53 protein-coding genes are annotated in these 55754 nt (G+C 73.2%); 32 read left to right on the top strand and 21 right to left on the bottom strand.

All coding sequences use genetic code 11. The features are described 5' to 3' along the window. The first annotated feature begins 667 nt into the window (after positions 1 to 667). On the top strand, positions 668 to 1537 hold the full coding sequence (locus ACFP1K_RS25825; protein ID WP_380757833.1) for a cellulose binding domain-containing protein: 870 nt from the start codon (positions 668 to 670) through the stop codon (positions 1535 to 1537). Between the two features lie 3 nt (positions 1538 to 1540). On the opposite strand, the gene ACFP1K_RS25820 is transcribed toward ACFP1K_RS25825, so the two are convergent. Beyond that, positions 1541 to 2527: a sulfite exporter TauE/SafE family protein gene (locus ACFP1K_RS25820; protein ID WP_380757854.1), complete on the bottom strand. Its 987-nt coding sequence runs from the start codon at positions 2525 to 2527 to the stop codon at positions 1541 to 1543. A gap of 253 nt (positions 2528 to 2780) precedes the next feature. On the opposite strand from ACFP1K_RS25820, the gene ACFP1K_RS25815 reads away from it, so the two are divergent. The 9 genes from ACFP1K_RS25815 (at position 2781) to ACFP1K_RS25775 (ending at position 11454) form a co-directional block, all read left to right on the top strand. Next, complete coding sequence (locus ACFP1K_RS25815) at positions 2781 to 3596, top strand: SAM-dependent methyltransferase (protein WP_380757831.1); 816 nt, start codon at positions 2781 to 2783, stop codon at positions 3594 to 3596. 120 nt (positions 3597 to 3716) lie between these two features. Then, complete coding sequence (locus ACFP1K_RS25810) at positions 3717 to 4619, top strand: helix-turn-helix domain-containing protein (RefSeq protein ID WP_380757829.1); 903 nt, start codon at positions 3717 to 3719, stop codon at positions 4617 to 4619. Positions 4620 to 4820: 201 nt separating this feature from the next. Further along, positions 4821 to 5726, top strand: a complete 906-nt coding sequence (locus ACFP1K_RS25805; RefSeq protein ID WP_380757827.1) for a helix-turn-helix transcriptional regulator — start codon at positions 4821 to 4823, stop codon at positions 5724 to 5726. Between the two features lie 28 nt (positions 5727 to 5754). After that, positions 5755 to 7128 carry a sensor histidine kinase gene (locus ACFP1K_RS25800; protein ID WP_380757825.1) on the top strand — a complete coding sequence of 458 codons (1374 nt, stop codon included), beginning with the start codon at positions 5755 to 5757 and terminating at the stop codon, positions 7126 to 7128. A gap of 51 nt (positions 7129 to 7179) precedes the next feature. Continuing rightward, on the top strand, positions 7180 to 8436 hold the full coding sequence (locus ACFP1K_RS25795; RefSeq protein ID WP_380757823.1) for a siderophore-interacting protein: 1257 nt from the start codon (positions 7180 to 7182) through the stop codon (positions 8434 to 8436). A 264-nt stretch (positions 8437 to 8700) separates the two neighbouring features. Beyond that, positions 8701 to 9144 (top strand): SPW repeat protein, encoded by a 444-nt coding sequence (locus ACFP1K_RS25790; RefSeq protein ID WP_380757821.1) that lies wholly within the window; start codon positions 8701 to 8703, stop codon positions 9142 to 9144. 50 nt (positions 9145 to 9194) lie between these two features. Then, complete coding sequence (locus ACFP1K_RS25785) at positions 9195 to 9620, top strand: phage holin family protein (RefSeq protein WP_380757820.1); 426 nt, start codon at positions 9195 to 9197, stop codon at positions 9618 to 9620. Further along, on the top strand, positions 9617 to 10480 hold the full coding sequence (locus ACFP1K_RS25780) for a DUF3618 domain-containing protein (RefSeq protein WP_380757818.1): 864 nt from the start codon (positions 9617 to 9619) through the stop codon (positions 10478 to 10480). Before ACFP1K_RS25785 ends, ACFP1K_RS25780 begins: the two co-directional genes overlap by 4 nt. A gap of 5 nt (positions 10481 to 10485) precedes the next feature. Beyond that, the gene (locus ACFP1K_RS25775) at positions 10486 to 11454 is read left to right on the top strand and encodes an alpha/beta hydrolase (RefSeq protein WP_380757816.1); all 969 of its coding nucleotides are present in this window, start codon (positions 10486 to 10488) and stop codon (positions 11452 to 11454) included. A gap of 9 nt (positions 11455 to 11463) precedes the next feature. Here the strand turns inward: ACFP1K_RS25775 and ACFP1K_RS25770 are convergent, their stop codons facing one another. The 4 genes from ACFP1K_RS25770 to ACFP1K_RS25755 form a co-directional block, all read right to left on the bottom strand. Then, a complete protein-coding gene (locus tag ACFP1K_RS25770; protein WP_380757852.1) occupies positions 11464 to 11829 on the bottom strand; it encodes a fluoride efflux transporter FluC in 366 nt (121 codons plus the stop codon). 40 nt (positions 11830 to 11869) lie between these two features. Continuing rightward, positions 11870 to 12217, bottom strand: coding sequence for a DUF190 domain-containing protein (locus ACFP1K_RS25765; protein ID WP_380757814.1), 348 nt, complete (start codon positions 12215 to 12217; stop codon positions 11870 to 11872). After that, positions 12214 to 12579 (bottom strand): FluC/FEX family fluoride channel, encoded by a 366-nt coding sequence (locus ACFP1K_RS25760; RefSeq protein WP_380757812.1) that lies wholly within the window; start codon positions 12577 to 12579, stop codon positions 12214 to 12216. Before ACFP1K_RS25760 ends, ACFP1K_RS25765 begins: the two co-directional genes overlap by 4 nt. Positions 12580 to 12729: 150 nt before the next feature. Beyond that, complete coding sequence (locus tag ACFP1K_RS25755) at positions 12730 to 13593, bottom strand: NAD(+)/NADH kinase (protein ID WP_380757809.1); 864 nt, start codon at positions 13591 to 13593, stop codon at positions 12730 to 12732. A gap of 393 nt (positions 13594 to 13986) precedes the next feature. On the opposite strand from ACFP1K_RS25755, the gene ACFP1K_RS25750 reads away from it, so the two are divergent. Next, positions 13987 to 14319 (top strand): histone-like nucleoid-structuring protein Lsr2, encoded by a 333-nt coding sequence (locus tag ACFP1K_RS25750; protein ID WP_380757807.1) that lies wholly within the window; start codon positions 13987 to 13989, stop codon positions 14317 to 14319. 931 nt (positions 14320 to 15250) lie between these two features. On the opposite strand, the gene ACFP1K_RS25745 is transcribed toward ACFP1K_RS25750, so the two are convergent. From ACFP1K_RS25745 to ACFP1K_RS25735, 3 genes are all read right to left on the bottom strand, one after another. Beyond that, on the bottom strand, positions 15251 to 15871 hold the full coding sequence (locus ACFP1K_RS25745; protein ID WP_380757805.1) for a hypothetical protein: 621 nt from the start codon (positions 15869 to 15871) through the stop codon (positions 15251 to 15253). Then, on the bottom strand, positions 15868 to 16443 hold the full coding sequence (locus ACFP1K_RS25740; protein ID WP_380757803.1) for an RNA polymerase sigma factor: 576 nt from the start codon (positions 16441 to 16443) through the stop codon (positions 15868 to 15870). Before ACFP1K_RS25740 ends, ACFP1K_RS25745 begins: the two co-directional genes overlap by 4 nt. A gap of 134 nt (positions 16444 to 16577) precedes the next feature. After that, entirely contained in the window at positions 16578 to 18164 is a 1587-nt protein-coding gene (locus ACFP1K_RS25735; RefSeq protein ID WP_380757801.1) for a S8/S53 family peptidase, read from the bottom strand. A gap of 108 nt (positions 18165 to 18272) precedes the next feature. Between ACFP1K_RS25735 and ACFP1K_RS25730 the strand changes: the two genes are divergently transcribed. The 4 genes from ACFP1K_RS25730 to ACFP1K_RS25715 all read left to right on the top strand — a co-directional run bounded on the left by ACFP1K_RS25730 (position 18273) and on the right by ACFP1K_RS25715 (position 23921). Further along, complete coding sequence (locus tag ACFP1K_RS25730) at positions 18273 to 20951, top strand: CHAT domain-containing protein (protein ID WP_380757798.1); 2679 nt, start codon at positions 18273 to 18275, stop codon at positions 20949 to 20951. A 101-nt stretch (positions 20952 to 21052) separates the two neighbouring features. Then, positions 21053 to 22165, top strand: a complete 1113-nt coding sequence (locus ACFP1K_RS25725; RefSeq protein ID WP_380757796.1) for a M12 family metallopeptidase — start codon at positions 21053 to 21055, stop codon at positions 22163 to 22165. Between the two features lie 122 nt (positions 22166 to 22287). Beyond that, positions 22288 to 22758 carry a hypothetical protein gene (locus ACFP1K_RS25720; protein ID WP_380757794.1) on the top strand — a complete coding sequence of 157 codons (471 nt, stop codon included), beginning with the start codon at positions 22288 to 22290 and terminating at the stop codon, positions 22756 to 22758. Continuing rightward, the gene (locus ACFP1K_RS25715; RefSeq protein WP_380757792.1) at positions 22755 to 23921 is read left to right on the top strand and encodes a zinc-dependent alcohol dehydrogenase; all 1167 of its coding nucleotides are present in this window, start codon (positions 22755 to 22757) and stop codon (positions 23919 to 23921) included. The genes ACFP1K_RS25720 and ACFP1K_RS25715 overlap by 4 nt, the downstream gene beginning before the upstream one ends. 15 nt (positions 23922 to 23936) lie before the next feature. On the opposite strand, the gene ACFP1K_RS25710 is transcribed toward ACFP1K_RS25715, so the two are convergent. Continuing rightward, positions 23937 to 24281, bottom strand: coding sequence for a MerR family transcriptional regulator (locus tag ACFP1K_RS25710; RefSeq protein ID WP_380757790.1), 345 nt, complete (start codon positions 24279 to 24281; stop codon positions 23937 to 23939). A gap of 73 nt (positions 24282 to 24354) precedes the next feature. Continuing rightward, the gene (locus ACFP1K_RS25705; protein ID WP_380757788.1) at positions 24355 to 24795 is read right to left on the bottom strand and encodes an Hsp20/alpha crystallin family protein; all 441 of its coding nucleotides are present in this window, start codon (positions 24793 to 24795) and stop codon (positions 24355 to 24357) included. Between the two features lie 209 nt (positions 24796 to 25004). On the opposite strand from ACFP1K_RS25705, the gene ACFP1K_RS25700 reads away from it, so the two are divergent. Both ACFP1K_RS25700 and ACFP1K_RS25695 read left to right on the top strand, forming a co-directional pair. Beyond that, positions 25005 to 25667, top strand: coding sequence for a CBS domain-containing protein (locus ACFP1K_RS25700; RefSeq protein ID WP_380757786.1), 663 nt, complete (start codon positions 25005 to 25007; stop codon positions 25665 to 25667). A 50-nt stretch (positions 25668 to 25717) separates the two neighbouring features. Next, a complete protein-coding gene (locus tag ACFP1K_RS25695; RefSeq protein WP_380757784.1) occupies positions 25718 to 26548 on the top strand; it encodes a universal stress protein in 831 nt (276 codons plus the stop codon). On the opposite strand, the gene ACFP1K_RS25690 is transcribed toward ACFP1K_RS25695, so the two are convergent. Beyond that, positions 26545 to 26967 (bottom strand): pyridoxamine 5'-phosphate oxidase family protein, encoded by a 423-nt coding sequence (locus ACFP1K_RS25690; RefSeq protein WP_380757779.1) that lies wholly within the window; start codon positions 26965 to 26967, stop codon positions 26545 to 26547. The two genes, ACFP1K_RS25695 and ACFP1K_RS25690, sit on opposite strands and share 4 nt — an antisense overlap. Positions 26968 to 28820: 1853 nt before the next feature. Between ACFP1K_RS25690 and ACFP1K_RS25685 the strand changes: the two genes are divergently transcribed. Next, the gene (locus ACFP1K_RS25685; protein WP_380757777.1) at positions 28821 to 29822 is read left to right on the top strand and encodes an RNA polymerase subunit sigma-70; all 1002 of its coding nucleotides are present in this window, start codon (positions 28821 to 28823) and stop codon (positions 29820 to 29822) included. A 132-nt stretch (positions 29823 to 29954) separates the two neighbouring features. On the opposite strand, the gene ACFP1K_RS25680 is transcribed toward ACFP1K_RS25685, so the two are convergent. The 3 genes from ACFP1K_RS25680 to ACFP1K_RS25670 form a co-directional block, all read right to left on the bottom strand. After that, the gene (locus ACFP1K_RS25680) at positions 29955 to 30521 is read right to left on the bottom strand and encodes a dihydrofolate reductase family protein (RefSeq protein ID WP_380757775.1); all 567 of its coding nucleotides are present in this window, start codon (positions 30519 to 30521) and stop codon (positions 29955 to 29957) included. Between the two features lie 164 nt (positions 30522 to 30685). Further along, the gene (locus ACFP1K_RS25675) at positions 30686 to 30958 is read right to left on the bottom strand and encodes a DUF1876 domain-containing protein (protein ID WP_380757773.1); all 273 of its coding nucleotides are present in this window, start codon (positions 30956 to 30958) and stop codon (positions 30686 to 30688) included. 38 nt (positions 30959 to 30996) lie between these two features. Further along, positions 30997 to 32625: a bis-aminopropyl spermidine synthase family protein gene (locus ACFP1K_RS25670; RefSeq protein WP_380757771.1), complete on the bottom strand. Its 1629-nt coding sequence runs from the start codon at positions 32623 to 32625 to the stop codon at positions 30997 to 30999. 189 nt (positions 32626 to 32814) lie between these two features. Here ACFP1K_RS25670 and ACFP1K_RS25665 point away from each other — a divergent pair, with 189 nt between their 5' ends. From ACFP1K_RS25665 to ACFP1K_RS25655, 3 genes are all read left to right on the top strand, one after another. Next, entirely contained in the window at positions 32815 to 33423 is a 609-nt protein-coding gene (locus ACFP1K_RS25665; RefSeq protein WP_380757769.1) for a glycoside hydrolase family 25 protein, read from the top strand. A 96-nt stretch (positions 33424 to 33519) separates the two neighbouring features. Further along, positions 33520 to 35487, top strand: coding sequence for a threonine--tRNA ligase (thrS, locus tag ACFP1K_RS25660; protein ID WP_380757767.1), 1968 nt, complete (start codon positions 33520 to 33522; stop codon positions 35485 to 35487). Between the two features lie 67 nt (positions 35488 to 35554). Continuing rightward, positions 35555 to 36097 carry an HIT family protein gene (locus ACFP1K_RS25655; protein WP_380757765.1) on the top strand — a complete coding sequence of 181 codons (543 nt, stop codon included), beginning with the start codon at positions 35555 to 35557 and terminating at the stop codon, positions 36095 to 36097. Between the two features lie 3 nt (positions 36098 to 36100). On the opposite strand, the gene ACFP1K_RS25650 is transcribed toward ACFP1K_RS25655, so the two are convergent. The 3 genes from ACFP1K_RS25650 to ACFP1K_RS25640 all read right to left on the bottom strand — a co-directional run bounded on the left by ACFP1K_RS25650 (position 36101) and on the right by ACFP1K_RS25640 (position 42255). After that, the gene (locus ACFP1K_RS25650; protein WP_380757763.1) at positions 36101 to 38227 is read right to left on the bottom strand and encodes a hypothetical protein; all 2127 of its coding nucleotides are present in this window, start codon (positions 38225 to 38227) and stop codon (positions 36101 to 36103) included. 121 nt (positions 38228 to 38348) lie between these two features. Continuing rightward, complete coding sequence (locus tag ACFP1K_RS25645) at positions 38349 to 39923, bottom strand: glycoside hydrolase family 10 protein (protein WP_380757761.1); 1575 nt, start codon at positions 39921 to 39923, stop codon at positions 38349 to 38351. Between the two features lie 172 nt (positions 39924 to 40095). Further along, on the bottom strand, positions 40096 to 42255 hold the full coding sequence (locus ACFP1K_RS25640; RefSeq protein WP_380757759.1) for an elongation factor G-like protein EF-G2: 2160 nt from the start codon (positions 42253 to 42255) through the stop codon (positions 40096 to 40098). Between the two features lie 288 nt (positions 42256 to 42543). On the opposite strand from ACFP1K_RS25640, the gene pgsA reads away from it, so the two are divergent. From pgsA to ACFP1K_RS25585, 11 genes are all read left to right on the top strand, one after another. Continuing rightward, positions 42544 to 43143, top strand: a complete 600-nt coding sequence (gene pgsA / locus ACFP1K_RS25635) for a phosphatidylinositol phosphate synthase (protein WP_380757756.1) — start codon at positions 42544 to 42546, stop codon at positions 43141 to 43143. Between the two features lie 64 nt (positions 43144 to 43207). Next, positions 43208 to 44110, top strand: coding sequence for a phosphatidylinositol mannoside acyltransferase (locus ACFP1K_RS25630; protein WP_380757754.1), 903 nt, complete (start codon positions 43208 to 43210; stop codon positions 44108 to 44110). A 7-nt stretch (positions 44111 to 44117) separates the two neighbouring features. Beyond that, positions 44118 to 45335: a glycosyltransferase family 4 protein gene (locus ACFP1K_RS25625; protein WP_380757752.1), complete on the top strand. Its 1218-nt coding sequence runs from the start codon at positions 44118 to 44120 to the stop codon at positions 45333 to 45335. An 8-nt stretch (positions 45336 to 45343) separates the two neighbouring features. Continuing rightward, the gene (locus ACFP1K_RS25620; RefSeq protein ID WP_380757850.1) at positions 45344 to 45874 is read left to right on the top strand and encodes a hypothetical protein; all 531 of its coding nucleotides are present in this window, start codon (positions 45344 to 45346) and stop codon (positions 45872 to 45874) included. 71 nt (positions 45875 to 45945) lie between these two features. After that, complete coding sequence (locus tag ACFP1K_RS25615; protein WP_380757750.1) at positions 45946 to 46431, top strand: MarR family winged helix-turn-helix transcriptional regulator; 486 nt, start codon at positions 45946 to 45948, stop codon at positions 46429 to 46431. A 189-nt stretch (positions 46432 to 46620) separates the two neighbouring features. Next, a complete protein-coding gene (locus ACFP1K_RS25610; protein ID WP_380757748.1) occupies positions 46621 to 47412 on the top strand; it encodes a nitroreductase in 792 nt (263 codons plus the stop codon). Beyond that, the gene (locus tag ACFP1K_RS25605) at positions 47409 to 48248 is read left to right on the top strand and encodes an aldo/keto reductase (protein ID WP_380757746.1); all 840 of its coding nucleotides are present in this window, start codon (positions 47409 to 47411) and stop codon (positions 48246 to 48248) included. Before ACFP1K_RS25610 ends, ACFP1K_RS25605 begins: the two co-directional genes overlap by 4 nt. Before the next feature lie 48 nt (positions 48249 to 48296). Next, positions 48297 to 49334 (top strand): patatin-like phospholipase family protein, encoded by a 1038-nt coding sequence (locus tag ACFP1K_RS25600; RefSeq protein WP_380757743.1) that lies wholly within the window; start codon positions 48297 to 48299, stop codon positions 49332 to 49334. Beyond that, positions 49331 to 50539, top strand: a complete 1209-nt coding sequence (locus ACFP1K_RS25595) for a macrolide family glycosyltransferase (RefSeq protein WP_380757741.1) — start codon at positions 49331 to 49333, stop codon at positions 50537 to 50539. Before ACFP1K_RS25600 ends, ACFP1K_RS25595 begins: the two co-directional genes overlap by 4 nt. A gap of 3 nt (positions 50540 to 50542) precedes the next feature. Next, positions 50543 to 51034, top strand: coding sequence for a hypothetical protein (locus tag ACFP1K_RS25590; protein WP_380757739.1), 492 nt, complete (start codon positions 50543 to 50545; stop codon positions 51032 to 51034). Further along, positions 51031 to 52017: a hypothetical protein gene (locus tag ACFP1K_RS25585; RefSeq protein WP_380757737.1), complete on the top strand. Its 987-nt coding sequence runs from the start codon at positions 51031 to 51033 to the stop codon at positions 52015 to 52017. The genes ACFP1K_RS25590 and ACFP1K_RS25585 overlap by 4 nt, the downstream gene beginning before the upstream one ends. Here ACFP1K_RS25585 and ACFP1K_RS25580 read toward each other — a convergent pair. The 4 genes from ACFP1K_RS25580 to ACFP1K_RS25565 form a co-directional block, all read right to left on the bottom strand. Next, positions 52007 to 52798 (bottom strand): MBL fold metallo-hydrolase, encoded by a 792-nt coding sequence (locus ACFP1K_RS25580; RefSeq protein ID WP_380757735.1) that lies wholly within the window; start codon positions 52796 to 52798, stop codon positions 52007 to 52009. The two genes, ACFP1K_RS25585 and ACFP1K_RS25580, sit on opposite strands and share 11 nt — an antisense overlap. A gap of 56 nt (positions 52799 to 52854) precedes the next feature. Further along, the gene (locus ACFP1K_RS25575) at positions 52855 to 53652 is read right to left on the bottom strand and encodes an alpha/beta hydrolase (protein WP_380757733.1); all 798 of its coding nucleotides are present in this window, start codon (positions 53650 to 53652) and stop codon (positions 52855 to 52857) included. Next, positions 53649 to 54506, bottom strand: coding sequence for an alpha/beta fold hydrolase (locus ACFP1K_RS25570; RefSeq protein WP_380757731.1), 858 nt, complete (start codon positions 54504 to 54506; stop codon positions 53649 to 53651). The genes ACFP1K_RS25575 and ACFP1K_RS25570 overlap by 4 nt, the downstream gene beginning before the upstream one ends. Positions 54507 to 54626: 120 nt before the next feature. Next, positions 54627 to 55637, bottom strand: a complete 1011-nt coding sequence (locus ACFP1K_RS25565; protein WP_380757729.1) for a helix-turn-helix transcriptional regulator — start codon at positions 55635 to 55637, stop codon at positions 54627 to 54629. Positions 55638 to 55754 lie beyond the last annotated feature (117 nt).

Raw genomic sequence — 55754 nt, 5'->3', positions numbered from 1 at the left:
GGGCTCACGTCTCCTCCGGCTCCCCGCTCCCGGCCCCGCTCCCGGCCCCGCTCCCGGCCCCGCTCCCGGCCCCGCTCCCGGCCCCGCTCCTGGCCCCGCTCCTGGCCCCGCTCCTGGCCCCGCTCCTGGCCCCGCTCCCGGCCCCGCTCCCGGCCCCGCTCCCGGCCCCACTCCCGGCTCCCGGCTCCCGCTCTCCGGCTCTGGCTCTCCGGCCCTCCCGTTCCTGCGGTCCCCGGCCCCCGGTGTTTCCGCCCGCTTCCCGGGACTCCGCCCCCTGCCTCCCCGGATCTTCCGGACGCCTCCCGGGCCTCCGGCCTCTGCCTCCCTGGATCTTCCGGACACCTCCCGAGCCTCCGGCGCCGCCGACCCTGGGTCGCCCGGCGGGCGGTGCCCGTGCTCGGCGCTCCGGAGGGTTTCCGCGGCGCCCGGGGTGCCGTTGTGGGGGGTTGTAAATTTCAGCGCGGCCCGTGGCCGCTGCTCACGGGGCGTGTGGCCGACCTGCGGGGGGCGCCGTGCCCCGGCCGGGCGGCGGGGGGCGGCCGTTGACACCCCCGGTGGCCGGGCCGACGATCGCCTTCCATCCCTGGGTCCCCGGTCCCGTCGCGTCCGCGTCGACGGGAGTGCGGCGCTCGTGGCCGGTGCCAGATCCGGCCGAGAAAGGTGAGTCATGCGGTTCACTCGACACCGCGCCGTCACCAGTACGGTCGCGCTGCTCGCCGCGTTCCTCGGCGGGCTCCTCGGCTCGGCCCCCGCCCAGGCGGCGATCCCGGAGCGGCCCGCCCATGTGGCGGCGAACGACGTCCAGCCGCCGGCCAAGGTGACCGGCATCTGGGAGTGCGTCGCGGACTTCACCGGCGCGGTCCCGATGTGCTGGACCCCCGGCACCGACAACGTCGGCGTCGCGGCCTACGACATCTACATGCAGCAGGGCTCGGTCTTCAACCGCATCGGCACCGTCACCGTGCCCACGGTCGACCCGAGGCGGCCGTACTTCGCCGCGACCGGCCTGGTGCCCAACCAGTTCTACACCTTCTACATCGTGGCGAGGGACCTCGCGGGCAACGTCGGCCCCCGCTCCGACCTGTACACGGCCCGCGCCCAGCAGGGCCTGCCGGCGCCCACTCCGACGCGCACCCCGACGGGCGACCCCGTGCCGCCCACCCCCACCCCCACGCCCACGGCCAGTCCCACGCCGACGGGCGACCCGGTCCCCTACCCGTGCGAGGTCACCCACTCGGACGCCGAGTGGGGCACCGGCTTCTCGACGACGCTGCGGATCAAGAACATCACCACCAACCGGTCCTTCGGCCCCTGGCAGCTGCGGTTCCATTTCCCGGGTAACCAGCGGATCACCCAGATCTGGAACACCACGATGACCCAGAGCGGGCAGTGGGTGACCGTCAACGGCCCGAGCTGGTCGGTGATCGGCCCCGGCCAGACCTTCCAGCTCGGCTTCAACGGCAGCTACAGCGGCGTCAACAACCCGCCCACCGACTTCACCCTCAACGGCGCGCCCTGCCGTGCGATCTACCTGTGACGGTCAGTCGCGCCGCTCGGTGACCGGATGATCGTCCTTGGCCCGGCGCCCACCTCGGGAGCCGGGCCACGCCCATGTCCACGGCAGGGGCGTGAGGCCGTGCCGCCTGCGCAGCAGCGCCCAGAAGACCGGCGCGGCGAGCAGCACCGCGAGTAGGATCCACACGGTGGCGGCGTTGCCCGCCCCGAACATCTTCAGCGCCGAGGCGAGCAGGACGAAGGCGAGGATCCGGCGGATCAGCCCGCCCGGCGCGCGGGAGGAGATGCGCGAGCCGAGGTACACGCCGGGGATGGACCCGGCCAGCAGCGCGACGGTGACGGTGAGCTGGAAGTCGCCGAACAGCAGGTGGCCGAGCGCCGCCGACATCACCAGCGGGACCGCCTGAACCAGGTCGGTGCCGACGAGCTGGTTGGCCTTGAGCGCGGGATAGAGGCCGAGCAGGGCCACGATGATGAGCGAGCCGGACCCGACGGAGGTCATGCCGACCACCAGTCCGCCGACCGCCCCGACCAGCAAGGTGGGCGCCGGCCGGACGGCGACGGTGGGCATCCGGGTGGCGGCGGGCTCGCCGCGCTCGGCGGTGCGCCGCCCGGTCGCCGGGGTGCGGCTCTCGGCCCGGTCGCGCAGCGCCAGGTAGCCGCGTACGGCCAGCCCGGCCGCCGCGATCAGCAGCGCGACGCCGAGGGCGACGCGGATGACGGCCTGCACGCCCTCGCCCTCGCCGAGCGCCCGGGCGAACAGCACGCCGGCGAAGGCCGCCGGGACGGAGCCCGCGCACAGCCACCCGACCAGCCGCATGTCCACGGTGCCGCGCCGCAGGTGCACCGCCCCGCCGACGGGCTTCATGACGGCGGCGGCGACCAGGTCGCTGGACACCGCGGCGAGCGGCGGCACGCCGAAGAAGGTGACGAGCATGGGCGTCATCAGCGCGCCCCCGCCCATGCCGGTGAGTCCGACGACGATCGCCACCAGAAACGACCCGATCGCCATGGTGTAGTCGAAATCCACCTTCACAACCTATGGGGATATGGAGGAATCTATGCAGGCGCCCACGCGCCGTGAGAGGCCAAACCGATCGCGTCCCGGGTGTGCGCAGGACACAGATCCACCGACAGATCCAAGAACCGGCGGGCCCGGCGCGGGCGACCCCCGCACACGGCCGCCGAACGCGCATCGGAGGAAATGCCCTCGTGACCACTGAACCGTTCCGTCCCGGGCGCGCCGCCCCGCCGGGGACGTCCTCGTGACCGCCGGCCGGTCGCGCCCGGAGCGCCCCGCCCCGCCGGAGATCGACATCAGCGTGCCGCACTCGGCCCGCATCTGGAACTACTGGCTCGGCGGCAAGGACCACTACCCGGTCGACCGCGCGGCGGGCGACGCGTACGCCGCCGTGTTCCCCGGCATCGTCAGCATCGCGCGCGCCCAGCGGTACTTCCTGGCCAGGGCCGTCAGGTACCTGGCGGGGGAGGCCGGGATCCGGCAGTTCCTCGACGTCGGCACCGGGCTGCCCACCAGGGACAACACCCACGAGGTGGCCCAGCGGGCCGCGCCGGACGCCAGGATCGTGTACGTCGACAACGACCCGCTGGTGCTGACCCACGCCCGCGCCCTGCTCACCAGCACGCCGGAGGGCGCCACCAGCTACGTCGACGCCGACCTGCGCGACCCCGGCCGCATCCTGGACGCCGCCTCGAAGACGCTCGACCTCGGCGAGCCGGTAGCGCTCATACTGCTTGGCGTGCTCGGCCATCTGCCCGACTACGACGAGGCGCGCGCCATCGTCCGCCATCTGATGGACGGTCTGGCACCCGGCAGCCACCTGGCGCTCGCCGACAGCACCGACACCGACGAGGCGTTCAAACAGGCCCAGCGGCGCTACAACGAGGGCGGCTCGGTGCCGTACCACCTGCGCGGCAGGGACCAGATCGCCGCGTTCCTCGACGGGATGGAGACGGTCCCGCCCGGGGTGGTGGTGCTGTCGCGCTGGCGGCCCGACCTCGGCGCACCCGGGCCGGTGGCCGAGGAGCACGAGGTGTGCGGGGTGGGCCGCAAAACCTGACCGGGCGCCGGTACCCGGGCGGCCATATCCGGTCATGCCACTACACGCCGGCTGGGTGTGCTGAAATATGGGTCTTGCGAGGGCTCGCTGTTTGAGCTTGGATCATACCGGAGAGTGATCATGAGCACCGTTCGGCCCCATGGCGACCTCGACGAGGAAACGATGCAGGATCAGCGGCTGTCGGGGCCGACTGTCTTGCGTATGGTCGTGGGCGGTGAGCTGCGCCGCCTGCGTGAGGCATGCGAGATCAGCCGCGCCGCGGCCGGCTACCACATCCGCGCCTCCGACACCAAGATCAGCCGGATGGAGCTCGGCCGCACCGGCTTCAAGATCCGCGACGTGGCCGATCTGCTCACCATGTACGGCGTGACCGCGGAGACCGAGCGCCGGCCCCTGCTGTCGCTGGCCGAGCGGGCCAACCACCCGGGCTGGTGGCACGCCTACGGCGACGCGGTGCCGTCCTGGTTCGAGCCCTACCTCGGGCTGGAGCAGGCGGCGAGCGTGATCCGCGCCTGGGAGGTGCAGTTCGTCCCCGGCCTGCTGCAGACCGAGGCCTACGCCCGCGCGGTCGCCGGGCTGGCACGCGGCCTGTCCGAGGCGGACATCGACCGCCGGGTGGAGCTGCGCATGCGGCGGCAGAGCATTCTGACCCGTCCCCGCCCGGTCCGGCTGTGGGCGGTGCTGGACGAGGCGGCGGTGCGCCGTCTGGTCGGCGGGCGTGACGTGATGCGGGCGCAGATCGCCCACCTGATCGACATGGCCGCGCTGCCCAACGTCACGATCCAGCTCATGCCGTTCAGCCACGGCGGCCACGCGGCGGCGGGCGGCCCGGTCACCATCCTGCGCATGGCCGAGGACCTGCTGCCCGACGTGGTGTACCTCGAGCAGCTCAACAGCGCGATCTACCCCGACAAGCCCGCCGAGGTCGACCAGTACTGGGACGTGATGAACCGCCTGAGCGTCGAGGCCGAGCGGGCCGACGCCACGGTCGACAGCCTCCGGCGTATCCTCGACGAGATCTGAGCCGGTTCCACCGGCCTCCGGTCGCGGCACGGCGCCGGAGCGGTGCGCGTCCTCCTGACCCGCAGGGGAGTAAGGCGCGCCCCAGTGGGGCACCAAGATGTGGTCAAGGGGTTTGACCTGCGGCAATGGGAGAGGCCGCTGCCCGTCCCCTGGGTGTGAGACAACCCCCCATATCTCGCATACCTGTCGTAACTTGATGAAATGGACAGCGACAAACTCCTCGGTGATTTCCTCCGCGCCAGGCGCGAGGTCACGAGTCCCGACTCGATCGGGCTGATCCGCGCAGGCCGTCGCCGCACTCCCGGACTGCGCCGCGAAGAGATCGCGATGATGGCCGGTGTCAGCACCGACTACTACATCAGGCTGGAACAGGGGCGGGAGCGCCGGCCCTCGGAGCAGGTGCTGGGCGCCCTCGCCCGGGTGCTCAACCTGGACGCCGCCGCCACCGACCACCTGTTCGAGCTCGCCCACCCGCGGCCGCGCCGCCCGGCCCGCCGCGTCGAGAGGGTCAGCCCGGGACTGCTCAGCATCCTGCGGGGGCTGGAGTACACCCCGGCGTTCGTCCTCGGCCGGTGGATGGACGTGCTCGCGGCCAACCGCATGACCAGGGCCCTGTACGACGGCCTGGAGCACAACGACAACCTGCTGCGGCTGACCTTCCTCAACCCCGAGTCCCGCGGCTTCTACGTCGACTGGGAGGTCGCGGCGGCCACCAAGGCGGCGCTGCTGCGCGGCCTGGCCGGCACCGACCCCGACGACCCGTACCTGCCCGAGCTGGTCGACGAGCTCTGCGACCAGAGCCCGGACTTCCGCCGGATGTGGGCGCGGCACGACGTCGACGTCGCGGGGGACCAGGACAAGCGCTTTCATCACCGGCTGGTCGGCGATCTCACGCTCACCATCGAGCGTCTCTTCGCCGGCAACGCGCGCGGCCAGCAACTCGTCGTCTTCCAGGCCGAACCGGGTAGTTCGTCGGAGTACGCCCTCGGGCTGCTGCGGCGCCTGCTCGACGGCGACGGCGAGGCGGGACGGACCCATGACGGGTTCCCCCGGCCCACGTTCGACCGTCTCGGCTCTCCGGCCGCCCTCGGCGGCGTCCGGTCGTGAGCGGACCCAGGTGAGGAAAGCGCTTACCGTGAAAATTCCCCGACCGGTCTCGATCCGGGCCAGATACACGGTCGCCGCCATCGTCACCAGCCTGATCGTGCTGACCGTGATCGGCGCCTGCCTGGACGCGGCGGCCCGATACAAATCGGTGGTGGACACCTTCGACTCGACCAAGCGCGTGGCCAGCCAGTGGAGCGCGGCCGTGCGGGCGGGCCGGGTGCCGCGGGTCATCCCCGCGATAAGCCCGGTCGACCTGATCCAGGTGGTCGACCACGCCGGACGGGTCGTGCGCGCCAGCGAGCAGGCGGCTGGAGCCGAGCCCCTGAGCAACGTGCGGCCGCCCGCCGACGACCGCTTCGAGGAGGTGACCGCCTGCCCGGCGGTGATCGGCTGCGTGATGGCCATGGCCATCCGGGTCACCCCCGCGTCGGACTCCCTGGTGGTCTACGCGGGGGTCCGCACCCCAGCCGTGCTCGCCAACGGCCGCCTGGAGGCGGGCATCGCCGGTGGCGTCCTGGTGCTCACGGGCCTCTCGGCCTGGGTCACCTGGGTGCTGGTGGGCCGCACGCTGTGCCCGGTGGAGGCCATACGGACCCGCATGTCGCAGATCACCGGCAGTGACCTGAGCCTGCGGGTCCCCGTCCCCCCCGGCGGCGACGAGATCGCCCTGCTCGCGCACACCGCCAACCAGACCCTCGCCCGCCTGGAGGAGGCGGTGTCGCAGCAGCGCCGGTTCGCCTCGGACGCCTCCCACGAGCTGCGCACCCCGATCGCCGGGCTGCGCCTGCGCCTGGAGGAGGCCCTGCTGCACCCGGCGGACGTCGACCCGCGCGCGTCCATCCAGGCGGCGCTCGCCACCGTCGACCGCATGGAGGCGATCGTGGACGACCTGCTCGTGCTGGCCAGGCTCCGCTCCGGCGACACTGCCTCCGGCGAGCCGTTCGACCTCGCCATGCTGGTCGCCGAGGTGGTCGAGGACCTCGCCACCGGCATGCCGGTACGGGTGCACGTGACCGACCGCGTCTTCATCCGCGGCTCCCGGGTCCAGGTGATGCGCGTGCTGGAGAACCTGATCGCCAACGCTCAGCGCCACGCCGAGTCCACCGTGGCCGTCACCGTGGGCGAGGAGGGCGGGCTGGCCGTCCTGGAGGTCACCGACGACGGCGGCGGCATCTCCCTGCGCGACCGTGAGCGCGTGTTCCAGCGTTTCGTCCGGCTGGAGGACGGCCGCCGCCGCGACCCCGACGGCACCGGCCTCGGCCTGGCCATCTCCCGCGAGATCGCCGAATCCCACGGCGGCAGCCTCCGCATCGAGGATTCCTCCCGCGGCGCACGATTCGTCCTGCGACTCGACGTGGTCCGCGTCGAGGCCCCCGTGGAAACGGCCCCGCTTGCTAGTTAGGTAAGGCATAGCTAAGTTGCTGGCGAACGCGATTCCCGACGGAGGGGCCGAATGACCGCCAGCACCGAGCGACCCACCGACGTCCCCACCCACCCGATCGCCCTGGCCCATCACGCCGCGCCCGCCGCAGGGGAAAACCCCGCCGCCCGGCGTCCCGCCGGGGAGAGCTCCGGCGCCGCCGAGGGTCCCGCCGATCGTGTCCCGGCTGGGGAGGGCTCCGCCCGCCCGGTCGCCGCGGAGGGTCCCGCCGATCGGACCGGAGCCGTTGCCGTCGGGGACTACGCCGTCCGTGCGGCCGTCGCCGCCGATCGCGTCGCGGCCAGGGAGAATCTCGCCGGCCCGGCCCTCGACGCCGGGCATTTCACGCATCTTGGTGTGAGGGATGTTCCCGCCTATCGGACGTTCCGGGCGTGGGTCGGGAGTGTCGTCCGGGTCGGGCCCAGTTTCGTGAGGGTCACTCTTGTCGGGGATGATCTGTGTTGTTTCGCGGACAACGGCTTCGATCAGCGGATCAAGCTGGTGTTCCCGGATCGCGACGGCGGGTACTCCTCCTTCCCGGACGGGGAGGACTGGTGGGAGCCGTGGCGGGCGCTGCCGCCCGAGCGGCGCAACCCCGTCCGTACGTACACCGCCCGCGCCGCGCGGCCCGGCTGGCGTGAGCTGGACGTCGACTTCGCCCTGCACGGTGACGGCGGTCCCGCCTCCCGGTGGGCCCTCGCCGCGGGGCCCGGGCACCCCCTGCTGGTCATCGGGCCGGACTCGCGGCACGACGGCCCCGTCGTCGGCGCCGAGTGGTCGCCTCCGCCCGGGGCGACCCGGCTGCTGGCCGCGGGGGACGAGACGGCCGCGCCCGCCCTGTCGGCCATCGCCGAGCGGCTGCCCGCGCACGTGGACGCGCGCATCCTGGTGGAGGTGCCCGAGCCCGGCGACGAGTTCCCCCTGGACGTGCCGCCCGGCGTACGGGTGACCTGGCTGCCGCGCCACCGCCCCGGCGCCCCCGAGGCCCGGCACGGCGACCTGCTGATCCCCGCCGTACGGGAGGCGGCCCGCGCCCTGCGCGCCGGGACGGCGGCCCGGGTGCCCGTCGACGTGCGTGACCTGCCGCCCCGCCCCGGGGCGGGGGAGGACGAGCCGCTGTGGGAGGTACCGGGCCAGGCCACCGCCGACGACGGTTTCTACGCCTGGCTGGCGGGCGAGGCGGGCGTGGTGAAGCTGCTGCGCCGCCACCTGGTGGGCGACCTCGGCGTCGACCGCACGGCGGTGGCCTTCATGGGCTACTGGCGTCTCGGCCGCCCCGAGATCGACTGACCGCACCCCCCGGCCGCCGCCGCGGTGCGCCCGCGGCCGGGGGGCCTCGTGGCGGTGGCGGAGGCCTCGTGCTGGTGGCGTCGCGGCGGCGCTCCCGGCACGAGGCCGTTTCGCCTTCCACGCACCGGCCTATTCCTCGGTCGCAAGTCCGAATAACGGGCGTGAACAGCCGAAATATTTGCTTTGGTCGTTGTTGAGCGGCTTTTGCCGAGGGGTATGGCGAGATAAAGCCGTTCCTGGAGGAAGTCGGAAGGCGGTGAGGTCATGACCAGACCGACCGGCCTGGAGACGCACCCCGACATCATGGAGATGCGGGCCAAGTACGAGAGGGCGAGTTGTAGCGCGGGTGCGCAGGCCATCGACGGGATGACGTTGCTCGCGGGGCTGTACCTCGCGATATCCCCCTGGGTGGTGGGATTCAACGGGAACTCGCGAATGGCGGTGAACAACCTGGTCGTCGGGTTGTTTCTCGCGGCGCTCGGGCTCGGGTTCGCCTCGGCGTACGGCCGCACCTACGGGCTGACGTGGCTCGCCCCGGTCCTCGGGGTGTGGACCATCCTGTCGCCCTGGATCCTGCGGTCGGCCACGACCGGCACGATCTGGAACAACGTGGTCACCGGCGTGATCATCCTGCTCCTCGGCCTCGGCGCGATGGCGGTCGGCACCCGTCAGATGCCGATGTCGCGACCGGGGCGGGATTTCCGTTAGCCCCCGGGCGTTCAGGGCACGCGGATGGTGACCCCCGAGAAAGGTGCGCCATGACAAGCCTCAAGGAACGGGAGATCGCGGCGAACCCGTACTCGTCGCTCGGTACCGCCGATCTCATCAAGCAGATGTCGGAGGACGTGTCCCGGCTGGTCCGCGACGAGATCCGGCTGGCCACCCTGGAGCTGACCCGCAAGGGCAAGCGGGCGGGCGTCGGCGCGGGAATGTTCGGCGGCGCCGGCGTCCTCGCCCTGTACGGCGGCGGCGCGCTGGTCGCGGCCGTGATCCTCGCGCTGGCCCTGGTCATGCCCGGCTGGCTCGCCGCGGTGATCGTCGGGGTGGCCCTGATGATGCTGGCCGCCCTGCTGGGCCTCGGCGGCAAGCGCCAGGTGTCGAAGGCCACGCCGCCCCTCACGAAGGAGACCATGAAAAGCATCAAGGCCGACATGGACGCCGTGAAGCAAGGGGCACACCGATGAGCGAGATCGACCCCGTGGGCGCCTCGTACCGCCCCACCGCCGGCGAGGTGGGCCTGCACCGCCAGGAGCCCGGCACCGCGACCCCGGAGTCCGCAGGCCCGTCCCTGAACGTGCCCCGCACCCAGGCCCCGCACAAGCCGTACGTCAAGCCCGTGGTGAGCCACGGCAGGGGCGACCCGCTGGCGGGCCTGTCCGGCTCCCCGGCCCACCCCTCCGAGCCGGGGACGGGCCCCCAGACGGCGGGCATCGCCGGCCGGACCGGCCAGATGACCCACGACGGCCGCCTCTCCGAGGAGGACCGCCTCCGCGAGGAGATCGCCCAGACCCGCGAGGACCTGGGCCGCACGGTCGAGGCCCTGGCGGGCAAGGCCGACGTCAAGGCACGCGCCCGCCGCACGATGGCCGCGGCCAAGAGCCGTCTGACCGGTCGTGGCACCGCACGCCGCCGTGCCGCGGGCATGTCCGCCGGCACGGCCTCCGGAGCGGGTGGCAGGGGAGCCCGCGACATGGCCGCCGGGGACGGCGCCGGGCGCGGCACGGCCTTCCGGAGGGGTGACATCGCCGGAAGGGGCGGCGCCGCCCGCGACAGGGTCGCCGAGCTGGCCGCGCGCCTGCGCGGCGGCCCGCCCGCCACCACCCGGCGGCTGGGCGACGGCCAGGTGGACGCGTCGGCGTTCGACCGCGCCGGGAGCATGGCGGATCGCGTCATCGCGCAGGCCGCCAGGCACCCGCTGGCCCTGATCGCCGCCGGCGCCACCAGTGTCGCCGCCGCCACCTGGTCCTCCTGGGCCCGGAGCCGCGTCTCCACGGCGCGGCGCCGCCCGGCGCGGCGGCGCACCCTCCGGGTCCCGCGCTCGTAACCGCCGTGACCGTACGACTCGATCCCGAGCTCGCCGCCGGGCTCGCGCGGATCGGCATGGCCGGCGGGACGGCGGCGCCGACGGCCGACGAGCTGCCGGGGATCCGGCGGCAGATCGCCGAGACGCTCGCGGCCGGGCGGTTGATCGGCGGGAGGCCGGACGGCGGCCGGGTGCGGATCGCGGACCGGTGGACGCCCGGGACGGACGGGGGACCGGTCCGGCTGCGGATCTTCCGGGCGGCGCGGGTGACGGGGGAGCTGCCCGCGCTGTACTGGGTCCACGGCGGCGGAATGGTCGCCGGGATGGTCGAGATGGACGACGGGATCCTCTGCCGGTACGCGGAGGACCTCGGCTGCGTGGTGGTGTCGGTGGACTACCGGCTGGCGCCCGAGAACCCGTACCCGGCGGCGGTGGAGGACTGCTACGCGGGCCTGGCCTGGGTCGCCGGGCACGCCGCCGAGCTCGGCTGCGACCCGGGACGCCTCGTGGTGGCCGGGGCCAGCGCGGGCGGCGGGCTGGCGGCGGCGACGGTGCTGCTGGCCAGGGACCGGGGCGGCCCGGCGCCGTCGTTCCAGCTGCTGATGTGCCCCATGCTCGACGACAGGAACACCACGCCGTCCAGCCTGGAGTTCACCGACGCGATCGCCTGGAACCGTGCCGCCAACCTCTTCGGCTGGACGGCCCTGCTGGGCGACCTCGCGGGCACCGGAGACGTGCCGCAGTACGCCGCACCGGCCCGCGCGGACGACCTGACCGGCCTGCCGCCCGCTTACGTCGACGTCGGGGAGCTGGAGGTGTTCCGCGACGAGTGCATCGACTACGCCGCCCGCCTGGCCCGCGCCGGGGTCTCCACCGAGTTCCACCTGTACCCGGGCGCCTTCCACGGCTTCGACTGGCTCCTGCCCGACACCGCCCTCAGCCGCCGCGCCGCCGACCTGAGGACCTCCGCCCTGCGCCGCGCCTTCACCGCCTGACCCGGCGTCTCAGCCGCCCACGAGACGGCCGAGCAGCATCCCGCAGGCGCCCGCGGCGAGCCCGGCCGCGACGCTCGCCGCCACGTTCAGCACGGCGAGCAGCCGGGCCCCCGTCTCGGCGAGGCGCAGCGTCTCGTACCCGAACGTCGAATAGGTGGTGAGCGCGCCGCAGAACCCCGTGCCGGCCGCGGCCATCACGCCGTCACCGGCGGGCAGGGCGGCGAGGAAGCCCAGGATCGCCGACCCCGCGATGTTCACCACCAGTGTCCCGAACGGGAACGCCGAGCCGGTCCGCGACTGCACGGCCCGGTCCGTCAGGTACCGCAGCGGCGCCCCGACGGCCGCGCCGCCCGCCACCAGCAACACCCCGGTCAGGTTCACGGTTCCCCCGTCCCCGCCGGGGATCCCAGAGCGCTCACGAGTCGTCCGCCCCCCGGCCGGTGTAGCGGATCACCTCGACCGGGTCCAGCACGACCAGCCCTTCGGTGACGAGCTCGTCCAGCCGGGGCAGGAACGCGCGGACGCGCTCCTCGGTGTCCACCACGATGACCGCCACCGGCAGGTCCTCCGACAGGGACAGGATGCGGGCGGTGTGGATGCGTGACGACGCGCCGTACCCCTCGATGCCCCGCAGGACGGTGGCGCCGGCGAGCCCGTCCTCCCGGGCTCGGCGCACGATCTCGTGGTACAGCGGGCGGTGGTGCCACTGGTCGGTCTCGCCGACCATGACGGTCAGGCGGACGGCGGGGCCTTCGAGCTTCACGGCGATCCCTTCCGGCCGGACGGCCGGACCGCCGCGCGGGTGAGCGCCACGCCCGCGTACACAGCGGCCAGGGCCGCCGCGGCCGTCCCGGCCAGGTACGTGAGAGCGGTGACCGGCGCGCCCGCGGCGAGGGTGCGGCCGATGTCCAGGACGTACCCGGAGATCGTGGTGAAACCACCGAGCACCCCGACGCCGAGGAACGGCCGCACCAGCCGGTGCGGCCGGGTCGCCTCGGTGATCACCACCATCAGCACCCCGATCAGCAGGCACCCGGACACGTTGATGGCGAAGGTCGCCCACGGGAACCCCCCGGGCGCCGGGGGAAAGGCCACCCCGAGCCCGTAGCGCGCCAGACTCCCCACGACCCCGCCCGCCGAGATCACCCCGATGACGTCCCACGACCCCCCGGACCGCGAGGGCTTTCCCGGGCCGGGCGGTCGCGCGCCCCCGTCCCCGGGGCCCGGCCGGGGCGTGGGCCCGGTGCCGGGCGTGGACGGTGGCGGGCCCTCCACTCAGTCGACCTCTGCGCTGCCGCTGACCCTCAGTTTGCGGCGGGCGCGCTCGTAGAAGGTGGTGATGCCGAGCCGGACCACCCGGCCCGCGCCGCGGATCGCGTTGACGGTGATGCTGTCACCCGGTGACAGGCGCGCGGCGACGGAGCCGTCGACCTCGACGGCGAGTTCCCCGCTCGGGGGCAGCAGCTCCAGGGTGACCTCCTCGTCCGCCGAGAGCACCAGCGCCCGGTTGAACGACGAGTGGGCCGCCGCCGGGACCACGATGATTCCCTCGACCAGCGGCGACACGATGGGGCCCCCGGCGGAGAAGTTGTAGGCCGTCGAGCCGGTGGACGTCGCGACGATCACCGCGTCCGAGGCGTAGCGGACGAACGGGTGGCCGCCCACCGAGATGGCCACCGCGGACAGCCGGTCGCCGGGGATGCGCACCAGCGCGATGTCGTTGAACGCGGTGACGGTCAGGCCGCCGGGCAGCGACGCCCGCACCGCCATGCGCGGCTCGACGGTGAACTCGTGGTTGTCGATGGCCGACAGCGCGGGGGGCAGGTCGGCGACGTCGATCTCCGCGAGGAAGCCGAGCTTGCCGAGGTTCACCCCGAGCACCGGCGTGGCGCGGCCGTTCGCCAGGCGCATGGTGCGCAGCATGGTGCCGTCGCCGCCCAGGCTCACCAGGAGGTCCGATCGCTCCACCAGGCTCGCGCCGTCGACCGCCACCGCGCTGCAGTGGATGCGGTCCACCTCGTCCGGCAGGCCGAGCACCGTGCCGCCCCGGACGGCCGCCCAGTCCACGATCGTCTTGATGGCCTCCTCGGAGTCCCGCGCCGGATGCAGCACCAGCCCCACGGTCTTGACCATGCCCATGAGCCAAGCGTACGGGGCGCCGGTCGCTGGTCCGGGGCCCGCCCGCGCCCGCGGGAGAAGCGGTCCGGGCGTCCGCCCCGCGCACGCGAGAGAGGTCAGCCCGGCCGGGCGGCGCGGGCTGGACGTGACAACGCAGCGCGGGGGCGGGGAATGTGTAGTCGGCACTATCTTCCACCCGGCCGGTATATGGTCCTGACACGCGAATCGGTGTCCGGGTACGGCCAGCGGTTCGGTGACTCGCTGGTCGCTGCCGATAAAGGGGCCCGGTGCCCGATTCCTCGCATACTTACGTTGCCGGACCCATCAATGCGTCATGCTGTTCCGAGCGTGGGAACCGACCGATGGCGGGTATATTCTTGGGGAGTCAAACTATGCTCCCTGAAAGGAGTGGAGATGGCGACACAGATCCAGACGCTACTCATCGACGACCTCGAAGGCGGTGAAGCAAAAGAGACGGTCCAGTTCGCGATTGACGGGACCAGCTACGAGATCGACCTGAACGACAAAAACGCCAGGAATCTCCGGGAGGTGCTTACGCCTTTCGTGTCCAGCGCACGCAAGGCCGATCACGGCCAGGTCCGTGGCCGTAAGCGCGGCGCCTCCCAGCGGCCGGCACGCGACAAAAGCTCCGAGATCCGGGCATGGGCCAAGGCCCATGGGCTGAACGTCAGCGAGCGGGGCAGGATCGCCTCCCACATCGTCGCCCAGTACGAAGCGGCGCAGTGAATGATTAACCCGTCCCGCCTGGATTAGTCGCCCCGGCGAGCACGAGCCCGTCTCTTGGGCCCGCACCCGGCGGGTCGTTGCCGTGTGAGGCTGTGCTCGCATCGGGGGACCTGGCGGGGCGGGGAGGGCCTTCCCGGCCCTGGCCGCATCCGTTCTGGCCTGCGTCGTTCCCCGTCCTCGGCGGGGCGTGGCGATCGCGGTGGCGAAGTTCGGGTGACTAGTGCTGACTTCAGGGAATTTGTAAGGTTGACCCCTATTCATTGCTCCATCCGGGTGTTAGCCGCCACAGCGGCCCCCTCGGCGGAGTCTCCGGAAATCATGGCGTCGCCGCCTCATCATCCGCATGTCTTTCCGGTGATTGCGGGCCTCCCGCACCATGCCCACACGGTTGGTGTGCGGTTCCGGGGCACGTCCCGTGCCCGGTCAGGGTGTATGCGCGAAGTTCCCCGCGCCGTCATTGCGGTAAATCGGTGCGGCCGGGACGTGGCCGGAGCGGTCGTGGCCGCGATATTATCCGTCTCCCGGGTCTCACCCGTCGCCGGCGCCCCGCCGCCGGACACCCGGCCGCGGCGCGCCCCGCCTACGCCGGGTCCGGCAATCTAATGGCCCGCCCCCCGGGGGAAAGTCACAGGAAATTCCCAGGATCGGGGCCCAATCAACGCGCCGGCCGCGCCCGGCCCGCCGTCCGGCATTCGGTCCCGCGCCCGCCCGCCCAATGCCGGTTAGTCTCGGCCGGATAAGGCAATCTCCGAGGTGCGATCGTTTCCCGGCGTACTCCGACGTCTTGTAGGTGGAATACGGAAGGAACCTTTGTCACCTTCTGTAAGCAGCGTATGGCGCAATGTCGTGATTTCTTGGGCCCCTCAGAGGACAGAGGGCGGCAGGGGACGGCAGTGGACACGGGGGCGCCGCCGGGTTCCGGCGGCGACGCTCAGATGGTGATCCACTCCGTGACCAGCGTCAGGTCGCCGAACCTGCAGCGAAGGCTGAACGGCCCCGCCGCCACCTGATCGCACGAGAAACGCCCCATCGCGTCCGCCGTCACGGTGACCTGGCGCCGGCCGCGCACCTCGATCTCGGCCGCGCGCGGCGGTATCACCTGCCCGATGATCCGCGCCACCGCGCCCGACACCACGATCTCCACGTCCACCCCGGCCCGCCCGGCGTGGAAGGCCGCCACACGGGGCTCCGCGTCCCCGCGCACCGTCCCCGCGTCCGCCAGCGAGTCGAAGCTCAGCGCGGCCAGCTCGTCGTCCAGGGTCCGCGTCATGAACGCGTCCACGGCCGCCTGCACCAGCTCCGACGGCACCGGATCCAGCAGCGCCGCCGCCTCCCGCAACTCCTGCTCCAGCTCGTCCGCCCGGACCCCGATCCCGGCCCCGGAGTCGTCCGGGAGCCCGGTCCCGTCGTCCTCCCAGGGCCCGGCTCCGGCTCCCGCCTCCGCGTCCTCCCAGGACCCGATCCCGCCTCGCGACCCGACGTCCTCGCGGTACGGCTCGGCGCCCCGGCGTGCCCCGCCGTCCTCGCCCGGCGGGCCGAGGGGGCGGCTCACCGGACGTCCCGGTCGGTGAGCAGGGCGCGCAGACGGCGCAGGCAGCGCAGTCTGGTGGGGCCTATGCCGCCCACCGGGATGCCGAGCGCGGCGGAGACCTCCTGGTAGTGCGGCGGGGGCGAGGCCATGAGCACGCGCAGCAAGCGGCGGCAGGCCTCGCTCAGCTCCTCGAACGCCGCCCACAGGCGCCGGGTGCGCTCAGAGTGCTCGGCAGCCTCCTCGGCCGCCAGCACCGCGTCCTCGGGGGACCCGTCGGGGGCGGCGCGGTCCAGCAGGCGGGCGTCGCCCACCGGGGACTCCCGGCGGGACGCCTTGATGACCTTCAGGCACTCGTGCCTGGCCGTGCTGGCCAGCCACGACCCGACCTTCTCCGGCTCGCGGATCCGGGTGAGGTGCTGGGCGAGGCGGAACCACGTCGTCTGGAAGACCTCGTGGCCGTCGGCGTCGGAGAGCCCGTGGGCGCGCACCACCGACCACACCAGCGGGGCGAGCCTCTCGACGAGGGCCTTCCAGGCGGCGGCGTCCCCCTCGGCCGCGGCACGGAAGAGGGCACCGATCGCTTCACGGTCCACGCGGACGATCCTTAGGGAGGGGATCATCATCGTACGCGGTGCGCCGCCCGCGCGGGCATGCCGTGCGGCCCGTACGGGCCACACGGTCAGGTCACCGCGTGGTGGGGTCCGGCGCGCCCGCGTGAGCCCGCCGTTCACACCACCGGGTGACGCCGCACGGCGACCGGGTTCCATCCCGGAGGCCTCAGCGCGCGGACCGGCACACCGCGCGTCGTCGCCCTGGTGCCTTCCTGCTCGATCAGGTCCCGCGCCGCGGCCCGGGGGTCCTGCTCCCCGGTCCTGCGCATGTGGTCGGCGATCATGGCCGCGACGATCGGGGTGGAGAACGACGTGCCGCTCCACCTGGCCCTGCCGCTGAAGATCGCGGTGTCCGCCGGATCCCCCCCGCTCAGATGGCCCACCCGGGCCGGGAACCCGCAGGTGCAGTCGTACAGGAACGGGTCGTGGAAGGAGGCCAGGTAACGGCAGCGTTCGAACGTGGAGTGCTGGTACCGGTACTCCTGCGGAACGTCGGCGCCGAGGAACGCCCCGACCAGCCGCTCCCCGGGCGCGTACACCCGCACCCACTCGCCGTGGTCGCTGAAGCAGGCGCCTTCCTCCCCGTCGACCCGCAGCGCCCCCACCGAGACCACCCCGTCGTTCCTCGACGGGTAGTGTGCGGACGCCGCGGGCCAGAAAGGGGCGTCACTGCCGTTGTTCCCCGCCGCCGCCACCAGCAGGGTGCCGGGGTGCGCGGCCAGGGCGTCCATGAAGCGCTCCATGCCGATGAGCGTGGTGAACCGGCCGTTGGCGGCGCCCGCGGACAGGCTGATGATGGTGGGCCAGCCCGGCTTCAGCGCGTCCAGCAGCTGATCGACGAAAGCCTCCTCCAAAAGGCAGCCCGCGTGGATCATCTTGTTGGACACCCGTACGCGGGTGTGCGGCGCGATGGCCATGATCAGCCCGGCGATGAACGTGCCGTGCCCGACGTACTCGCGGACGAACCCCTCGGCGTCGTGCGTGGGACCGGGCCTTCGGTCGCTGAGCCAGGGAGGGACGGTACCGGGATCCGGCCGGAGCTTGAGCACGAGATCGATATCGGGGTCGACACCGGGCCTGAGAGTGATCCCCGGCCCGGGGTCCCTCTCGCGCCGTGGCGCGACCTCGTCGGCCGCGCCGGCGGCCGGCGCCACGCCTGTCATCCACGGGTGCTGCGCGTGCAGGTCCCGCACGATGCCGGTGTCGACCACAAGGATCGTGACCGGCGGCTGGCCGTCGCCCGCCACCTCCTCCGGGTCGTCCCGCAGGGCCGGGTGGAAGGCCGCCGTCGTCGCCTCCGGCTCGTCCGCCGGGCAGGAGTTCACCCCGCCCGGGGTGATGGTGACCAGGTGGTTCTTCCCCGCCATCGCCTTGCCGGCCCGCCCCTCCAGGTTCTCCAGCGCCCGCAGCGAGTTGACCACCCCGCCGTCGGGCGTGGAGGTGTCGCCCAGCGCGGCGACCGGGATCCTGACCAGGCCGGACGAGGTCGGCTGCCCGGCGGGGAGCGGCACCTGGCCGCCCCGCCCGGCGCCTGCCGCGTTGAGCTCGTCCACCACCAGGTGGGCCTCCGGGGCCCGGCACAGGATGTGGCCGCCCTCGTAGGCGTAGAACGGGATCTCCCCGGGCGGCCCGCCGACGAGGGGCGTGCCCCCCATCGACTCGGAGATGAACCGGAGCTGCTCCTGGAATCTGTCGGGCGCCATGGTGGCTCCTTCATACGGTGTCCGTGGCCGTCCTCGCCTACAAGAGCCGGACGGCGTCGGGCTGATACAGCGTGGACGCCCCGAGGCCCCACGTTTAGCATCTGGACCGTGGATGGGGGAAGCACCCCGGGCGGTCCCAGGCCCCCCGGTGCCGACGACCTGCTGTCCCTGGTCTTCGCGCGCCCCGGGGAGGCGGTGGCCGGGGCGCGGGCCCTGCTGTCGGGCGGGCCCTCCGCGTACGACGCCTCCGTCGCCCATCAGGTGATCGGAATCTGGGAGCGCGACTTCGGCGACCTCACCGTCGCGCTCGGCCACCTGCGCCGCGCCCGCGCGCTGGCCCTCGGGGCCGGGTCGGCCGACCGGGAGGCGGACGCCCTGGCCGCCCTCGGCGTCGCCGTCGTGCACGCCGGCCACACCGCGCGCGGCCTCGCGCACCTGAACGCCGGGGTGGCCAGGGGCACCGCCCTGACCTCGGCGCGGGTGCGGTTCCGGCGGGCCAGGATCCTGTGGATCCTCGGGCGGCACCGCGAGGCGCTGGACGACCTGCGTCCCGCGATCCCGGTGCTGCGCGAGGCGGGTGACACGATCTGGACGGCCCGCGCGCTCACCCTGCGCGGCCTGATCCACCTCTCCTCGGGCTCCACCGAGCAGGCCGACCTGGACTTCGCCGCCGCCGAGAAGCTGTGGGAGCTCACCGAGCAGGACCACGACCGCGGCGTCGCGGTGTGGAACCGCGGCGTGGCGGCCTCCCTGTCCGGCGACCTGCCCGCCGCGCTGCGCCACTACGACGAGGCGGCCTGGCGTTTCGAGGCCCTCGGCACCCCCGCGTACGGCCTGATCATGGACCGGTGCTCGGCGCTGCTGGCCGCCGGGCTGGCCGAGGAGGCCCAGCGCGAGGCCGAGCGCGCGGTTGCGCAGCTGGAGAACGCGCGGGGGCAGAGCACCACACGGGCCGAGCTGATGCTGGTCGCCGCGCGCGCCGCGATGGCGGCGCACGACCCCGGCACGGCGGTCGCCCGCGCCACCTCGGCGATTCGGCTGTTCACCAGCCAGCGCCGCGACTGGTGGGAGGCCCACGCGCGGCTGGTGCTGTTCCAGGCCCGGCACGCCGCCGGCCGCACGTCGGGGCGCCTGGTGCGGGACGCCGCCGCGCTGGCCGTGCGCCTGCGGTCGCTCGGCTCGCAGGAGAGCGTGCAGGCGTCCCTGCTGGCCGGGCGGATGTCCCTCGACCTCGGCTGGGCGCGGGACGCCGACAGGCACCTGGCCGACGCCGCCCGCGGGCGCCGTCACGGCCCGGCCCCCGTCCGGGTGGCCGCCTGGCTGGCGCACGCCCTGCGCGCCGACGCCGCCGGGCGCCGCGCGGCCGTGTTCGCCGCCTGCCGCCGGGGCCTGGACGTGCTCGACGAGCACAGGCTCACCCTCGGCGCCGCCGAGCTGCGCGCCCGGGTCACCGCGCAGGGCGCCGAGCTGGCCGCGCTCGCCCAGCGGGCGGGGCTGGCGTCCGGCGACACGCGCAGGCTGCTGGCCTGGAGCGAGCGGTGGCGGGCCACCGCGCTGGCCGTGCCGCCGACCCGCCCGCCCGACGACCCAGGGCTGCTGCGCGACACGACCGCCTACCGCGAGGTCACCGGCCGGGTGGAGGCCGCGCGGTCCTCCGGCCGCCCCGTCCCCGCCCTGGAGCGCGAGCAGCGGCGGCTGGAGCGCGCCATCCGGGCCCGCACCCTGCGGGCCCGCGGCTCGGGCGCGCTCGCGGGCCCCTTCGACCCCCGGGCGCTGCTGGAACGGCTCGGCGACCGGCGCCTGGTCGAGATCGCCGACGTCGGCGGCGAGGTGCACGTGCTGGTGTGCGGCGGCGGCCGGGTGCGCAGGTTCGCGGCCGGGCGCATCTCGGACGCCGCCGTCGAGATCGACCACCTGCGTGCCGGGCTGCGGCGGCTGTCGTACCGCGTGGCGCACGTCGCGGCGGCCGGATGGGCGGCCGAACGGCTGGCCGTCGTGGAGGCGGGGGCGCGCCGCCTGCAGGAGACGCTGCTCGGCCCGGCCGTGCGCCACCTCGGGACGGGCCCGGTGACGATGGTCCCGCCGGGCAGGCTGCACGGGGTGCCCTGGGCGGCCCTCCCGGCGCTGCGGGACCGGGTGGTCGGCGTCTCGCCGTCGGCGGGTGCGTGGCTGCGGGCCGGGGACGTGCCGCCGCCCGCCGGGGCCGCCGCGGGAGGCGTGCCACCGGCGAGCGGGGCCGGGGTGGTGCTGGTGCGCGGCCCCGGGCTGGCCGGCGGCGGGGCGGAGGTGCCGTCCCTCGCGGCCCGGTACGGCGGCGCGGCCGTGCTCGGGGACGGCGCGGCCACCGTCGCCGCGGTGCTCAAGGCCATCGACGGCAGCCTGCTCGCGCACATCGCGGCGCACGGGACGTTCCGCGCCGACAGCCCGATGTTCTCCGCGCTGCGGATGGACGACGGGCGGCTCACCGTGCACGACCTGGAGCGCCTCGGCCGCGCGCCGTACCGCATCGTGCTGTCCGCCTGCGACTCCGGGTGGCTGGAGCCGGTGGGGGCCGACGAGCTGCTCGGCCTCGCGGCGGCGCTGCTGCCACTCGGCACCGCCGGGATCGTGGCGAGCCTCGTGCCGGTGGACGACGAGGCCGCGGCGGAGCTGTCGGTGGCGCTGCACGAGGGGCTGCGGTCCGGGCTCGGCATGGCGGAGGCGCTGCGCGACGCCCGCGGCGCGCTGCCCGGCGACCCGCTGCACCGCGCCACGGGGTGGTCGTTCACCGCCATCGGCGCCGCGTGACCGCCGTGTCGCGGAATTTCCCGGCAATTAGGTAAAGGGGTACTCATGCGCGGGCGCCGCCCCGCCCCCAGCCTGGTCGGTATTCCGACAGGAGGGGACCCATGACATCCACCGGCTACGAGCACGACGACGAGCAGACCGAACATTGCGCGTTGCCGCCGCAGTCCATCCCCGCCGGGGCCGCCGGGCTGAGCGGCACCCGGCTGGAGGCGCTGATCGGCGGGCACCTCAAATGGCTGAACGGCACCGTGCTGCACTACTACTTCTTCGACCGGGAGACCGACGGCTCCACGGTGACCCTCGCCGACGGCAGCAGCACGTTCGTGTCCTGGGTGGGCGACCAGACCCAGCGCGCGGCCATCCGCGCCGCCTTCCAGGAGTGGAAGAACGTCGGCATCGGGCTGGAGTTCGCCGAGGTGACCGACCGCGCCGAGGCCGAGATCCGGATCGGTTTCATGCGGGGGGACGGCTACTGGTCCTACCTCGGCCGGGACGTGCTCGACATCCCGTTCGGCGAGCGCACCACCAACTTCGGCCGCCGCGTGGACACCCCGAGCGGGCACGCCGCCGCGCTGCACGAGCTCGGGCACGTCATCGGCATGCCGCACGAGCACCAGAGCCCGTTCGCCGGGATCGTCTGGGACGAGGAGGCGGTGTACCGCTGGTTCGCCGGTCCGCCGAACGAGTGGTCGCGGCCGAAGACCTTCCACAACGTGATCCGCAAGCTGGACGCGTCCGAGGTCAGCGGCTCCGGGTGGGACCCGGACTCGATCATGGAGTACCCCTTCGTGCAGGGCCTGATCCTGGAGCCCGAGGAGTACCGGCAGGGCCTGTTCCCGCCCGGGGCGATCTCCAAGACCGACGAGGAGTACGCCCGGCGCTGGTACCCCGGCCTCTCGCCCGCCGGGCCGCCGAAGCTGTCGCCGTTCACCTCCGTCCCCCTCGGGCTGGCGTCCGGGGAACAGGCCGACTACATGATCGTGCCCGAGGGCACCCGCGACTACACCGTGGCCACCTTCGGGGACAGCGACACCGTCCTCGGCCTGTTCGAGGTGATCGACGGCGAGCCCCGGTACGTGCGGGCCGACGACGACGCCGGGAGCGAGCGCAACTCCACGGTGACCGCCCGCCTCGTCAAGGGGCGCCGGTACATCGCCAGGGTCCGGCTGTACTCCACCAGGGGCTCGGGCGAGACGGCGATCATGTACTGGTGACGACTCGCCGGAGCGGCGGTCAGGCGGCCGCCAACTCCTGCTCAAGTGCACGTCTCCCGAGGTAACCCAAGGTGGGGATGGGTAGCCATCGGAGCAGTTGTCCATCAATGGGGGAGAGGGCAATGAGACGTGCAGTTTTCGGGGCGATGGCGCTGGGCGGAGGCGGCATCGGGGCGATGCGCTGGTACACCGCGCGCCGCACCCGGGCCAGGGCCGGCCGCCAGGGGGCCCGCTGGCTGACGGTGACAATCAACCGCCGGCCCGAGGAGGTCGTCCCGGACGGGCGCCTGCCCGAGCCGCTGGCCCGGCTCGGCGACACCATCGAGGTCCAGGTGCGCGAGGCGCCGGGCGACAGGGGCACCGAGCTCGGCGCCCGCCCGGTGCTCCAGGCGCCCACCGGGGTGGACCAGGTGCTCGCCCGCCTCGGCGGCGAGGACCCGCGCCAGGCGGTGCGCCGGGCGCTGCGCGAGTCCAAGTGCCTGATCGAGACCGGTGAGGTGCTGCGCCCGGAGCCGCTCGGCCCGCGCCGTCCCGTACCGGCGGGGAGGACGGCGGACCTCGCGGCCCGCCGCGGTGGGGAGGGACGGCCATGAGGGCACTGTGCTGGCAGGGCGTGAACGAGCTGTCGGTCGAGCGCGTGCCCGACCCGCGGATCGTCAACGCCCAGGACGCCATCGTCAAGGTCAGGCTCACCACCACGTGCGGCTCGGACCTGCACCTGCTCGGCGGGTACATGCCGGCCATGCGCGCCGGGGACGTCATCGGCCACGAGTTCCTCGGCGAGGTCGTCGAGGTCGGCTCGGAGGTCCGCAGGCACCGCGTGGGGGACCGGGTGGTCGTGTCCTCGATCATCGGGTGCGGCCGGTGCTGGCAGTGCGAGCACGACATGTGGTCGCTGTGCGAGAACAGCAACCTCACGCCCGGCCTCGCCGAGATGGCCTGGGGCGGGGACACGGCCGGGATCTTCGGCTACTCGCACGCCACGGGCGGCTACCGGGGCAGCCACGCCGAGTACATCCGGGTGCCGTTCGCCGACCACGGGGCCTTCACGGTGCCCGACGGGGTGGACGACATGAACGCGCTGTTCGCCTCGGACGCCGCGCCCACCGGGTGGATGGGCGCCGAGCTCGGCGGGGTGCGCCCCGGCGACGTGGTGGCGATCTGGGGCTGCGGCGGGGTCGGCCAGATGGCCGCCTGCGCGGCGGTGCTCCTCGGCGCCGACCGGGTCATCGCCATCGACCGCGTTCCCGAGCGCATGGCCATGGCCGAGCACCAGATCGGCGTCGAGACGATCGACTTCTCACGCACCGACGTCGTCGCCGAGCTGAAGGAGCGCACCGGGGGCCGGGGGCCCGACGTGTGCATCGAGGCGGTGGGCATGGAGGCGGAGGCCCCCGCCGGCATGTACGGGAAGGTCAGGAAGCGGGTCGGCATGGGGGAGCGCCCGGTGGCCGTCCGCGAGGCGATCTACGCGTGCCGCAAGGGCGGGTCGGTGTTCGTGCTCGGAGTGTTCGCCGGGCTGGCCGACCGTTTCCCGCTCGGCGCGATGATGAACAAGGGCCTCACCGTCCGCGGCGCCCAGCAGCACGGCCAGCGCTACATCCCGCGCCTGCTCGACCTCATCGACCGCGGCGAGCTGCGCACCAGCCACCTGGCCACCCACACCATGCCGCTCACCGAGGCCCCGCGCGGCTACGAGATGTTCAAGAACAAGAGGGACGGCTGCGTCCGCGCCGTCTTCCGCCCCTGGGCCTGACCCGCCCCCCTGCGCTCACGGCGCGGCGGGCGGCGGGGCGGAGGGGTCGAGGCCGCTCAGCCGCAGCAGGCGGCGGGCGGCCTCCAGCTCCCGCTGGAGGACCCTGACCTGGTGCTCCAGTTCCAGGACGCGGCGGATCGCGATCAGCGTCATGCCCTCGCCGGACAGCTCGACGACGTACTGCACGAGGGTGATGTCGGCTCGCGAGTAGCGGCGCTGCCCGCCGTCGGAACGGTGCGGGCGCACCACCTCGAAGTCGTCGAGGCGGCGCAGGAACGCCTGCCGCACCCGGAGCATCTCGGCGACCTGGCCGAGGGAGTACAGGGGCGCGTAGTGGTCGTCGACGGGCAGGCGGGTCATGCTGTCTCCAGGTTGACGAGGGGCCGGCGCCGCCCGTGACGGCGCCGGCCCGGCCCGTGCGCCGGGGCGTCCGTCAGGCGCGGATCGCCTTGGTGTCGCCGCGCCGGATCTCGACCTTGCGCGGCTTGGCCTTCTCCAGGACCGGGATGCGGATCTGCAGGACACCGTTGTGGTACGCCGCGTCGACGCGCTCCCCGTCGAGGTGCTCGGACAGGTAGACGCGGCGGGTGAACGTGCCCATGGGGCGCTCGCGCACCAGCAGGCGGTCGTCCTCGCTCAGCTCCTCCTCGCGGCGCGCCGTGACCGACAGCACGCCCCGGTCGACGGCGACCTCGATGGAGTCGGGGTCGATGCCCGGCAGGTCGAAGCGGAGCAGCACGTCGTCCTTGCGCCGCACCCCGTCCAGCGGCATGACGGACCCGCCGTCGCCGGTGTTGTTCCAGGCCCGGCGGGCGAGCCGGTCGAACTGCCGCTCGAACTCCTGCACGAAGGGATCGATCGACGTGAGCAGCATCTCCGAAACCTCCTTGTTGACTCTCTGCCGAGAGGAAACCTCCAAGTGCAGTTGTAGGTTAACTCGTTCTCGGGCCAGAGGCAACCCTGAGTTCCGATGGGAGGGGTCCCGTTTCCGGCCGAAGGTCTTCGCAGGTGAGGACCTTCGGCGGTGACCGGCGCGGCGCATTCGGGGAATGCTCGCTTTGAGGGCGGAGCAGGGAGGTGGTCATGATGCGGGTCGGAGAGGTCATGGGCAGGGTCGCGATCGCGGTCGAGCGGGAGACGTCCTTCGCCGATCTGGTGGAGACGATGCGCCGCTTCAAGGTCGGCGCCGTCGCGGTCGTCGACGAGGACCGCAGGCCGGTCGGGGTGGTGTCCGCCGACGACCTGCTGCTGCGGGAGACCGGCGTCCGGGAGGGCGTCCTGCATCCCCGCAGGCGGCGGGAGGAGTTCACCAAGGCGACCTCCGGGACGGCGTCGGGGGTCATGACCAGCCCCGCGATCACCGTCACCGAGGGCACCCCCGTGCGGGAGGCGGCCCAGATCATGCACGACCAGCGGGTCAAGCAGCTCCCGGTGGTGGACGCCGTCACCGGCAGGATCGTGGGGACGGTCCACCAGGCCGACCTGCTCAAGATATTCACCCGTTCCCGGGACGATCTGCGCGCCGAGGTGGCCGATCTGGTCCGCCAGGCGGGGGTCATGCCGGAGGGGCTGTCCATCGGGGTCGACGAGGGACGGGTGACCCTGGACGGCCGCGTGCCCCGCCGTTCGCAGAGCGTGCGGATCGTCGAGGCCGTGCGGGGGGTCGAGGGCGTGATCGACGTGCACGGGCATCTGGCCTACGAGCACGACGACCTCAGTGCCTTGCCTCCGTCGGTGATCATCTGAATCCGGAGCTACCTCGCGAAACTGGGCATAACCCCAGGTAGGGGGGCGCCATGACGGGGCAGATCGTGGTCGGGGTGGACGGGTCGCCGTCCGCCGCCGCAGCAGTGGACTGGGCCGCCGACGACGCCGGGCGCAGGAACGCGCGGCTGAGGATCGTGCACGTCCGGGAGCCGTGGTCCTACGACTTCCCTCTCAGGACCGGGTCCGGGGCCGGTGACGGCCTGCCCGCCTACTGGCGGGCCGCGCTGGCCGCCGCCGCCGACCGGGTGCGCGCCCGGTCGCCGGGGCTGGAGGTGAGCGTCGCGCTGATCACCGGGGCGGTGTCCGAGCGGCTCACCACCGAGTCCGCCGACGCCGACGAGATCGTCCTCGGCAGCGAGGGGCGCGGCGGCTTCGCCGCGACGGTGCTCGGTTCGGTCGGCCAGGCGGTGGTCGGCCGCGCGTCCTCACCCGTGGTCGTGGTGCGCCGCCCCGCCGCCGCCACCTACGGCGAGATCGTGGTCGGCTTCGACGGCTCCGCCGCCTCAGAGGCGGCCCTGACCTACGCCATCGAGCAGGCCCGCCTCCGCGGCGCCCACCTGCTCGCCCTCCACGCGCGCAACCTCCCGCGGCTCACCGTCCGCCGCCGCGACCCCCTGGCCGAGGTCGCCGGCGCCTTCCGCGCCCGCCTGACCCCCTGGGCCGAGACCAACCCCGACGTCTCCCTGACCGCCTCCGCCGTCCGCGGCCACCCCGTCCTGGCCCTCTGCCGGGCCTCCCGCCACGCCGACCTCCTGGTCGTGGGCACCCGCACCCGCCCCCGCGGCTCCCCCCACCTCGGCTCGGTGGCCCAGGCCGCCCTCCGCCGCGCCCCCTGCCCGGTCGCCGTGGTCCACCCCTAACCGCGCCGGATCCGCCGCCCCGTCACCTCCTGCGGCGTGATCCGCACGAACAGCTCCCGCTCACCCCCCGCCCACGACTCCACATCCGGCACCCCAAGCCTCTCCCGCTCCTCGGCATCGACGTGATGAACAGGCCCGCGCAGCAACACACTCCACCCCGTCCGCCCGACGGGATCGACCTCGTCCACCTCGAACGCCACCTTGTACTCGACCCCCGGCGCCCCCGTCCGCAGATCGTCGTCCATAGCCCCCCCGAACGACGTCCGGAACACCACCGCCCCCTCATGAATCACATAGTTGACCGGCAAGACGACCGGCCCATCAGCCAAAGCGAACCCCACCCGCCCCACTCCCCCCACCGAAACCAGCCGCATACACTCCTCCACCCCCAGCCTCTCCAACCTGCCACGTTCCCCCATCACACTCCCTCCCTCCATCCAGCCCAAAAGCCGGACCCCATCCGAAACCCACGCCTCCAAACACCCACGCGACAAGCCACCCCCGGCCCGAACGACGCCTCCATCCCATAGACCTGCCCGAATACGTACCCACCCCACCCACCATCACCACGCCACCCAGCCCGTACCAGCCATCCCGGAATCCGTTACCCGTGCACGGGAGGTCCAGAACGACCCCCGCGCGGACACTGATCCCGTGGCCACTCCGTGTCACCGCCCCTCACGGGGGCAGGTCCGGAGAGAATCCCGTTCACCGCAGTGCGATGAACGTGGCGCCATCACAGCAGATAACCCGATATGCGCCGACCCCCACGAAAATGGCCCTTACGGAGACCGCACTCCGCACGCAACCCGCAAGGGCTGTTCTCATGCGGGGGACACCCCCGGCCCTACCGGCCTCATGGTGTGGCGTCACCCCCCGCGCCACCCACGTCACGTCGCCGGCACCGGCGCGACGAGATCCACGTACGGCAAGACCGGCGCCGCTTCGCGGCGAGACACCCGGCCGTACGAGCGCCCCCGGGAATGGTCCTTGCGCAGGCCGCGCCGCGCGCGGAAGCCGCAAGGGCTGTTCTAGTGCGGGGGACACCCCCGCGCCCCCGGTCCTATCGGGCTTGTCGTGTCCCGTCGTGTTTCCCCGCGTCGCGGCCGGGACGTGCCCCGCCGGCGCCACCCACGTCACGTCTCCGGCGCCCGCGCGAGGCGATCCACGTCGACGGAACCGGCGCCACCTTACGGCGAGGGGCCGGCCCGCCACCTTACGGCGAGGGGCTGGCCGTACGGGCGCCCCGGGAAATGGTCCTTGCGGAGAGCGCGCCGCGCGCGGGAGCCGCAAGGGCTGTTCTTGTGCGGGGGACACCCCCGCGCCCCCGGTCCTGCCGGGCTTGTCGTGTCCCGTCGCGTCCCCCGCGTCGCGGCCGGGACGTGCCCCGCCGGCGCCACCCACGTCACGTCTCCGGCGCCCGCGCGAGGCGATCCACGTCGACGGAACCGGCGCCACCTTACGGCGAGGGGCCGGCCCGCGGTGACGTCCCGCCAGGTGGTGTGATTTCCGAGGCCGTGATCATGAACGCGCCGCCCTAGGCGCCAGGTGGCGGGCCATCGATACCCTTCACGAAGATCCCCAGGAGTTACACCACTTCGGGGGACGTCACCCGGCCCGCCGCCTTACGGCGAGGGGCTGGCCGTACGGGCGCCCCGGGAAATGGTCCTTGCGGAGGGCGCGCTGCGCGCGGGAGCCGCAAGGGCTGTTCTTGTGCGGGGGACACCCCCGCGCCCCCGGTCCTATCGGGCTTGTCGTGTCCCGTCGCGTCCCCCGCGTCGCGGCCGGGACGTGCCTCGGCGCCACCCACGTCACGTCTCCGGCGCCCGCACGAGGCGATCCATGTACGAGGGAACCGGCGCCGCCTTACGGCGAGGGGCTCGGCCGTGCGGGCGCCCCGGGAAATGGTCCTTGCGGAGGGCGCGCTGCGCGCGGGAGCCGCAAGGGCTGTTCTTGTGCGGGGGGCACCCCCGCGCCCCCGGTCCTGCCGGGCTTGTCGTGTCCCGTCGCGTCCCCCTGCGCCGCGGCCGGGACGTGACCCGGCGCCACCCACGGTCACGTCAAAACGTGCCACCGGACGCGGAGCTGTGGGGTACTGCGGGGACCCCACCTCGACATCGAGGGTGTGCCCGACCCGGGGGCAGGTCCCCTGGATCGACCCGACCGAGCCGGGCTGACGAACGGCCCTGGTGTCAGCGGCTTCACCGATCAGAAATGCTTCGCCACGTCGTCAGTCTGGTAGCCCCTCGCACCAGTGGAAGGATTTAGGACCATGACCGACGCCAGACTGCTCGGCGCCGACGAGGCCACGTTCATCGCCGCGGTGCGCTCAGACGACACGGCGAGGTTCGTGCTCCTCACGGAGCGCCACCGTCGTGAGTTGCAGGTGCACTGTTACCGGATGCTCGCGAACTACGAGGACGCCCAGGACATGACGCAGGAGACGTTCCTGCGAGCGTGGAACAAGCGGGAGTCGTTCAAGGGGCATGCCGCGCTGCGGACCTGGCTGTACCGGATCGCGACGAACGCCTGCCTCGACTTTCTGGAGAAGCGCAACGACCGCACACCCACACCGTCCGAGCTGCCCGGCTCCGAGATGCTGTACCTGCAGCCGTACCCCGACCGGATGCTTCCCGAGGACCCGCAGGAATCGCTGGTGGCGCGGGAGACGATCGAGCTGGCGTTCATCGTCGCCGTCCAGCACCTGCCGCCGCGGCAGCGGGCGGTGTTCATCCTGCGCGACGTCCTGGGCTGGCCGGCGTCGAAGGCCGCCGACGCCCTCGAGCTGACCGTCGCATCGGTGACCAGCGCACTGCAGCGGGCGCGCGTGACGATGCGCGAGCAGCTACCCGATCGCCGCCTCGACTGGCGGAGACCCGCCACCCACGAGCTGTCGGATGACGAGCGCGGCGTGGTGAAGTCGTATATCGACGCCCATGAGCGCAACGACCTCGACGGGCTGATGTCCCTGCTGCGCGACGACCTGCGCTTCGCGATGCTGCCCGAGCTGGGCGCCGTGATCATGACGGCTGAAGACGCGGTGGACGGCTGGGTAGCCGGTGGGCTCTTCCAGCGCGGCCACGACGACTGGCGCTGTGTCACCACGACGGTCAACCGCATGCCTGCCGCCGCGCTGTACCTCCGCACCCCCGGCGACCCGGAGTACCGGTTGTATACCATCGCGGTCCTGCGCATCGTCGACGGGAAGATCGCCGAGCTCACCGGATTCGACGCCACCGACAAACCATGGCTGGGCCTGCCCCCGACCCTGTGATCAGGCCGGCGTCGCCGGCGGGCATCTCCGCGAGGAAGGGGCCGGGGGCGGGTTGTTCATGGCCGAGGGTCACGGTGAGTACGCCAGGAGGGATTTCGACCCGGCCTCACGAGCCGAGCACTCGGCCCGTGCTCATCGTCTCGTCTCGTATCGAGTCAGCAGCACGCCGCCGGTGAACGTCCGCGTCTCCACCAGCGTCAGGTTCACCCAGCTGTCCAGCGCGGTGAAGAACGGCGTGCCGCCGCCCACCAGGACCGGGTAGGTGACCAGGGCGTACTCGTCGATCAGCCCGGCCCGCATGGCCGCCCCGGCGAGCGTTGCGCCGCAGATGCCCATCGGGGCGCCGTCCTCGGCCTTGAGCCGGGTGATCTCGGCGACCGCGTCGCCGGTGACCAGGCGGGTGTTCCAGTCGACCTTGTCGACCGTCGAGGAGAACACGACCTTCGGCGTGTCCCGCCAGTTCCGCGCGTACTTGATCTCCGCCGGGGTGGCGTCGGGCTGCTGGTCGCCGGTCGGCCAGTGGGAGCTCATCGTCTCCCACAGCTTGCGCCCGTACAGCGACAGGCCGATCGCCCGCTCCCGGTCGAGCCACCACTGGAACAGCTCGTCGCTCGGCGGCCCGCCCCAGCCGATGTCGTCGCCGGGCGCGGCGATGTAGCCGTCCAGGGTCACGTTCATGGCGAAGATCAGTTTCCGCATCGTGCCTGCCTTCCGTGAGTCGATCTCACACGTACAGACGGGCGCGGCGCGGAAACCTAATCGGTGCGCGATCTGGTCGGTCCGGAGTGAGCCTGCTGAGGACGTCGGGTCGTGGGCGTCAGCCGTCGCAGTGGCTTCTGGGCGGATGTGAGGGTTGTGGGTGGTCAGCCCAGGCCCAGGCCGGAGTGGCCGGCGAGTTGGGCTACGTCTTCGGCCGCGTCGCCGGTCAGTTTGGCGGACAGGTCGGACAGGGCGCGGCCCGCGGCCAGTTCGTCGCCGATTTCGGGGACCGGGCGGTCGACCGGGTTGCGGCGGGCGTGGCCGAGGCTTTCGTGTCTGCGGCCTTCCTCGGTGATCAGGACGGCGCGGGCTACGGTGCGGTCGTCGTTGTCGTCCTCGGTGATGTGGATCTCTACTACCCATTCCTTGGCCTGCATGACGACACCTCCTTTTCCGTTCCTTCCTCCACCATCTCTCACTTGGCGGGTTCCCGTGCCACCGCCCCGAGGCGGAGGGAGGCGGCGACCGCGTCCGGCAGTTCGTCCAGGCGGTGGGCGGGGAGCTCCAGCGGTGTGACGTCCTCCGCCCAGGGGGCCGCTTCGGCGACGACGGCCCGCGCCTGGCGCTTGGTCAGCCCGTCGCAGGCCCTGATCAGGCCCTCTCGCCAGGTGTTGGCGAGCTTGCCGTGGGCGTTGTCCAGGATGCCCCGCACCAGCCGGCCGGCCGCGTCCTGCGGCATGGGCACCCGTACGGCGTCGACGACCGTGCCGGTCACCTTGATCTCGTAGACCGCCGCCAGCGGGCCGGTGGGGGAGAGGAGCTCGGGCCAGAGGTCGCCGGGATCGGTGCCGGGGCCGCCGAGGGTGGGGAGGGGGGCCGGGAGGAGGAGGCGGACGTGGTCGGCGCGGGTGGCCAGGAGCAGGCGGGGGGTCGACGGTTCCAGGCCGGGGGGGACGGTGATGGCCACGTGGGTGGGGGAGGAGGCGTAGGGCTTGGCCAGCCATACGGCGGGGCGCACGCGGGGGGTCTTGGGGAAGGTGTCCTTTGGCCAGTCGCCTACCAGGAGGGCGGGGGTGAAGCCGTCGTCGCCGGTTCGCGGGGCGGGGGCGCCGGTGGGGCGGGACTCCACCGAGCTGGGGCCGTGGGTGTAGATGGCGGCGGCGAAGCGGTCGGCGCGGGCGGCGGCGGCCGGGCGGCTTCGGGTGGTGGGGCGCAGGATGTAAAGGTCGGCGGCCGAGCCGATCGCCTCGGCGCCGAAATAGCGGTTGAAGTCGGGATACATGGCCTCGGTCACCAGGGCCAGGTCGTGCAGGGCGGCCTGCACCTTGTGGGCCAGCATCGGGCTCCGCTCCCCGGCGCCGTACGCCAGCAGGACGCGCCCGCGCTCGATGTCGCGCAGCCCCTCAACGGCCCGGGCGGCGAACAGGCCGATGCCCTCGGGGGTGTACGGCGGGTCGGTGATCACGAGGTCCGCCTGCTCGCGGACCGACGGCGGCAGGCCGAGGCGCAGGTCGGCCCAGCGGGTGCGGACCGTCAGCCCCTCCTCGGCGGCCCGCCCGGCGATGTACGCCAGGACGCGCTCGTCGATGTCCACCACCGTCACCTCGGCCTCGGGGTGCAGCCTGGCGACGGCCAGCGACGTGAGGTCGTGGTCCCCCACGCACAGCACCCGCGCCCCGGGCAGCCAGAACCGCGCCCCGAGCAGCAGCGCCCGGCGCACCACCGTGCCGGGGGTCGCGGACACGTGGTCCAGCGCCTGGCGCCCGCGCGGCGCCCCCGCGATCAGCCCGGCCATCCGCTCCACCGCGCCGGGATGCCGGTCGAGCAGGTGACCCACCGGGTCGGTGAGCCCGCCCGCCGGGTCGCGCAGCCCCCGGTACGCTGCCGCCCGCGCGGGCGGCAGCCGGAAGCGGTCACCGGAGCGCTGCGGCCCGAGCTCGCGCAGCAGGGCCTCGACGCCGCGCCGGGAGGTGGCGGTGACCCGCACCAGGTCGGCGAGGGTCCACCACGAGCCGTCGGACAGCAGCCCGAGCGCGTCGCGCAGCCGCCGCGCGTCCACCCCGGCCTCGGCCAGCAGCCTGCTCACACCCTCGGACTCCTCCATTCCGCAACCCTATCGGCGGCCGCGCGCCGCGATCTCCGGCCTGTGGACGACGCCCGGCGTGTCCGGCTGCGCGGGGGGTACCCGGCGCGGCTACAATCCCCGGGGCGCGTCACGAGGAGTGCGCGTCACCTCACAGACCGTGCCGGGGGGCAGGGGAGTGCGGGAGAGCGGGGAACATGGGGGACGGTCGTGCTGCACGGTGTCGACGTGTCGAACTGGCAGGGTTCGGTGGACTGGGCGGAGCACGCCGGAGACGGGGTCGACTTCGGGTTCGCCAAGGCGAGCGAGGGGACCGGGTTCACCGACAAGTGGTTCGCGCGCAACTGGCTCGCCATGCGGGAGAACTGGCTGGTCTGCGGGGCGTACCACTTCGGGCACCCGAAGGCCGACCCGGTCGACCAGGCCCGCCACTTCCTCGACGTGGTGGACGCCGCCGGGGGCCTGCGCCGCGGCGACCTGATCGCGCTGGACCTCGAACGGTCGGGCCATCTGCCGCCGCGTGAGGTGGCGGCGTTCGCCCGCCGCTGGTGCCACGTGATCTCCCTGGTCACCGGCGTCCGCCCGCTGATCTACACGTTCATGGCGTTCGCCAGGCGCGGCTACTGCCAGGGCCTCGGGGACTACCCCCTGTGGATCGCCGCCCCGAGCCGCCCCAAGGGCCACCCGGTGGTCCCGCCGCCCTGGGAACGGTGGACCATCCACCAGTACGCCCACGGCTCGACCGACCGCAACGTGTTCCGCGGCTCCCGCGCGCAGCTCGCCGAGCTCGGCTACCGGCCCCGCCGCCGCGACGCCTGACCGGGCCGCGCGCGGAACCGAGCGGAGATAACCGGAGGCGATTCGGCGGTACCATCGGGCACGATAGTCGGAACCCTTCTAGACCTTGGAGTGACCGTGTCCGCCGCCCTCGAAGTACGCATCACCCTCGCCGGAGCCGAGCGTGTGGTGGCGGGCGGGACGACGGCGGGCGAGGCGCTCGGCGCGGACGGGCGCATCGTGATCGCGGCCCGGATCAACGGCGAGCCGCGCGACCTCGCGGCCGAGGTGGCCGACGGCGACGTCGTCGAGCCGATCGAGATCTCCTCGGGCGACGGCCGGGCCATCCTGCGCCACTCCACCGCGCACGTCATGGCGCAGGCCGTGCAGGAGCTGTTCCCCGAGGCCAGGCTGGGCATCGGCCCGCCGGTCGAGAACGGCTTCTACTACGACTTCGACGTCGAGCGGCCGTTCACCCCCGACGACCTCAAGCGGGTCGAGAAGCGCATGCGCGAGATCGTCAAGCAGGGCCAGCTGTTCGCCCGCCGTCCGGTCTCCGACGACGACGCCCGCGCCGAGCTGGCCGGCGAGCCGTACAAGCTGGAGCTGATCGGCATCAAGGGCGGCGCGGCCGACGAGGAGAGCGTCGAGGTGGGCGGCGGCCAGCTGACCATCTACGACAACCTCGACGCGTCCACCGGCGACCTTCGCTGGAAGGACCTGTGCCGCGGCCCGCACGTGCCCACCACCCGCGCCATCCCGGCGTTCAAGCTGATGCGCTCGGGCGGCGCCTACTGGCGCGGCAGCGAGAAGAACCCCCAGCTCCAGCGCATCTACGGCACCGCGTGGGAGACCCGGGACAAGCAGGACGAATACCTCCACCTGCTGGAGGAGGCCGAGAAGCGCGACCACCGCAAGCTGGGCGCCGAGCTCGACCTGTTCTCCTTCCCGAACGAACTCGGCTCGGGCCTCGCGGTGTTCCACCCCAAGGGCGGCGTGATCCGCCGCGTCATGGAGGACTACTCCCGGCGCAGGCACGAGGAGGCGGGGTACTCCTTCGTGAACACCCCGCACATCACCAAGGAGAACCTCTTCCAGATCTCCGGGCACCTCGGCTGGTACGCCGACGGCATGTTCCCGCCCATGGAGCTGGAGGGCGCGCGGTACTACCTCAAGCCGATGAACTGCCCCATGCACAACCTGATCTTCAGGTCCCGGGGGCGTTCCTACCGTGAGCTGCCGCTGCGGCTGTTCGAGTTCGGCAGCGTGTACCGCTACGAGAAGTCCGGCGTCGTGCACGGCCTGACCCGCGTGCGCGGCATGACCCAGGACGACGCGCACATCTACTGCACCCGCGACCAGATGCAGGACGAGCTGAAGAGCCTGCTGCGGTTCGTGCTCGGCCTGCTGCGCGACTTCGGCCTGGAGGACTTCTACCTCGAGCTGTCCACCCGCGACCCCGACAAGTCCATCGGCACCGACGAGGTGTGGGCCGAGGCCACCGCGGCGCTGCGCACGGCCGCCGAGTCCGAGCACCTTGAGCTGGTGCTGGACGAGGGCGGCGCGGCGTTCTACGGGCCGAAGATCTCGGTGCAGGTGAAGGACGCCATCGGGCGCACCTGGCAGATGTCGACCATCCAGGTCGACCTCAACCTGCCCGACCTCTTCGAGCTGGAGTTCCAGGGTGCGGAGGGCGCGCGGGAGCGGCCCGTCATGATCCACCGGGCGCTGTTCGGCTCGATCGAGCGCTTCTTCGGCGTCCTGGTCGAGCACTACGCCGGCGCGTTCCCCCCGTGGCTGGCGCCGGTGCAGGTGGTCGGCATCCCGATCTCCGACTCCCATGTGCCCTACCTCAACGACGTGGCCAAGCGGCTGCGCGAGCGGGGCATCCGGGTCGAGATCGACGCCTCCGCCGACCGCATGCAGAAGAAGATCCGCAACGCGCAGAGGTCCAAGGTCCCGTACATGCTGCTCGCCGGGGACGACGACGTGTCCCAGGGCGCGGTCTCCTTCCGGTACCGCAGCGGCGAGCAGAAGAACGGCGTCTCGATCGACGACGCCGTCGCCGAGATCGCCGACGCCGTGGAGCGCCGCCTCCAGGTGTGACCCGCGCGCACGCGGCACCGTCCCCCAGGGGCGGTGCCGCTGTGCCGGTCGTCCTATGCTGCAAGGCATGCAGGAGCCGATTCAGCAGTCAGGTGCCGGGGACCCCGACAACTTCCAGCGTCTGTGGACCCCCCACCGCATGGCCTACATCAAGGGAGAGAACAAACCCTCGGGAACCGGTCCCGGGGAGGGCTGCCCGTTCTGCGCCATCCCCCAGATGACCGACCAGGAAGGCCTGATCGTCGCCCGCGGCTCCTCCGTCTTCGCCGTGCTCAACCTCTACCCCTACAACTCCGGCCACATGATGGTCTGCCCCTACCGCCACGTGGCCGACTACGTGGACCTGGACGACGCCGAGACCGCCGAGCTGGCCGACTTCACCAAGCGCGCCATCCTGTCGCTGCGCAAGGCCAGCGGCGCCCAGGGCTTCAACGTCGGCATGAACCTCGGCCACGTGGCCGGCGCCGGCATCGCGGGCCACCTCCACCAGCACGTCGTCCCCCGCTGGGGCGGCGACACCAACTTCATGCCCGTGGTGGGTCACACCAGGGTGCTGCCCCAGCTGCTGCTGGACACCCGGGACATGCTCGCCGGCGCCTGGCCGTCCTGACGGTCAGGTCGCGGCGGGCTGGAGCACCGCCGCGCTGGACGCCGGGGGGACCGGCGTGAGGGCGCGCACGCCCGCGGCCATCACCAGGGGGACGGCCAGGGCGAGGGCCATGGACAGGACGGCCGCGCCGGAGTCGTTGACCAGCATGCCGACCACGCCGCTGACCAGCGCGCCGATCAGGCCGGCGCGCAGCATGGGGGCGCGCTCGAACACCGCGGGCAGCAGGCCCGCGCTGGCGGCGCCGGGGCGCAGCACGGCGAAGACCAGGAACGCCAGGGCGGCGATGACGATCGGCATGAGGTTGGGGGACAGCAGCGTGCTCAGCATGGCCCCCAGTTTGCGCAGGATCACCGGCAGGAAGGTGCCGTCCAGGACCTGACCGGCGAACCGGCCGAGGTGGGTCTGGGAGCCGGGCGGCCGCAGGTGGTCCAGGAACGCGATGCCCATCACGGCGACGCCGCCCGCCACGCAGAACGCCCCGAGCCTGACGACCGACACCCGCTTGCCCGCCACCAGCAGCGCCGCCACCGCGATCCCCGGCACGAACGCGATCACGCCGCCGAAGTCGCTGCCGACGCCCGGCCAGCCGTCCAGGATCATCGCGAACCCGCCGAGCCCGGCCACCAGCGCCACCGCGACGGTGCGGTGCCCGGCCCGCACCAGCCCGTCGGCCACCACCGTGGTCAGCAGCAGCACGGCCGTGGCGAGCAGCGCGAACGGGATGTTGCCGAGGCCGTAGTACCGCGCCCCGACCACCCCGGTGTACCCCATCAGGCTGTTGAGCTGCAGCGGTGTCCCGGTCAGCAGGTCGGCCAGCAGCACGGCGGCCGTCACCGCGGCCACCACCGCCGACGCCCCGAGCACCCCGGACGGCGCGGCCCGGCCCCGGCGCCGCGCCCACAGCGCGGGCGCCGCCAGCGCGAGGCCCGTCAGCGCGGCCGCGCAGGCCAGGACGCCACCCGCCAGCGCGACGGCGGGCACGGCCGCCCGTTCCCACGGCGTGAGGTTGACGAGATAGGTGGACACCGGCAGCGACGCCAGCGCCAGCGCCGCGACCCGCACCCCGCCGAGCCCGCGGCGCCGCCGCAGCAGCAGGAACGCGATCCCGTAGAACAGCACCTGGAGCACCGCCAGCGCGGTGAAGAAGCCCCCGCCGAGCGTGCGGATGGTCTGCCCGGCGACGTCGGCCCGGCGCAGCGCCTCGGCGCCCTCGGTCAGCGGCGTCGCGCGCCCCGCCCGCCACGCGCCGCCGATCACCGTCGGCGGCACGCCGATCCCGGCGGCGTCGAGCATGGTGGCCGTGATGTCCGGGAGGATCACCATGTCGTCCCGGTGCGTGGACGCCGCCCCGAGGAAGTGCCCGGCGGCGTCCCCGGCGCCGGGCCGCCACATGGCGACCCGCAGGTGCGGCTCGGAGCCGTGGTCGGCGAGGCCGGCGACCAGGACGGCGGTGCCCGGCGCGAGCCGGGACAGCACGGTGCCCGTGGCGGCGTCGGCGGAGCGCAGGGCGGCCGTGCGGGCCGCGGGGGAGAGCTTCTCCGGGAGCGGGGACAGCAGCTCGCCGTCGAGGTAGGGGCGGATCAGGGCGTCGACGTCGACGGCGAGGAACCGGCAGCCGGACCAGTCGGCCAGCTCGCCGGGCGTCTCGGCGTAGCGGTCCACCCGTCCCTTGCGGTCGGCGAGCGCGAGCACCGCGCCGTGCCCCACCGCCGTGGTGCACTGCCCGGCCGCGTGCGCGGCGTCGCCGAGCGTGCCCGCGTACGCGGCGTCCCGCACCGTCCACAGCCAGTCGAACCCGGGGATGACCGCGCCGCCGCCCTCCCGGTCGAACCGGGGCGGCGGCCCGCAGCGGGACCCCACCGAGGACCGCACGCCCGCCGAGACGGTCAGCCAGCCGTCGTAGGGGCAGGTGATCCGCCCGACCGACCGCACCGACAGCGACCCGACGGCGCTGCCGCCCGCCAGCCGCCAGAGATTGGGGGTGTCGGTGGCGTTCACGTCGTCCCAGTGGAGCCCGGGGACGCCGATCAGCGCGACCGGTCCCCCCGGATCGTCGGCCAGGGCCGCCTGGGCAGGGACGCCGACCAGCCCCATCAGGACCACGGCCACCGCGACAAGCGCCCGCCTCACCACTGACCTCCTACGCCCTGACCACCGAGAATCCCTGGAACCGTACGGGAAAGCCCCCCGGCCGGTCCAGGGAACGCCGATGAACACCGCCCGAACCCGCGGGCCGGGCGGTGCCGACCGGTCAGGGAAGGGTGGTGGTGGCGGGGAGGCTCTCGTTGCCCAGGCGGTCCAGGGCCGTGATCAGGTAGGTGCCGCCCTGCTTGGCGGCGATGGCGGCGCCCGCGCCGGAGACGGACGGGAGCACGGCCAGGAGGTTGCGGGGGTCGTCGACGGCGCACGGGGCCGAGGCGGGGTCGCTCACCCGGTAGACGGCGTAGGAGCGGGCGCCGGGGGCGGGCCGCCAGGACAGGGTGCCCGCGGCCGCCTTCAGGCCGGTGGGGGCCGCGGGGCGCGCGCCGCCCCTGGCGGGCATCAGGGGGAGCAGCGCGGGGCGGCTGTAGTGGTCGGTGGCGATGCGGTCGAGCACGCCGAGGGGGTTCTTCAGCATCTGGGTGGCGCTGAAGTAGACGTCGCCCATCACCTCGGGCCGCTTGCGGTTGAGGGTGAGGTGGGCGGGCAGCTCGCCCGGCTTGGTCCAGGCGGCGGTGTCCTTGGTGCCGACCCGGTAGAGGGCCTGGCCGATGTAGAGGTGGACGCCGGTGCCCTTGACCTGGTTCGCCCACCAGGGGACCAGCTTGGCGTAGTCGGCGGCGGCGAAGCCGCGCGGCCAGTACAGCTGCGGCATGATGTAGTCGACCGAGCGGGCCTTGATCCACGCGCGGGCGTCGGAGTAGATGGCGTCGTACGCCGACAGCCCCTTGGTGTCGGACCCCGCCGGGTCGTTGGACTTGTTGCGCCAGATGCCGAACGGGCTGACCCCGAACTTCACGTACGGCTTGGCGGCGTGCACCGCCTGCCCCACCTCGGCGATGAGTTTGTTGACGTTGTCCCGGCGCCACGAGGCCAGCGACCTACCCTTGCCGTACTTTGTAAAGGCGGCCTGGTCGGCGAACGGCACCCCGCTCACCGGATAGGGGTAGAAGTAGTCGTCGAAGTGCACCCCGTCGACGTCGTACCGCCGCACCACGTCATCGACGATCTTGACGGTGTGCTCCCGCACCTGGGGCAACCCAGGGTTGTAATACGCCTTGCCCTGATATTTCACGACCCACGAGGGGTGCTGGCGCGCCGGGTGCGACGCCGGCAGCCGGGACAGGTCCGCGGTGGCCGCCGCGCGGTACGGGTTGAACCACGCGTGGAACTCCAGGCCGCGCTTGTGCGCCTCATCGATCAGGAACGGCAGCGGGTCCCAGCCGGGGTTCTTCCCCACGGTGCCGGTGAGCCACTGCGACCAGGGCTCGTACGGCGAGGCGTACAGCGCGTCCGAGGCCGGGCGCACCTGGACGAACACCGCGTTGAAGTGGCGCCGCACGGCGGCGTCGAGGATCTTGACGTAGTCGGCGCGCTGCCTCTCCTCGGTGAGCCCTGGCTTGGACGGCCAGTCGAGGTTGTGCACGGTCGCGATCCAGACGCCGCGCAGCTGCCGCTTGGCCGGGGTCGCGTTCACCTGGCAGGCCTCGGAGAAGGCGGCGCGGCGCGCGGCCGGGGTGGCGTCGCCGTCCGCCGTCGAACGGCCTGGTCCGAAGGTGTACGCGACGCCCGTGGTGGCCGCCGCCAGAGCGGCGGCGGCGAGCAAGGGCCGAAGTCCGTTTCGCATGGGACCTCAGTCTGGCATCGGCAAAGGAATGGTAAGGGCGAATAACCGAAATCGTTCTGTGATGCCATCGTGACTTTCGTGGCCCCTGTGACTGCCGGGACCCATGATGTCGTCATCCCCGCCGCGGCGTGCGCCGCCGGCCGGTACGGTGACCGGCCGGCGCGCACGGCGGCTAGTCGGACGCCGCCCTGAGCTTGTCGGCCATGTGGGACGGCAGCGGCTCGTACCTCAGGAAGGTACGGCTGAAGGTCCCGGTGCCGTGCGACATGGAGCGCAGGTCGATGGCGTACCGGGTGATCTCCAGTTCCGGCACCTCGGCCCGCACCAGCGTGCGCCCGGTGCCCACCGGCTCGGTGCCGAGCACGCGCCCTCGCCGCGACGACAGGTCGGACATGACCGCGCCGACGTGCTCGTCCGCCACCAGCACCGACACCTCGTCCACCGGCTCCAGCAGCAGCGCGGGCACCTTGGCCGCCGCCTCCTTCAGCGCCAGCTGGCCCGCGATCTGGAAGGCCATGTCGGAGGAGTCCACCGAGTGCGCCTTGCCGTCGTACAGCGTCACCCGGATGTCGACCACGGGATACCCGGCCAGCACGCCGCGCTCCATCTGCGCGCGCACGCCCTTCTCGACCGAGGGGATGAACTGCCGCGGCACCACGCCGCCCACGATCTTGTCGACGAACTCCAGCCCGCTGCCCGACTCCAGCGGCTCCACCTCGACGTGGCAGATGGCGTACTGCCCGTGCCCGCCGGTCTGCTTGACGTTGCGGCCCATGCCCTGCGCCTTGCCGCCGAACGTCTCGCGCAGCGGCACCCGCAGGTCGATGCGCTCCACCTCCACGCCGTGCCGCTTGGACAGGTGGTCGAGCAGCACGTCGGCGTGCGCCTCGCCCATGCACCACAGCACCAGCTGCCGCGTCTCGGCGTTGTTCTCCAGCCGCAGCGTCGGGTCCTCGGCCACCAGGCGGCCGAGGGCCTGGGACAGCTTGTCCTCGTCGGCCTTGGACTTGGCCCGGATGGCGACCGGCAGCAACGGCTCGGGCATCGCCCAGGACGTCACCAGCAGCGGATGGTCCTTGTCCGACAGGGTGTCGCCGGTCTCGGCCCTGCCGAGCTTGGCGACCGCGCAGATGTCGCCCGCGATGCACTTGGCGGCGGTGCGCTGGGTCTTGCCGAGCGGTGTGGACAGCGAGCCGATGCGCTCGTCCAGGTCGTGGTCCTCGTGGCCGCGCTCGGCCAGGCCGTGCCCGGACACGTGCACCGTCATGTCGGGCCGCAGGGTGCCGGAGAAGACCCGCACCAGGCTGATGCGGCCCACGTACGGGTCGCTGGTGGTCTTGACGATCTCGGCGACCAGCGGGCCGTCGGGGTCGCAGGTCAGGCCGGACGCGGGACGGCCGTCGATGGTGGTGATCTCGGGCAGGGGGTGCTCCATGGGGGAGGGGAAGCCCTGTGTCATGATCTCCAGGAGCTCCTGCATGCCCACCACGGGCCCGGACCCGGGGGCGGCGCAGGTGGCGAGCAGGGGGTAGAAACCGCCCCGCGCGACGGCCTTCTCCAGGTCGTCGATCAGGATCTTGGTGTCGATCTCCTCGCCGGAGAGGTAACGGTCCATGAGGGACTCGTCCTCGCTCTCCTGGATGATCCCCTCGATCAGCGAGCCCCGGTAGGTGTCGATCTGGTCCTGGTAGGCCGGGCCCGGGTCGTTCTCGCTGCGCGAACCGGTCGCGTAGTTGAAGAATTTCTGCGACAGCAGCCCGATCAGGCCGTTGACGTGCCCGTTGGTCACCACGGGGAGGTACAGGGGTGCCACGCCGTCGCCGAAGACGTCCTGGCAGGTGGCCACGACGTCGTCGAAGTCGGCGCGCTGGTGGTCGATCTTGGTGACCACGACCGCCCTCGGCATGCCGACCGAGGCGCACTCGTCCCAGAGCATGCGCGTCAGGCCGTCCACGCCCTCGGCCGCCGACACCACGAACAGCGCCGCGTCGGCCGCGCGCAGGCCCGCCCGCAGGTCGCCGACGAAGTCCGCGTACCCGGGGGTGTCCAGCAGGTTGATCTTGATGCCGTTGTGCGTGAGCGGCGCCAGGCACAGGTTGACCGAGCGCTGCTGGCGCACCTCCACTTCGTCGAAGTCGCTGACCGTGGTGCCGTCCTCCACGCGTCCCGCGCGCTGGACGGTGCCGGTCGCGGCCAGCAGGGCCTCGACCAGCGTGGTCTTCCCGGCTCCGGAGTGGCCGACCAGCACGACATTGCGTACCGCATCCGGCCGGTCGGCCGAGGGTGCTCTGCCCGCGGCTCCCGATGTCGAACCCGTGGTTCTTTCCGGCACGTCGCCTCCCGCGTCTCGCCGTGAGATGCGGCCGCGCGCGGCCACATCGTCCGCCGCCGCGCCCGCCGCCCGATAGAGCGCGGTGCACTACACCCTTTACCTCCACCGCGCGGATCACAAGAGGCGAAAGGCAAAAGTGCTCGGCAAACAGGATCCGGCCGTTAATCCGGTCGGCCTGGTTTGTCCCTCTCGTCCCTCCCTTACCCGTTCAAAGGCGTATCGCACCAGGTGGTCGCTCCCGTGGCCGGTCATAACGGCGGCCCCCCGATGGCCTACCATCGGAGCGCGATGTTGAAGCTCCTGCGCCCCGCCGTCACCCGCGTGCTGACCCCGATCGGCCGGGCGCTGGCCCGGCGCGGCGTCAGCCCCAACGTGATCACCGCGCTCGGCACGCTCGGCGTGGCCGCGAGCGCCCTGTTCTTCTATCCCCGCGGCGAGCTGTGGTGGGGCTCGGTGGCCATCACGGTGTTCGTCCTCGCCGACCTTCTGGACGGCGTGCTGGCCCGCATGGTGGGCAGCGGCAGCACGTGGGGCGCGTTCCTGGACTCCACGCTGGACCGCGTCGGCGACGCGGCCATCTTCTCCGGGCTGATCCTCTACTTCATGGCGACCGGCGAGCGGGTCCTCGCGGGCGTCGCGCTGTTCTGCCTGGTCGCCGGGGCCGTGGTGTCGTACGCCAAGGCGCGGGCCGAGGGGCTCGGGCTGACGTGCGACGTCGGGCTGGCCGAGCGGTCCGAGCGGCTGCTGGTGGTGCTGGTCGCGGCCGGGCTGTCCGGGCTCGGCGTGCCGTACATCCTGCCCGTCGGGCTGTGGCTGCTGGCCGCCGCGAGCGCGTTCACCGCCGGGCAACGGATTCTTCACGTGTACCGCCAGACGGTGCCAACATGAACGTAAGACCCTGAGAACTTTTCGCGTCACATTCGGCTTTTCCTATTTCGGGGGTGACCTCACGTTGGCCGACCGGCTCGTCGCCTGGGCCTACCACCTCGGCTGGGTGCTCGCGCCCAAGCTGCCCGAGGCGCTGGTCGCATGGGCGTTCCGCCTCATCGCGGACGTGATGTGGTGGCGGCACGGCAAGTCCGTGCGGCGCCTGGAGTCCAACCTCGCCCGGGTGACCGGCAAGGACGCCGCCGATCCGTCCGTCCGCGACCTCAGCCGGGCGGGCCTGCGGTCCTACTTCCGCTACTGGATGGAGGCGCTGCGGCTGCCCGCCATCTCCAAGGAGCGCATCCTCTCCGGCACCCGGCACATCGGCGGGGAACAGATCTTCGACACCGTGGACGGCGGGCGGGGCATCGTGCTCGCCCTGCCGCACATGGGCAACTGGGACCTCGCGGGCGCCTGGCTCATCCACTGCGGCTACCCGTTCACCACGGTGATGGAGCGGCTCAAGCCCGAATCGCTCTTCGACCGGTTCGTGGCGTTCCGGGAGAGCCTCGGGATGGAGGTGCTGCCGCTGACCGCCAAGGGCGGCGGCACCGCGCACGCGTTCGGCGTCCTCGCCCAGCGGCTGCGCGCCGGGCGGGCGATCTGCCTGCCCGCCGAGCGCGACCTGACCGAGCGGGGCGTCCAGGTCGACTTCTTCGACGGCGCCACCCGCATGGTCGCCGGGCCCGCCCTGCTGTCCCTGCAGACCGGCGCCCCCCTGCACCCCGCGAGCCTGTGGTTCGACGGCAAGGGCTGGGGCGTGCGCATCCACCCGGAGATCCCCATCCCGGCCGAGGGCTCGCGCCAGGAGAAGGTCACCGTGATGACCCAGGCCATGGCCCGTGCCTTCGAGGAGGGCATCGCCGAGCACCCGGAGGACTGGCACATGCTCCAGCGCATCTGGCTCGACGACCTGGAGCCGCGGTGATCACGGCATGAGGGTCGGCATGGTCTGCCCCTACACCTGGGACGTCCCCGGCGGCGTCATGGCGCACGTCCGGGACCTGAGCGAGGCCCTCATCGAGGACGGCCACCAGGTCTCGGTGATCGCCCCTGCCGGTGAGGACACGCCGCTGCCGTTCTACGTCACCAGCGCCGGTCGCGCGGTCCCGGTGCCGTACAACGGGTCGGTGGCCCGGCTGGCGTTCGGGTTCCTGTCCGCCGGACGGGTGCGGCGCTGGCTCGCCGAGGGCCGCTTCGACGTGCTGCACGTGCATGAGCCCGCCGTCCCGTCGGTCGGGCTGCTGGCCTGCTGGGCGGCGCGTGGGCCCATCGTGGCCACCTTCCACGCGTCCTTCCCGCGCTCGCGGGCCCTGTCGGTGTCGGCGCCGGTGCTGCAGACCGCCCTGGAGAAGATCACCGGGCGGATCGCGGTGTCGGACGCCGCGCGCAAGACCCTGGTGGAGCACGTCGGCGGGGACGCCGTGCTGATCCCCAACGGCGTCACGGTGAACCGCTACGCCGAGGCCGAGCCGCTGCCCGGCTGGGGCCCCGACGGCGGCGTCCTCGGCTTCCTCGGCCGCATGGACGAGTCCCGCAAGGGCCTCCCCGTCCTGCTCGACGCCTTCACCCGTCTGGCCCCGGAACGCCCCGCCCTGCGCCTGCTGATCGCCGGCCCCGGCGACGCCGACGAGGTCCTGTCCAAGGTCCCCGCGGCCCTGCGCGACCGCGTGGGCGTCCTCGGCATGGTCAGCGAGGAGGACAAGGTCCGCGCCTACCACTCGGTGGACGTCTTCTGCGCCCCCAACACCGGCGGCGAGAGCTTCGGCATCGTGCTGGCCGAGGCGATGGCCGCCGGCGCCACCATCCTCGCCAGCGACATCCCCGCCTTCCGCAAGGTCCTCGGCGACGGCAAGGCGGGCGCCCTGTTCACCACCGGCGACCCTGCCTCGCTGGCCGCCGGCGCCGCGGCCCTCCTGGACGACCCGGCCCGCCGCGCCGACCTGTCCGCCGAGGCTCGCCTGGCCGTCCGCGCCTACGACTGGTCCACCGTCGCCCGCGACGTCGTCCGCGTCTACGAGACCGTCACCGCCGGCACCACAGGCGTGGAGGCCGACGACCCGCCGCGTCCCCGTGAGGCCCCGGGCTGGCTCGCCGGCACCGGCGCCCGGGTCCGCGACACCGTGCGCTCCCGCCTGGGCGGCGCCTCGTGACGACCCCGATGATCCTGCTGGTGGTGGGCGTCGCCGTGGTGCTCGCCGCCGTGTACGTCTCCTGGCGGGCCGGGCGGCTCGATCGCCTGCACATCCGGCTGGAGAGCGCGAGGGAGGCGCTGGACGCGGCGCTGGTGCGGCGTGCCGCCGTCTGCATGGAGCTGGCCGCCTCCCGGATCCTGGACCCCGCGACGAGCCTGCTGCTGGCGGCGGCCACCCACGAGGCCCGGACGGCGGGGCCCGAGGAACGGGAGCACGCCGAGAGCGACCTGTCCAGGGCCCTGCGGGCGGTGGTGGACCAGGAGCGGTTCAGGGAACGGATGGCCGAGACGCCGGCGGGGCCGGAGCTGCTGGCCGAGCTGGACTCGGCGGTGACGAAGGTGGTCTACTCCCGGCGGTTCTACAACAACGCCGTCGGCGTCACCCGGCAGGCCCAGCGCCGCTGGCTGGCCCGCACCCTGCGCCTGGCGGGGCACACCGAGTACCCCTCGTACTTCGAGATCGACGACGCCGAGCCCGCGGCCCTCGCCGAGCACTGACCCGGCCGGCGAGCTCATTTAATCTCACATGAAACCGTATCGACTGAGAAGATATTGGGTAATGTGTTCCCATGACCGCTGACGTTCCGCACGCGAACCCTGCCTCGCGTGGGACCCATCACCCTGGGGACGCGACACCTTTCGCCCTCGGCCTGCTGCTGCGCCAGGCGCACTGGCGCGCGGCCGCGGTGATGACGGAGGCACTCCGGCCGCTCGGCATAGAGTTGCGGCATTTCGCCGTGCTGATCGTGCTGGCCGACCGCGGGGCCACGGTGCAGCGGGACCTGGCGGCGGCGACGGGGTCGGACAAGGCGGGCATCATGCGGGTCGTGGACGATCTCGAACGCATGGGGCTGGCCGTGCGCAGGAGCGTTCCGGGGGACCGGCGGGTGCGGGCGGTGGAGATCACGCCCCAGGGCACCGAGCTCCTCGACGCGGCCTATGTGGCGGCGGAGCCGCTGGCCGATCGCCTGGTCGCCCAACTCGCGCCCGGCGAGCCCGAGCAGCTGATGGACCTGCTGACCCGTTTCGCCTACCCTCCGGGCTCCGAAGCCTGAGCCCGGCCGCGCGCCGATCATCCCGGGCCTCACCGCGGGAATGCGCCCGGCTCCGGCCGGGCGTGATTCACGATGACCGCCGCGGCCGTTCCCGTACGAGTTTCCTCGCGAGGCCCCCGTAGGCGTCCAGATGGTATTGATTGATACCATCGCGAATGATACCATCGTGAACGTAACGGAATTCGGCACGTGGAGACGGGAGGTGCCGACGTGGACGTCTACGAGGCGGTCAACAGCCGGCGGGCCGTGCGCGGATTCACCGACCGGCCTGTCCCGGCGGAGGTGCTGGAGCGCGTGCTGTCCGCCGCGGCCCGGGCGCCGTCCGGATCGAACATCCAGCCCTGGCACGTCTACGTACTGACCGGCGGGCCGCTGGCCGAGCTCAAGAGACGCGCGCTGGAGCGCCTGGCCGCGGGCGACCCCTGGGACGAGCGCGAGTACGAGATGTACCCACCCGTACTGAAGTCCCCCTACTGCGAACGCCGATCGGCCTTCGGCCGGGAGCGCTACGGCGCACTCGGCATCGCGCGCGAGGACTGGGAGGCGCGCCACAGGGCCGCCGCCGCGAACTGGGACTGCTTCGGCGCCCCCACCGCCCTGTTCTGCTACATCGACCGCGACATGGGCCCGCCCCAATGGGCCGACGTCGGCATGTACCTCCAGACCGTCATGCTGCTGCTCCGCGCCGAAGGGCTGCACAGCTGCCCGCAGATGGCGTGGTCGGTGTATCGCGAGACCGTCGCGGAGGTCCTGTCACCCCCGGACGGGCTCGTCCTCTTCTGCGGCATGTCGATCGGGTTCGAGGACGTCACGGTGGGTCACGTCCGTACGGGCCGGGCGCCGCTCGGGGAGACGGTCACGTTCGTCCCCGAGTTCGACGGCCGCACGCCGCCGCGGCCGATCCACGCGCACCACGAGATCGCACGCGTCCGCTCCGGCGGGCGTGAACTGGCCGTGGCCACATCACGAGGAGAGACATGAGCGACCGGTTCCGCCTCGACGCCGACCTGACGATCGACCGCCTCGGCTTCGGCGCCATGCGCCTGCTCCAGGGCGGTCCGGGCACCCGCGACCCCGGGTCCGCCCGCGCCGTGCTGCGCCGCGCCGTCGAGCTCGGCGTCGACCACATCGACACCGCCGGCTTCTACGGCGACCGGAACGGCTCGGTGCGCGCCAACACCGTGATCCGCGAGGCCCTGTCCCCGTACCCGGACGCGCTGGTCGTCGCCACCAAGGTCGGCCCGGTCTTCGGTCCCGGCGGTCCCCGCCAGGGCACCGCCGCCGAGCTCCGGCCCCAGGTCGAGGCCGACCTCGCGAGCCTCGGCCTGGATCGCCTCGACCTGGTCTACCTGCGCGTCGGCACGACGGAACCCCCGCACGGCGAGTCGCTCGCCGAACGCTTCGAGGCGCTCGCCGCGTTGCGCGAGGAGGGCCTGATCCGCCACCTGGGCATCAGCAACGTCGATGCCGGCCATCTCGCCGAAGCCCGCGCGATCGCCCCTGTCGCGGCCGTCCAGAACAACTTCCACATCGCCAACCGCGACGAGACGGCCGTCCTCGCGGCCTGCGCGCGGGCCGGCATCGCCTTCGTCCCCTTCTTCCCCCTCGGCGGCGGAGCGGACCTCGGCGACCCCCGCCTGGTCAAGGTCGCCGCACGGCACGGCGCCACCCCCCGTCAGATCGCCCTGGCCTGGCTGCTGGCCCTGTCCCCGGTCGCCCTGGCCATCCCGGGAACCGGCTCGGTGGCCCACCTGGAGGAGAACCTCACCGCCCGGTCGATCACCCTCACCGAGGAGGACATCGTCGACCTCGCCTGATCGCAGAAGCCCCCGGCCCGTCGGTGTCCTGGTGAGAGAGGACGGATCATGAGTGTGAGACAGCGCCGGAGATCGCCCTTCCCGGCTCTCAACGGCGTCGGCGAGGACGGCCCGCCGAGCGGTCACGGCGATGAGCGGCGTCACCCCATGCCGGGCGACGAGGGCACGCGCTCCTCGTCATCGGGCCGGCCGGGCGAGGGCCTGCGCGCCCTTCCCCGTCCCGTGGCGGCGGTGGTGGGGGGCGGCGGGGTGCTCGGGGCCGCGCACGTCGGTGCCGGATACGCGCTGGAGGAGCGCGGATTCGTCCCCGACCTGATCATCGGAACCTCGGTCGGCGCCCTCAACGGCGCCATCGCGGCCGCCCACCCCGGCCGGGCCGCGCTGCGGCTGGAGCGTGTGTGGACCCAGGCACGTCGCCGTGAGGTGTTTCCCCTCGGCTACATGTCCTCGCGGGCCGGCCTCTTCGCCGATCACGGCCTGCGCCGGCTGATCGCCGAGGCCGGGCTGCCGCGGCGGATCGAACAGCTGGAGATCCCCTTCATCGCGGTGGCCATGGACCTGATCACCGGCGCTCAGGTGCCGCTCGACGAGGGAGATCTCGAGTCCGCGCTGCTGGCCAGCGCGGCCATTCCCGGGGTCCTGCCCCCGGTGGAACGGGAGGGCCGCACGCTCGTGGACGGCGGGGTGACTGCCTTCGTCCCGGTACGGGCGGCCCTGGAGGCGGGGGCGGCCAGCGTGGTGGTGCTGTCGACGGGGCCGTCGAGCCGGCCGCTGCGCCCGGCCGTCCCGCCCTGGCGGGCCGGCGCGGTCGCCGCCCGGGCGGGGCTGCTGCTGTTGCACCATCAGATCGAGCGCGACCTGCACGAGGCATCCGAACGGATTCCCACCGTCGTGCTGCCGACCGGCGTCGAGACCTGGCCCGCTCCGTGGGACTTCAGCCACTCCCAGCGCCTGATCCATACGGCTTCCCTCGCCGCGGGCCGTTTCATCGACGGGCTGCGCGTCGGCGGCCCCGGCCTGTATCGGGCCGACGGTCCTCCCGCGGCATCGGCCGTCCCGGACCGGTCACGGACGGCCATCCGATGAGCACCGTCGCGTTCCTCAACATCGCCATGCACGGGCACATCAACCCGACGCTGCCGCTCGTGGCCGAGCTCGTCCGCCGTGGCCACCGCGTCACGTACCACACCTCGCCCGCGTTCGCGCGGGAGATCGAGGCCACCGGCGCGACCGTGTACCTCTACCCCAAGGGCGACCGGCCGCTCGCCGATCCGCCGATGCCGGTCACGATGCTGGACGGGCTCGCGCGCACCGCCGTCGGCCTGCTGCCGTCGGTGCTCTCCGATCTGCGGCGCGTCCGGCCCGACCTGATCGCCCACGGCGCCGCCTGCCCCTGGGGCGCGGTCGCCGCCCGCGAACTCAAGGTGCGGGCGGCGGCGTTGTTCACCACGTTCGCGTTCAACCGGCACGTGACCAGCCCCACCCGCGCCTCGTGGGAGCTGCTGGCCACGGCCCGGCCCCGCGACGTCCGGGGCTACCTGCGGTCGCGGCGGGAGCTGTCCCGCCGCTACGACACCCGCGGGCTGCCGCCGCTCGACCTGCTGAACGTGCGCCAGCCGCTCAACCTGGTCTTCACCTCGCGCGCGTTCCAGCCCGGCGCTCACGCCTTCGGCCCGTCGTACCGGTTCGTCGGCCCCAGCCTCGGCGCCCGTCCTCCCGACCCGTCGTTCCCGGCCGATCGCCTGCGCGACCCGGTGCTCTACGCCTCGCTGGGCACGGTGTTCGACGGCGGCCCGCGACTGCTGCGCGACTTCGCCACCGCGCTCGCGCCGCTGGGCGGCACCGTGGTCGTCTCCACCGGGCGGACCGACCCGGCCGCGCTGGGGCCGCTGCCGGTCAACGTGCTCGCCCGCCGCTCCGTGCCGCAACCCGAGGTACTGGCCCGCGCCGCGCTGTTCGTCACCCACGGGGGGATGAACAGCGTCAACGAGGCCATGTACGCCGGGGTCCCGGTGCTGGTGGTCCCCCAGGGCGCGGATCAGCCGCTGGTGGCCCGGCGGGTGGCCGAGCTCGGCGCGGGCCTGTCGATCCGCACCGAGGACGCCGCCGTCGAAACCGTGAACGCCCTAGCCCGGCGCCTGCTCGGCGACCCGCGCTTCCGGGCCGCCGCGGCCACCCTGCGGGTCGCCCAGCGCGAGGCCGGCGGCTGCCGGCGCGCCGCCGACGAAATCGAGCACTACCTGCGCCGGACCGGCCGGCCCGTCCCGGCGCACGCGCCACAGGGACGCTGAGCGATGTCACCGCTCGTCGTCGTCCTGCTGCTGTCCGCCGGGCTGTCGGAGTCCGCCGGGCGGATCCTGCCCCTGGTGGCTCCCCGGTCCGGCGTGTCGCGGTCCGGCGCGGCCGGGCTGCTGCTGACCGGTGCCGTGGTCGAGGGCGCCGTGATCGCGCTGTGGCCGCTGACCGCGGGGATCCTCGCCGAGCTGATGCCGTCCGTCCCGCCGTCGAGCGGTGCCGCGTTGGCCTGGACACCCGGCCGGATCGCCCCGCTGGTTCTCGCCGCCGTCATCGCGTTCCCGCTGCTCGGGCCCTTCCTGCACCTGCTGCTCCTCGCCGGGGCCGGGGCCGGGCTCGCCACCCCGCTCGCCGCGGCGACGGGGCTCGGCTGGTGGGCCGCCGCGGGCTGCGTGGCCGTCGCCGGAGCCGGTCTCGCCGCCACCGTCGAGCTCGTCCGGCGCCTGGTCACGAACATCATGGCCACCGGGACGCGGGAGCCGCTCACATGACCGATTTCCCGCTCCTCGCCCTCGTGCTCGGTCCGGTGCTGCTCGCCGAGGCCCTGCTCGCCCGCCACGAGTTGATGACCTACACCGCCGGCTGGCGAACTCCCGCCACCGACCTCCCCGAGGGCATGCCCTACGCACGTGGCGTGGACCCCGGCGGTCCTCCGGACGCCTACCTGGTCTACCTGGACGGCATCGGGAAACGCCGCTTCCGCGACACCCGTGACGGAGGCCGGCTCGTCGAGGCCCTGATCGCCGGCGCGCCGGAGCTGCGCGTGCTGGGTCAGGTGCAGCCCTACTCCCCGCTGGCCGACCCGCTCGCCGACCGGCCCGTGTGGGAGTGGCTCCGCCACCACATCGGGCTCCTGCTGTTCCTGCACAACGTCATGCAGATCTTCGTCGCCGCCGACCACCGGTACCGTCCCCTGTACAACCGCGCCGTGGGCGACCAGATCGCCCACCAGTTGCGGCGTGCCGGTTACCTGCCCGGCAGCGGCATACCCGTGGTGCTGCTCGGGTACAGCGGTGGCGCTCAGGTCGCCATCGGCGCGGCCGGCGAACTGAACACCCAGCTGCGTGCCCCGCTCCTGCTGATCACTCTCGGCGGTTTCCACAACGGCGCCAACGATCTCACCCACGTCCAGCACCTGCATCAGCTCACCAGCGCCGGCGACCGGATCGAGCGGGTCTCCACCTGGATCTTCCCGCAGCGCCGGCGGCTGCTGCGCCACAGCGGGTGGAACCGGGCCGTCCGCGCCGGAAAGATCACCGTGCACCGGCTCGACCCGGCCACCCACGTCGGGCCGCGCAGCTACATCAGCCCGGAGGCGCTGCTGCCCGACGGCCGCAGCCACCTCGGCCGCACCGCCGACACGGTGATCGCGGTCATTCGTGCCCACCGCGGCGCGACCGCCGCGCCAGTAAGCGCCACGACGGGTCCCCCGGCGCTCGCGGGACCCGTCGCCGGGCACCGGGTCAGACGGTGATCTCGGCCCCCTCACCGATGGACAGCCAGCGGAAGCGTTCCCGCACCTCGGCGGGTGCCGCCGCCAGCTCGCGCTCCACCGCCTCCCGCCCCTCCCGGAAGTGCTGCCAGCCCTCGTAGTGCACCGGCAGGGCCGTACGCGGACGCAGCAGCCCGCACAGCTCCACGGCCTGCGCCGCGGTCATCGTGTACCGCAGCGGCCCGGTGACAGGGAACCGCACCCCGCCGAGGTGCAGCAGCGCCGTGCCCACCTCGAACCGCCCGGCCACCTCCCGCACCCCCGGGTACAGCACCGTGTCCCCGGAGATCCACAGCACGCCGTGCCGCTGCCCCTCCCACTTCAGCGCGAACCCGACCACCTCTCCGGTGATCGGCCCGGACAGCGGCGGTCCGTGCCGCGCGGGCGTGGCGGTGATCTCGACGGCGGGCCGCCCGGGTGCCTCCAGCCGGGTGGACTCCCACGGCGCCAGCGCCCGGGAGGAGCCCCCGAGGCGCCGTGCCCCCGACCGGGTCGTCACCACGACGCCCGCCGACGGCAGCAGGGCCCGGCCCGCGGTGTCCAGGTTGTCGCCGTGGTGCTCGTGGGTGAGCAGCACCGCGTCGATCGGCGGCAGGTCGCCGGCGGGGATCGCGGGCCCGGCCAGCTTGTACGAGGACGTCCCCCAGCCGAAGTCGTAGCGCCGCCCGGGCGGGTCGAACGTCGGGTCGGTGAGCAGCCGCCACCCGTCCACCTCGATCAAGGTGGTGGGGCCGCCGATATGGGTGATCCGCACGTCGGTCATGCGTCACTTCCTCCTGGTACGGGGCGGCCCGCTGCCGGGCCGCCCCGGGAGACGGATTACTTCGCGTGCCGGAGCGCCCAGTCCAGCACGTGATCGGCGATCCCCTCCCACCCGGGCTCGGCCACCAGCAGGTGCCCGCGCCCCTCGTACTCCATGTGCTCGGTGATCGTGTTCGACTTGTAGTGCTTGGCGTTGGACCGCTGCACCGCCGGAGGCATGATGTGGTCCACCTCGCCGGACACGAACAGCAGCGGCGCCCTGGCGTCGTTGTGGTAGTCCACCCAGGTGTCCTGGTGCCCCGGCTGGAGCGTCGCCAGGGCGCTGCCCCACACGATGCCCCCGGGCGCCGGGATGGCGTACCGCTCGTACAGCTCCCGCGCCCGGTCCTCGGGGAAGGTGTTGGTGAAGGCGTAGTTGAACTGCTCGAAGGTGAACCCCACGGCCTTGTGCCGGTTGGCCGGGTTCTTCAGCACCGGGAACAGCGACTTCGCCTGGGACAGCGGCACCACCGCCACCCCCTCGGTGGGCGCCGAGCACAGCGCCACGCCCGCCGCCCCGAAGCCGTGGTCCAGCAGGATCTGCGTGAACGCCCCGCCGGCCGAGTGACCGATGATGATCGGCGGCTTGTCCAGCCCGCGCAGCACCGACTCGAAACCCTCGATGATCTGCGGCACGGTCAGCTTCTCGATCGGCGACGGATCGGCGTTCAGCGCCTCCACCTCCACCTCGAACCCCGGGTAGGGCGGCGCTATGACGCGGAAGCCGCGGCTCTCGTAGTGCGAGATCCAGTTCTCCCAGGATCGAGGTGTGACCCAGAAGCCGTGGACCAGCAGGATGGTGTCGGGAGCTGTCATCGGGGCGTCCTTCCAGAGACGGTTCGCGGGGGTTCGGAGAGGAATTCGAGCAGGTCGGCGTTCAGCTGTTCCTTGTGCGTGTCGGTGACGCCGTGCGGCGCCCCCGGGTAGACCTTGAGCGCGGCGCCCTTGATGCGCGCCGCCGACGCCTTGCCGCCCACCTCGAACGGCACCACCTGGTCGTCGTCGCCGTGCACGACCAGGGTGGGCACGTCGATGCCGTCCAGATCGGGCCGGAAGTCGGTGGCGGAGAACGCCGCGATGCACTCGTACGCGTTGCGGTGCCCCGCCTGCATGCCCTGCGCCCAGAACGCGTCGCGTATGCCCTGCGAGGGGTCGGCCCCCGGCCGGTTGCCGCCGAAGAACGGCCCGTCGGCGAGGTCCCGGTACAGCTGCGACCGGTCGGCCAGCGACCCGGCCCGCAGCGCGTCGAACACCTCGCCCGGGACGCCGCCGGGATTGTCCGCGGTCCTCAGCATGAACGGCGGCACCGCCGACACCAGCACCACCTGCCGCAACCGCCTGGTGCCGTACCGGCCCACGTACCGCGCCACCTCGCCGCCGCCGGTGGAGAACCCGGCCAGCGACACGTCCCGCAGGTCCAGTGCCTCGATCACCGCGGCGAGGTCGTCGGCGTAGGTGTTCATCTCGTTGCCCTGCCACGTCTGCGTGGACCGCCCGTGCCCGCGGCGGTCGTGCGCGACGACCCGGAACCCGCTGGACGCCAGGTGGAGCATCTGCGCCTCCCAGCTGTCCGAGTTCAGCGGCCACCCGTGACTGAGCACGACCGGGCGCCCCTCACCCCAGTCCTTGTAGAAGATCTGCGCTCCGTCCGCGGCGGTGACGAATCCCATGCGGTGCTCCAGGTCGTGGGAATCCAGGGGGCGTCCGACCGCATGATCGTCACCCGCCGCGGACGGCGTCCGCATCCTGTGGAGCACGTAGTCATGACGCGGGCCCGGCCCGCCGCGGGATCAGTCGAGATGTCCCTGGGTGAGCTGCCGCCGGGAGGTGACGCCGAGCTTCCTGAACACCTTCCGCAGGTGGTAGTCGACGGTGTTGGCGCTGATGAACAGATGGGCCGCGATCTCGGCGTTGGTGGCGCCGTCCTTGGCCAGCCGGGCGACCGTGGCCTCCTGCGGCGTGAGGCCGTTCGCGGGCCCCGCCGACCGCGTCTGGGCCTGCTCGCCGGTGGCGAGCAGCTCCTGCCGGGCCCGCCCCGCGAAGCCCGCCGCCCCCGCCGCCTCGAAGAACGCGAGCGCGTCCCGCAGCTGCTCGCGCGCGTCCCGCCGCCGCTTGCGCCGCCGCAGCCACTCGCCGTACAGCAGCCGGGCCCGCGCCAGATCGGCCCGCGCCGGGGTGGTCCCGAGCACCTCGATCGCCTTGCGGTACAACGGCTCGGCGTGCTCCCCGTGCGCCAGCAACGCCTCCGACCGCGCCAGCAGCCCGAGCGCCCACTGCGTCCCGCTGGCCGTCGCCCGCGAGCTCAACGTCCGCAGCGCCGACGTCGCCAGCACCCGGTCCCCGGACCGCAGCGCCGCCTCCACCAGCTCCGGCAGCAACCGCGAATGCACCCCCAGCGCGTCCCCGTCCACCAGCCGGTGCGCCGTGGCGCACGCTCGCGCGTAGTCTCCCCGCCCCATGGCCGAGATCACCGTCCCGATCCACGCGATCGACTCCACCGCCCCGTTCCCGAGCACCAGCGCCGCCTCCCGCGCCCCCCGCAGCACCTCCTCCAGCCGCTCGTCCGTGTCATGCCACGCCAGCAGCTCCGGATGCCGGTAGATCCCCCAGACGTCGTCCGTGGCCCCGATCGCCGACCGGATCTGATGCCCCTCCGCCATCAGCGCGTCCGCCGACGCCAGATCCCCCAGACTCGCGTCCAGCATCGACCAGCAGAACAACGCCGTATCCAGATGCCACAACGCCCCCGCCCTCCGCGCGATCCCCGCCGCCCGCCGCACGATCCCCCCCTGCGCCTCCACATCCCAACTCATCATGGAAAACGTGACCCCCATCACAAACCGCCGCAAAACCACCTCATCCGAAGCCCCCTCCTCCAACAACCCCCAAGCCGCCCGCCGAAGCCCCCAAACCGCCTC

Source organism: Sphaerisporangium aureirubrum, from assembly GCF_042658925.1.
Lineage (GTDB): Bacteria > Actinomycetota > Actinomycetes > Streptosporangiales > Streptosporangiaceae > Sphaerisporangium > Sphaerisporangium aureirubrum.
This window is presented reverse-complemented; position numbering and strand designations above follow the sequence as displayed.

Bases quoted from the DNA above. Each gene is read 5' to 3' on its own strand.
- ACFP1K_RS25825 (WP_380757833.1), top strand. From the start codon at position 668: ATGCGGTTCACTCGACACCGCGCCGTCACCAGTACGGTCGCGCTGCTC.
- ACFP1K_RS25820 (WP_380757854.1), bottom strand. From the start codon at position 2,527: ATGGCGATCGGGTCGTTTCTGGTGGCGATCGTCGTCGGACTCACCGGC.
- ACFP1K_RS25810 (WP_380757829.1), top strand. From the start codon at position 3,717: ATGAGCACCGTTCGGCCCCATGGCGACCTCGACGAGGAAACGATGCAG.
- ACFP1K_RS25805 (WP_380757827.1), top strand. From the start codon at position 4,821: ATGGACAGCGACAAACTCCTCGGTGATTTCCTCCGCGCCAGGCGCGAG.
- ACFP1K_RS25795 (WP_380757823.1), top strand. From the start codon at position 7,180: ATGACCGCCAGCACCGAGCGACCCACCGACGTCCCCACCCACCCGATC.
- ACFP1K_RS25790 (WP_380757821.1), top strand. From the start codon at position 8,701: ATGACCAGACCGACCGGCCTGGAGACGCACCCCGACATCATGGAGATG.
- ACFP1K_RS25785 (WP_380757820.1), top strand. From the start codon at position 9,195: ATGACAAGCCTCAAGGAACGGGAGATCGCGGCGAACCCGTACTCGTCG.
- ACFP1K_RS25780 (WP_380757818.1), top strand. From the start codon at position 9,617: ATGAGCGAGATCGACCCCGTGGGCGCCTCGTACCGCCCCACCGCCGGC.
- ACFP1K_RS25755 (WP_380757809.1), bottom strand. From the start codon at position 13,593: ATGGGCATGGTCAAGACCGTGGGGCTGGTGCTGCATCCGGCGCGGGAC.
- ACFP1K_RS25750 (WP_380757807.1), top strand. From the start codon at position 13,987: ATGGCGACACAGATCCAGACGCTACTCATCGACGACCTCGAAGGCGGT.
- ACFP1K_RS25735 (WP_380757801.1), bottom strand. From the start codon at position 18,164: ATGGCGCCCGACAGATTCCAGGAGCAGCTCCGGTTCATCTCCGAGTCG.
- ACFP1K_RS25725 (WP_380757796.1), top strand. From the start codon at position 21,053: ATGACATCCACCGGCTACGAGCACGACGACGAGCAGACCGAACATTGC.
- ACFP1K_RS25720 (WP_380757794.1), top strand. From the start codon at position 22,288: ATGAGACGTGCAGTTTTCGGGGCGATGGCGCTGGGCGGAGGCGGCATC.
- ACFP1K_RS25715 (WP_380757792.1), top strand. From the start codon at position 22,755: ATGAGGGCACTGTGCTGGCAGGGCGTGAACGAGCTGTCGGTCGAGCGC.
- ACFP1K_RS25710 (WP_380757790.1), bottom strand. From the start codon at position 24,281: ATGACCCGCCTGCCCGTCGACGACCACTACGCGCCCCTGTACTCCCTC.
- ACFP1K_RS25705 (WP_380757788.1), bottom strand. From the start codon at position 24,795: ATGCTGCTCACGTCGATCGATCCCTTCGTGCAGGAGTTCGAGCGGCAG.
- ACFP1K_RS25700 (WP_380757786.1), top strand. From the start codon at position 25,005: ATGATGCGGGTCGGAGAGGTCATGGGCAGGGTCGCGATCGCGGTCGAG.
- ACFP1K_RS25695 (WP_380757784.1), top strand. From the start codon at position 25,718: ATGACGGGGCAGATCGTGGTCGGGGTGGACGGGTCGCCGTCCGCCGCC.
- ACFP1K_RS25690 (WP_380757779.1), bottom strand. From the start codon at position 26,967: ATGGGGGAACGTGGCAGGTTGGAGAGGCTGGGGGTGGAGGAGTGTATG.
- ACFP1K_RS25685 (WP_380757777.1), top strand. From the start codon at position 28,821: ATGACCGACGCCAGACTGCTCGGCGCCGACGAGGCCACGTTCATCGCC.
- ACFP1K_RS25680 (WP_380757775.1), bottom strand. From the start codon at position 30,521: ATGCGGAAACTGATCTTCGCCATGAACGTGACCCTGGACGGCTACATC.
- ACFP1K_RS25675 (WP_380757773.1), bottom strand. From the start codon at position 30,958: ATGCAGGCCAAGGAATGGGTAGTAGAGATCCACATCACCGAGGACGAC.
- ACFP1K_RS25670 (WP_380757771.1), bottom strand. From the start codon at position 32,625: ATGGAGGAGTCCGAGGGTGTGAGCAGGCTGCTGGCCGAGGCCGGGGTG.
- ACFP1K_RS25655 (WP_380757765.1), top strand. From the start codon at position 35,555: ATGCAGGAGCCGATTCAGCAGTCAGGTGCCGGGGACCCCGACAACTTC.
- ACFP1K_RS25645 (WP_380757761.1), bottom strand. From the start codon at position 39,923: ATGCGAAACGGACTTCGGCCCTTGCTCGCCGCCGCCGCTCTGGCGGCG.
- pgsA (WP_380757756.1), top strand. From the start codon at position 42,544: ATGTTGAAGCTCCTGCGCCCCGCCGTCACCCGCGTGCTGACCCCGATC.
- ACFP1K_RS25625 (WP_380757752.1), top strand. From the start codon at position 44,118: ATGAGGGTCGGCATGGTCTGCCCCTACACCTGGGACGTCCCCGGCGGC.
- ACFP1K_RS25620 (WP_380757850.1), top strand. From the start codon at position 45,344: ATGATCCTGCTGGTGGTGGGCGTCGCCGTGGTGCTCGCCGCCGTGTAC.
- ACFP1K_RS25615 (WP_380757750.1), top strand. From the start codon at position 45,946: ATGACCGCTGACGTTCCGCACGCGAACCCTGCCTCGCGTGGGACCCAT.
- ACFP1K_RS25605 (WP_380757746.1), top strand. From the start codon at position 47,409: ATGAGCGACCGGTTCCGCCTCGACGCCGACCTGACGATCGACCGCCTC.
- ACFP1K_RS25600 (WP_380757743.1), top strand. From the start codon at position 48,297: ATGAGTGTGAGACAGCGCCGGAGATCGCCCTTCCCGGCTCTCAACGGC.
- ACFP1K_RS25595 (WP_380757741.1), top strand. From the start codon at position 49,331: ATGAGCACCGTCGCGTTCCTCAACATCGCCATGCACGGGCACATCAAC.
- ACFP1K_RS25590 (WP_380757739.1), top strand. From the start codon at position 50,543: ATGTCACCGCTCGTCGTCGTCCTGCTGCTGTCCGCCGGGCTGTCGGAG.
- ACFP1K_RS25585 (WP_380757737.1), top strand. From the start codon at position 51,031: ATGACCGATTTCCCGCTCCTCGCCCTCGTGCTCGGTCCGGTGCTGCTC.
- ACFP1K_RS25580 (WP_380757735.1), bottom strand. From the start codon at position 52,798: ATGACCGACGTGCGGATCACCCATATCGGCGGCCCCACCACCTTGATC.
- ACFP1K_RS25575 (WP_380757733.1), bottom strand. From the start codon at position 53,652: ATGACAGCTCCCGACACCATCCTGCTGGTCCACGGCTTCTGGGTCACA.
- ACFP1K_RS25570 (WP_380757731.1), bottom strand. From the start codon at position 54,506: ATGGGATTCGTCACCGCCGCGGACGGAGCGCAGATCTTCTACAAGGAC.